The sequence below is a fragment of the Klebsiella sp. CN_Kp104 genome (genome assembly GCF_040064515.1).
Taxonomy (GTDB): domain Bacteria; phylum Pseudomonadota; class Gammaproteobacteria; order Enterobacterales; family Enterobacteriaceae; genus Klebsiella; species Klebsiella aerogenes.
In genome coordinates this window covers 56997-112409 of record NZ_JBEAII010000036.1, presented here as the reverse complement: position 1 = coordinate 112409, position 55413 = coordinate 56997, and the positions used below count along the sequence as shown (strand labels likewise).

Sequence of the window (55413 nt, the reverse complement as noted above, 5' to 3'; positions counted from 1 at the left end):
GTTCGGGCCCAGCAGGCCGACGATTTCACCGGAGTTGACGGTCAGGCTGACGTCTTCCACCACGCGGCGGCCTTTGTAGGCTTTGGCGAGATTTTTTGCAGTTAATGTTGCCATAACGGATTACTTACCTTTCTTCTGCTGATCGCCGCTTTTGTCCTGCAACTGCGAAGGTACCAGCACCGTAGTCACGCGACCGCCTTTGTTACTGAAGGCCTGCATTTTCTGCTCTTTCACCAGATAGGTGATTTTGTCGCCCTGAATATTGCTATCCAGCTGTTCCAGATGCGCGTTGCCGGTCAGCACCACGAAATCGTTCTGCAGTTCATAATGCATTTTCGACGCGCGGCCTTTCACCGGCTTGCCATTGTCCTGCATCTGATAGAAGGTGGCCGGATTGCCGAAACCGTCGATCACCTCTTTGCCTTTTTCACCGCCAGGGCGAGTAACCACGACTTTGTCGGCATTGATTTTAATGGTCCCCTGGGTGACGACCACGTTGCCGGTGAAGGTCACGACGTTGCCCTGCATATCCAACGACTGCTGATCGGACTCGATGTGAATCGGCTGATCGGTATCGCCGGTTTTTGCCAGAGCCGGCAGGCTGGCGGCCAGAAGCGCGCTTGCGAGCGCAATGTTAAGGCTGAGTTTGTTTGTTCTGAATTTCATAAGAGGTTCTAACCTTTTCAATCAGCTCGGCATTTTTGCTGCGTAGGTTCCCGCGCATTTTCAGGCCGCTGGAATTAAATGTTGTTCCGTACAACGTCACCATATCGTCAGAGGTTACATCCTGGGTCACCAGGTTTACCTGCGCGTTATCGGTGGTAATTTTGCGCAGTTGAGAGTCGGGGCTCAACGCGTCGACCTCAACATGGCCGTAAAGATACAGCATACGGTCGTTGGTTAACTTGGCTTTATCCGCTCTGATTGACCAGGTCGGAACCTTATTGGTATCAAAGGTGGTCATCACCGGGTTGGTGAACCACGATACTTCTTGTTCGGAAAAGTATTCGACATGCTCGGCTATCAGACGATAGCTCAGCGCGCCTTCCGGGCTATACACCACGGTATCGGTATGCTCGCTTTTATACGTCGGATCGTTAGGATTGACCGCGACGGTCGCGGTGTCGTCCGTACTCGCCAGGTTCAGGCCGATCAGGATCAACGCGACCAGCGATAGTAAGATGATAACCCAACGTCTGGTTTTACTCATATTGATTGCCCTTTGGCCTCATCAAGCTTGCCCTGCGCCAATAGTAACAAATCGCAGACTTCGCGTACCGCGCCGCGTCCGCCGTTAATTCGCGTGACGTAATTCGCCCGCGGGAGCAGCAGCGGATGCGCATCGGCGACGGCGACGCTTAAACCGACTTCCGCCATTACCGGCCAGTCGATCAGATCGTCGCCAATATAAGCGACTTCATCCGGGCGAACCGCCAGTTTGCTTAATAATTCACGAAACGCCAACAGCTTATCGGACTGACCTTGATACAGATGCGTAATGCCCAGCGTCTGGCAGCGGTCTTCTACCAGTTTAGCTTTTCGCCCGGTAATAATCGCGACTTCAATACCGGAAGTCAGCGCGCAGCGGATCCCGTAGCCATCGCGGACGTTAAACGCTTTCAGCTCTTCGCCGTTGTTGCCCATATAGATAAGACCATCGGAAAGTACGCCGTCGACGTCGAGGATCAGTAAACGGATCTTCGCCGCCCGGTCGATAAATTCCTGGCTTACCGGCCCGTAGCAGGTGTCGACCTGGGCATCAGCATTATTCATTATTTTATCCTTACTTACACTACGCCAGCGCGCAGCAGATCGTGCATATGTACCACACCTAGCAGCTGGTCGCCATCGGCAACCAGCACGCAGGTGATATGGCGGGACTGCATCAGGTTGAGCGCATCTACCGCCAGCATGCCTGGACGAATGCGGATCCCGCCTGGGGTCATGACTTCAGCGATGCTGGCGTTGCGCATATCGACGCCGGTATCGAAGACGCGGCGCAGGTCGCCATCGGTGAAGATGCCGACGATATTCATCTCCTCGTCGCAGATGGCCGTCATGCCCAGATTTTTGCGGGTGATTTCCAGCAGCGCGTCGCGCAGGGTAGCCTGCAGGCCGACGTGGGGGATCTCGTCGCCAGTATGCATAATATCATTGACCCGCAGCAGCAGCTTACGACCGAGTGCGCCGCCGGGGTGCGACAGGGCGAAATCTTCGGCGGTAAAGCCGCGCGCTTCGAGCAGCGCCACGGCGAGGGCGTCACCCATCACCAGCGCGGCGGTGGTGCTGGAGGTCGGCGCCAGCCCTAGCGGACAGGCCTCTTTCGGCACTTTCACACACAGATGAATATCGGCGGCGCGCGCCATGCTGCTATCCGGACGGCTGGTGACGCAGATAAGCGGCACCTGCTGGCGTTTAAGCACCGGAATCAACGCCAGGATTTCATTAGATTCACCGGAATTAGATAACGCGATGACCACATCCTGCGGCGTCACCATCCCCAAATCGCCGTGAGCGGCTTCACCGGGATGGACAAAAAAAGCCGAGGTGCCGGTACTGGCGAAGGTCGCCGCCATTTTGCGCCCGATATGCCCGGATTTGCCCATACCCATCACTACGACCTTACCGCCGCAGCGGAAAATCGTCTCACAGGCGCGGGTGAAATCTTCATTAATATACTGATCGAGCTGGGCCAGACCTTCACGTTCAATTTCCAGAACCTGACGTCCTGCCTGTTGAAAGTCAAAATCTGTTGGCAAATCTATTTGCGACATGATGTTACCCCAATTCATTCAACGAAGTACGGCGCTGAACAGAACAGCACCGCCAACCAAACCAGAAAGCCGCCGACCAGCAAGGCGCCCGCTACGCGCCCCGGCTGCCGTTTACGCCGCCAGCACAGCAGCGCGAAGATCGCGCTGACCAGCAGCATCACGCTGTAGTCGCGCGTAAAAGCTTCAGCAGGGAAGGCGCCAGGGGCGATTAACGCCGGCAGCCCGAGCACCAGCACGAGATTAAGGATATTGGCGCCAATGATATTCCCGATGGCGATATCGTCTTCCCCTTTTCGTGCGCCGGCGATAGCGGTGGCCAGTTCCGGCAGGCTGGTGCCGATAGCAATGACCGTTAAGCCCACCGTCAGTTCGCTAATGGCGAAATAGTTCGCCAACACCGTGGCGTTATCTACCACCATACGGGTGGCCATCGGCATGACGATCATCGCCACCCCAAGCCACAGCAGGGCGACGGGCAGCGAACCACCGCGCGGTAGCTCCGCCAGCTGTTCCCGGGTCAGGCTATCGCTGCCCTGGCGTTCCGCCAGGCGCGCTATTTTTAGGGTAAACACCAGCCACAGTATGGCCAGCGCCAGTAAAAACAGCCCGTCCAGACGCGAGAGCTGGCCATCGTAGAGCACAAATCCCGCCAGTAAACTGACCAGCAACATTAGCGGCAATTCGCGGCGCAGGATATCAGAATGCACGGTAAATGGATGGAGCAGGGCGGCAAGACCGAGAATTAATAGAATATTCGTAATATTGGATCCCAACGCCGTACCGATCGCCAGATCGGTTTGCCCGTGAAGGGAGGCGGCGGTGGAAACGATGATCTCCGGCAGGCTGGTACCGATGCTCACGACCGTCATGCCGATGATGAGCGGCGGGATCCCCATCATGCGACACAGTATTGAAGCGGCGTATACCAGACGATCGGCGCTGTAAACTACCAGCAGTAAACCAATTATTAACAGAGCCGTTGCTAAGAGCATCTAAAGTCCTTTCTTCAGGTATAATCGTCGCCTCGCTGGCCGTCCGTACGCAGCGTAACGAATTCTTAATTTTGACTTTATGTGTGGCAAAAGTAAAACAAATGCCAGCTTTCGCTAACCCGGGCAGGTAAGATTCTGTAAAAATGTTGGGTTTGTGGTGAAAGAAAGCGCCATGCTTAGCCCGAAGGTTTAGTAAGGATGATTTTATGAGCCAAACTCTGGCGAATTTAGTCGAGGTTCGCGGTATTCGTTTCTCTCGGGGCGACCGCGTCATCTTCGATGATATCTCGCTATCGGTGCCTCGCGGCAAGATTACCGCCATTATGGGGCCATCGGGGATCGGCAAGACGACCCTGCTGCGTTTGATCGGCGGCCAGATCCCGCCGGACAGCGGCGAGATCCTGTTTGACGGCGAAAACGTGCCGCAAATGACGCGCTCGCGGCTGTATACCGTGCGTAAACGCATGAGCATGCTGTTTCAGTCCGGCGCGCTATTCACCGATATGAACGTGTTTGATAACGTAGCTTACCCGCTGCGCGAACATACTCAGTTGCCGGATGCGCTACTGCACACCACCGTCATGATGAAGCTGGAGGCGGTTGGGCTACGCGGCGCGGCGAAACTGATGCCTTCGGAACTTTCCGGCGGGATGGCGCGGCGCGCGGCGTTGGCGCGGGCGATTGCCCTTGAGCCGGATCTGATCATGTTTGATGAACCTTTCGTCGGACAGGATCCCATCACCATGGGCGTATTGGTTAAACTTATCTCAGAGCTGAATAGTACCCTGGGAGTGACCTGCATTGTGGTATCGCACGACGTACCGGAAGTGCTGAGCATTGCGGATTACGCCTACATCGTGGCGGATAAGAAAATCGTTGCCCACGGCAGCGCGCAATCGCTGCGTGAAAATAGCGATCCGCGCGTGCGCCAGTTCATTGATGGCATCGCTGACGGCCCGGTGCCGTTCCGCTATCCTGCGGGCGATTACCACCATGATTTATTAGGCAAAGGGAGCTAAACGACTCATGCTATTCAATGCGTTGGCAGCGCTCGGACACCGCGGCATCAAAACCACCGCGACCTTCGGGCGCGCCGGATTAATGCTGTTTAATGCCGTGGTGGGCAAGCCGGAATTTCGCAAACATGCTCCGCTGCTGGTGCGCCAGCTGTATAACGTCGGCGTGTTATCGATGCTGATTATTATCGTCTCGGGGCTGTTCATCGGTATGGTACTGGGGCTGCAGGGCTATCTGGTATTAACGACCTATAGCGCAGAGACCAGCCTGGGTATGCTGGTGGCGCTGTCGCTGCTGCGCGAGCTGGGGCCGGTGGTAGCCGCACTGCTTTTCGCCGGGCGAGCCGGTTCGGCGTTAACCGCCGAGATTGGCCTGATGCGGGCGACCGAGCAGCTCTCCAGCATGGAAATGATGGCGGTGGATCCGCTGCGCCGGGTGATTTCGCCGCGCTTCTGGGCCGGGGTTATCTCGCTTCCGCTGTTGACGATCATATTCGTCGCCGTAGGCGTCTGGGGCGGTTCGCTGGTTGGCGTCAGCTGGAAAGGCATCGACGCGGGGTTCTTCTGGACCGCGATGCAAAATGCCGTCGACTGGCGAATGGATCTGGTTAACTGCCTGATTAAAAGTCTGGTTTTTGCCGTTACGGTAACCTGGATTGCGTTATTCAATGGTTATGACGCTATCCCCACTTCCGCTGGAATTAGCCGGGCAACGACGCGCACCGTGGTGCATTCGTCGCTGGCGGTTCTGGGGCTGGATTTTGTGCTGACTGCGCTGATGTTTGGGAATTAAGTTCATGCAAACGAAAAAAAATGAGATCTGGGTAGGTGTGTTCTTACTGGCGGCGCTGCTGGCGGCGCTGTTTGTCTGTCTGAAGGCGGCGAACGTCACCTCGTTGCGTACCGAACCGACTTATCGTCTTTATGCGACCTTCGATAACATCGGCGGCCTGAAAGCGCGTTCACCGGTGCGCATCGGCGGTGTGGTGGTCGGTCGCGTCGCGGATATCACCCTCGATCCAAAAACCTATCTGCCGCGCGTTGCCATCGATATCGACGAAAGCTACAACCACATTCCGGATACCAGCTCGCTGGCGATTCGTACTTCTGGTTTGCTCGGGGAGCAGTACCTGGCGCTGAACGTCGGTTTTGAAGACCCGGAACTGGGCACCGCGATTCTTAAAGACGGCGGTACGATTCAGGACACCAAGTCCGCCATGGTGTTGGAAGATCTGATTGGCCAGTTCCTCTATAACAGCAAGGGCAGCGATAATCAGAATTCTGACAATGATAAGGCGGCGGCTGAGGGTCATACTGACGCTACGCCGCAGGCCGGCATGACGCATTAATTTCAGGAGAGACAAGATATGTTTAAACGCTTACTCATGGTCGCCATGCTGGTGATTGCTCCACTAACAGCCGCGCATGCCGCGGATCAAACTAACCCGTATAAGTTGATGGACGAAGCGGCGCAGAAGACCTTCGATCGTCTGAAGAACGAACAGCCGAAGATCAAAGCCAACCCGAACTATCTGCGTGATATCGTCGATCAGGAGCTGCTGCCTTACGTGCAGGTGAAATATGCCGGCGCGCTGGTGCTGGGCCGTTACTACAAAGAGGCGACGCCTGCACAACGTGAAGCCTATTTCGCCGCCTTCCGCGAGTATCTGAAACAGGCTTACGGTCAGGCGCTGGCGATGTATCACGGCCAGACTTACCAAATTGCGCCTGAGCAGCCGCTGGGCAGCGCAACCATCGTGCCGATTCGCGTCACCATCCTCGACCCGAATGGCCGTCCTCCGGTACGTCTGGACTTCCAATGGCGTAAAAATACCCAGACCGGCAACTGGCAGGCTTATGACATGATCGCCGAAGGCGTCAGCATGATCACCACCAAACAAAACGAGTGGAGCGACCTGCTGCGCACGAAAGGTGTTGATGGTCTGACCGCGCAGCTGAAAGCTATTTCTGCCCAGCCTATCACTCTGGATCAGAAGAAATAATGAGCGAACAACTGAGCTGGAACCGCGACGGTGAACGCCTGGCGTTGCGCGGCGAACTGGATCAGGAATTTATACTGCCGCTGTGGAATGCACGCGCGCAGGCGACCGACGGCGTATCCACTATCGACCTCAGCGACGTTTCACGGGTCGATAGCGCCGGGGTAGCGTTGCTGGTTCATTTTGTCGCGCTGGTACGTCGGCAGGGCAAAACGGCGCAAGTGGTAGGGAAAAGCGAAAACCTGCAAACGCTGGTGAGTCTTTACAACCTTCCGGCGGACATGATCCCGTAAATTTTTCAGTAGGTTAATGCTGAAGCTATTCTGAAAGCCCCATCAATCTGTTCGATGGGGCTTTTTGCTTGTTTAAGACAGCGCCACTTTCCTCTAAGATGTTGGGCTGTTTTCACACTCAGAAAAATGTGATCCCATGGAAAATCATGAAATTCAGACCGTGCTGATGAACGCACTCTCCCTTCAGGAAGTCCACGTCTCTGGCGATGGCAGCCACTTTCAGGTTATCGCTGTGGGTGAGATGTTTGACGGCATGAGCCGGGTAAAAAAACAGCAGGCTATCTACGCGCCGCTGATGGAATATATTGCCGACAATCGCATTCATGCGCTGTCGATCAAAGCGTTTACCCCGCAAGAATGGGCACGCGATCGCAAACTTAATGGCTTTTAAGCTGTAGGGATGTTCCCTACAGCGTTGATGAATTTTTAACCGAGAACAGAATCAATGGATAAATTCCGTGTTCAGGGGCCGACTCGCCTGCAGGGCGAGGTCACCATTTCCGGCGCTAAAAACGCTGCCCTGCCAATCCTCTTTGCCGCGCTGTTAGCCGAAGAGCCGATTGAAATCCAGAACGTACCGAAGCTGAAAGATATCGATACCACCATGAAGCTGCTGAGCCAGCTGGGCGCGAAGGTCGAGCGCAATGGTTCCGTATGGATCGATGCCGGCCCGGTAAATGTTTTCTGTGCTCCGTACGATTTAGTGAAAACCATGCGCGCTTCCATCTGGGCGCTGGGGCCGCTGGTGGCGCGTTTCGGCCAGGGCCAGGTTTCTCTACCGGGCGGCTGCGCTATCGGCGCGCGTCCGGTCGACCTGCACATTACCGGCCTGGAACAGCTGGGCGCGGAAATCAAACTGGAAGAAGGCTATGTGAAGGCGTCGGTTAACGGGCGTCTGAAAGGCGCGCATATCGTGATGGATAAGGTCAGCGTAGGCGCGACCGTGACTATCATGAGCGCGGCGACGCTGGCTGAAGGCACGACCGTGATTGAAAACGCCGCGCGCGAGCCGGAAATCGTCGATACCGCCAACTTCCTTAACGCGCTGGGCGCGAAGATTACGGGTCAGGGTTCCGACCGTATCACCATTGAGGGCGTTGCGCGTCTGGGCGGCGGCGTTTATCGCGTGCTGCCGGACCGTATCGAAACCGGTACCTTCCTGGTCGCTGCGGCGATCTCCGGCGGTAAAATTATGTGCCGTCATGCGCAGCCTGATACCCTGGATGCGGTACTGGCTAAGCTGCGTGAAGCTGGCGCGGACATTGAAGTCGGTGAAGACTGGATTAGCCTCGATATGCACGGCAACCGTCCGAAAGCGGTCAACGTGCGTACCGCGCCGCACCCGGGTTTCCCAACCGACATGCAGGCGCAGTTCACCTTGCTGAACCTGGTGGCTGAAGGAACGGGTGTTATCACCGAAACCATCTTCGAGAACCGCTTCATGCACATTCCGGAACTGATCCGTATGGGCGCGCACGCGGAAATCGAAAGCAATACCGCGATTTGCCACGGTGTCGCGAAGCTGTCCGGCGCACAGGTCATGGCGACCGACCTGCGTGCATCTGCAAGCCTGGTGCTGGCGGGTTGTATTGCGGAAGGGACGACCATAGTCGACCGTATCTATCATATCGATCGCGGCTATGAGCGCATCGAAGATAAACTGCAGGCTCTGGGCGCGAATATCGAACGCGTCAAAGGCGAGTAATTCTGCTGCGGTAGCAGCCCTCTGACGTCCGTCCGGGGGCTGCTATCGATCTCTCCCTCACGTTAGGTCTTATGTCTCTTCTGACGCATCATCTGCGTTCTGTCGATGAACTGATGGGTAATGGGGTCGTGGTAACGCGATGGCCAGATAACCCACGGATCGGTTCCCAGCGCGTTCGCAATAATCAATTCGCCTTTAGGCCACGGACGGGTTAGCGCGTTGGCAAGCGTAGAAGAGCTTAATCCGTGACGTCGCGACTCAGCTGCGAGGGACGTCCCCTTTTTGCGAAGGCCGGCAATAATATCCGCTGAATGCCAGTCGATGAACTTATCCATAAATTCTCCCAGTGATAACTGTCTGCGCGTCAATACGGACGGCCGAAATACTATACCCTGGTTCTTATATGGTTTTAACAAGTTCCCGTATCGTTCTTGTATATTCAGAATATATTAAGGTTTCTGGCATTATTTGAAGAATATTGGATTTTATTGGAACTCTCCCGCGCGGTGAGTACGGGAGAGAAGGAGGGGGTTAGTGGTCGCGCTGAACGGCGATATGCGCAAGGCCGATGAGGGCATCGCGCCATGGCGTATCCGGCAGAACCTGCAGTGCGGCGATAGCTTTATCGGCTTCTTCTTCCGCACGTTTCTGCGTCCACTCCAGCGAACCGCAGGCCGCCATGGTTTCAAGTACCGCGTCAAGCAGATGACGCCCGTTACCCTGCTCGATAGCGCCGCGAATCATTGCCGCCTGATCCGGGGTACCGTGATGCATAGCGTGTAGCAGAGGCAGCGTTGGTTTGCCTTCGTTCAGGTCATCACCGACGTTTTTGCCAAGGCGTTCGCCATCGGAACTGTAATCCAGCAGATCGTCAATCAGCTGAAACGCGGTGCCGAGGTAACGGCCATAATCCTGCAGCGCCTGTTCTTCTTCCGCGCTGCAACCAGCCAGGATACCGGAACACTGCGAAGCGGCTTCAAACAGACGGGCGGTCTTACTGTAGATGACCCGCATATAGTTCTCTTCCGTGATATCCGGGTCGTTGACGTTCATCAACTGCAGGACTTCGCCTTCGGCAATGACGTTTACGGCTTCCGACATCACCTCCAGCACCTTCAGCGAACCGAGACGAGTCATCATCTGGAAGGCGCGGGTGTAGATAAAGTCGCCCACCAGTACGCTGGCGGCGTTACCGAACGCGGCATTGGCCGTCGCCTTGCCGCGGCGCATATCGGACTCGTCGACGACGTCGTCATGCAGTAGGGTCGCGGTATGAATAAATTCGATCAGTGCGGCGATGTTGACGTGCGCATTCCCCTGATAGCCGACCGCGCGAGCTGCAAGCACGGCGATCATCGGACGAATACGTTTTCCGCCTCCGCTGACGATGTAGTAGCCTAACTGATTGATAAGCTGAACATCTGAGTTGAGCTGCTCAAGGATTGCCGCATTGACACCCGCCATATCCTGCGCGGTTAACTCATTGATTTTTTCTAAATTCATCGCAAAAGCCGGGCCAAATGTCCTGTTACCGCGAATCCAGGTGGGATCACAGAAGGATTAAGATAGAATTAAAAGAAGATATGATTGTACTGAAAAATCAGCGCAGATAAACGTTAGCGTGAAAGTTGTGTTTTTTTTCTGCGTTGATCGATGATCGCTCTTGTCAAAGGGTCGCGTTTTGCGTAATATTCGCGCCCTATTGTGAATATTTATAGCGCACTCTGAATCACACGAAGAGGTGCGCGGAAGCGGAGTTTTATATGTACGCGGTTTTCCAAAGTGGTGGTAAACAACACCGAGTAAGCGAAGGTCAGACCGTTCGCCTGGAAAAGCTGGACATCGCAACTGGCGAAGCTGTTGAGTTCGCTGAAGTTCTGATGATCGCAAACGGTGAAGAAATCAAGATCGGCGTTCCTTTCGTTGAGGGCGGCGTAATCAAAGCTGAAGTTGTTGCTCACGGTCGTGGCGAGAAAGTTAAAATCGTTAAGTTTCGTCGTCGTAAACACTATCGTAAGCAAGCAGGCCACCGTCAGTGGTTCACTGATGTGAAAATCACTGGCATCAGCGCCTAAGACTTGAGGGAGTAGATTTAAATGGCACATAAAAAGGCTGGCGGCTCGACTCGTAACGGTCGCGATTCAGAAGCTAAACGTCTGGGCGTAAAACGTTTCGGCGGTGAAGCAGTTCTGGCAGGTAGCATCATCGTTCGTCAACGTGGTACTAAATTCCACGCTGGCACCAACGTTGGTTGCGGCCGTGACCACACTCTGTTCGCTTTGACTGACGGTAAAGTCAAGTTCGAAGTTAAAGGCCCGAAAAACCGTAAATTCATCAGCATCGTTGCTGAATAAGTTTTTCGCGTCCTGGTGACGGATGAAAGCCCCGCAACACGTTGCGGGGCTTTTTACATTAGAATCCCGGAAAAATTTCTGCAGGGAAAACGGGCATCATGAAGCAGCAGGCCGGCATTGGCATTCTTTTGGCGCTAACCACCGCGATGTGTTGGGGAGCACTGCCAATTGCAATGAAGCAGGTTCTTGAAGTGATGGAGCCGCCAACGGTGGTCTTTTATCGCTTTTTGATGGCCAGTATTGGTCTTGGCGCGATCCTCGCCATCAAAGGCAAACTGCCGCCGCTGCGAATTTTTCGCAAGCCGCGCTGGTTGGTTTTATTAGCGATTGCTACCGGCGGCCTATTCGGTAACTTCATTCTGTTCAGCTCTTCCCTGCAATATCTCAGTCCAACGGCCTCTCAGGTCATCGGCCAGCTATCGCCGGTCGGCATGATGGTGGCAAGCGTTGTGATTCTGAAAGAGCGCATGCGCGGTACCCAGGTTGTGGGGGCGCTGATGTTGCTCAGCGGGCTGGTGATGTTTTTCAACACCAGCCTGATTGAAATCTTTACCCGTCTCACGGATTACACGTGGGGGGTAATTTTTGGTGTCGCAGCGGCAACGGTGTGGGTAAGCTACGGGGTCGCGCAAAAGGTGTTATTGCGGCGCCTGGCATCACAGCAGATACTATTTTTGCTGTACACTTTATGTACTATTGCATTACTGCCACTCGCTAAACCGGGGGTGATATCCCAACTGAGCGACTGGCAACTGGCTTGCCTGATTTTTTGCGGGCTGAATACCCTGGTCGGCTACGGGGCGCTGGCGGAAGCCATGGCGCGCTGGCAGGCGGCGCAGGTCAGCGCGTTAATTACCTTAACGCCACTGTTTACGCTACTGTTTTCTGATTTATTATCAATGGCCTGGCCCGATGTTTTCGCCAGACCGATGTTAAACCTGATTGGTTATCTCGGTGCGTTTGTCGTGGTTGCGGGCGCGATGTATTCCGCCATTGGCCATCGTCTTTGGGGACGCTGGCGCAAGCGAGAAGCGGTTGTACCGCTGCCCCGCTCAGGCGAATGATTTACGGAGAGTAAAATGAAGTTTGTAGATGAAGCAACGATCCTGGTCGTAGCAGGTGACGGCGGCAATGGTTGCGTTAGCTTCCGCCGCGAAAAATATATTCCGCGAGGCGGCCCGGACGGCGGCGATGGCGGTGACGGCGGCGACGTTTGGCTGGAAGCTGACGAGAACCTCAACACCCTGATCGACTATCGATTCGAAAAATCTTTCCGCGCAGAACGCGGACAGAACGGTCAGAGCCGCGACTGCACCGGTAAACGCGGTAAAGATGTCACGGTGAAAGTGCCTGTAGGGACCCGTGTCATCGACCAGGGAACCGGCGAGACCATGGGCGATATGACCAAGCACGGTCAGCGTTTAATGGTCGCGAAAGGCGGCTGGCACGGTCTTGGCAACACACGCTTCAAATCATCCGTTAACCGTACCCCGCGTCAGAAAACCATGGGTACGCCGGGCGATAAGCGCGATCTGCAGCTCGAACTGATGCTGCTGGCAGACGTGGGGATGCTGGGGATGCCGAATGCCGGTAAATCCACCTTCATTCGCGCGGTCTCCGCGGCGAAGCCGAAAGTGGCCGACTATCCATTTACCACCCTGGTGCCGAGCCTGGGCGTGGTGCGTATGGATAACGAGAAGAGCTTTGTGGTCGCCGATATTCCGGGGCTGATTGAAGGCGCGGCGGAAGGCGCTGGCCTTGGTATTCGCTTCCTTAAGCACCTCGAGCGCTGCCGCGTGCTGCTGCACCTTATCGACATCGAGCCTATCGACGGTTCCGATCCGGTTGAGAATGCGCGCATTATCATCGGCGAACTGGAGAAATACAGCGAGAAGCTGGCCTCTAAACCGCGCTGGTTGGTCTTCAACAAGATTGACCTGATGGACAAAGCGGAAGCTGAAGCCAAAGCGAAGGCCATCGCCGAAGCGCTGGGTTGGGAAGACAAGTTCTACCTGATCTCCGCGGCCAGCCAGCAGGGCGTTAAAGAGCTGTGCTGGGACGTGATGACCTTTATCATCGAAAACCCAATCGTGCAGGCGGAAGAAGAGCAGAAGCCGGAGAAAGTCGAGTTCATGTGGGACGACTATCACCGTCAGCAGCTTGAAGAAGCCGAACTGGAAGAAGATGACGAAGACTGGGATGACGACTGGGACGAAGACGACGAAGAAGGCGTCGAATTCATCTACAAACGTTAATCCTGAGTAAAAAGGGCCGCATCATCCAATGCGGCCCTTTTGTTTTAGTTGTTCTGGTACAAATCTTTATACAGTCGACTTTCGAAGCGTACCAATGGTATGCGACGGTTGCGCTGGTCGCCCGGCGGCACCGCATAGCCGGAGAGGTACTGTACGAAGGCCATCTTTTGGCCGCTGGCGGTGGTAATGAAACCTGCCAGGTTATATACCCCCTGCAGCGAACCGGTCTTCGCCGAAACCTTACCGTCAACGCCCGCCTGATGAAGACCGGCACGATACTGCAGCGAACCATCGTGCCCGGCAAGCGGCAACATCGAGATAAAGTTGAGTTCATTGTCGTGCTGAGCGATGTACTGCAATACCTGCATCATGGTTGCCGGCGCGATCAGGTTGTGCCGGGACAGGCCTGAGCCATCGGCGATAATCGTGTTACCGAGGTCAATACCCGCCTGCTGGCGTAGGATTTGCCGTACCGCGTCGGAGCCGGCGCGCCAGGTTCCCGGTACGCCCATTCGCGCGTGGCCGATAGTACGGAACACCGTATCAGCAATCATGTTGTCGGATTTCTTCAACATAATGCGCAGAAGATCGTGCAACGGCGCCGATTGAGTCGTCGCCAGCACGGTACCCGGATCGTTGACCAGCGTCTGGCGCAGAAGAGTACCGCTGTAAGTGATCCCCGCATCGGCGAGCTCGGCTTTCAGGATCGCGCCTGCATAGCCTGCGCCATCCTGAATAGCGAACGCCAGCGGCAGCGGCTCGCTGCGCTGCGGCAGGCAGCCGGTAAGGGTATAGCGGTTGAGATCGCCCGGCACAACGTCCAGCTCGCAGTACTGCGCTTCTGCGGAGCCGCGCGCCAGCGTCCGCACCTGGCTGAACATGGTGACCGGATAGTAAGACGCCACGCGGATGAAGGCCAAATCGCCCGCTTTCTGTGCGCTATAGAGCGAGACGGAGAAACAGTTGCGATCAACGATCGCCGCCGCTGGCGGGGCGCTGAAGCACTGCGTCATATCGTTCCATGGCCAGCCGGGAGCCTTATCGTGGCTGGCGAAAACCGAGGTATCGATAAGCACATTGCCTTCAATACGCTGCACGCCGGCTTTTTTCAGCGACGCCACCATGTTGCGGATATCCTGACGCTTTAGCGTCGGATCGCCGCCGAAGCGGGCAATCAGGTCGCCTTTCAGCACACCGCCGTCAAGGGAGCCTTTGGTTTCCAGCGTCGTGGTGAAGCGGAAATCCGGCCCCAACTGCAGCAACGCGGCCAGCGCGGTGATCACCTTCTGGGTACTGGCAGGCAGCGCCATCTGCTGGCTGTGAAAGTCTATCTCCGGCGTCGGGGAGCCAACCTTCTGCGCCATAAAGGCAAGGTTCGCGCCGGCAGGAAGCTGGCTGATGTACTCGTCAATATTCGCGGCCTGAGCGCTAAGCGCTATACCGGCAGTCAATCCGATGATAAATCTGGGAAATCGCATAATCTCGCGCTAACAACCTGAAACCAAGCCGTCATACTACGGTGCATCACCCTGTAAAGTAAACGATGACCCATAGTGAACTTCAGGGTAAAATGCGTATCAAATTGAAAATTGCTGCTGACCTGGGGAGTGTTTCCCGGGTCGGTTTTCTTTTTGCTTCGGCCATGGCTAAGACGTGACCGATGGCGGAACGACTCCGTCCGTTCCATGAAGGAATGATAAAGAGGTATAACAAATGCAAGCTATTCCGATGACCTTACGTGGCGCAGAAAAACTGCGCGAAGAACTGGATTTCCTGAAGTCCGTACGTCGTCCAGAAATTATTGCTGCTATCGCTGAAGCGCGTGAGCACGGCGATCTGAAAGAGAACGCGGAATACCACGCGGCCCGCGAACAGCAGGGCTTCTGCGAAGGTCGTATCAAGGATATCGAAGCAAAACTGTCGAACGCGCAGGTTATCGATATCACTAAGATGCCGAATAATGGCCGCGTGATTTTTGGCGCCACGGTCAGCGTGCTGAACCTGGATAACGACGAAGAGCAGACTTACCGCATCGTGGGCGATGATGAAGCTGATTTTAAACAGAATCTCATCTCTGTGAATTCACCGATCGCCCGCGGCCTGATCGGCAAAGAGCAGGATGACGTCGTCACTATCCGTACCCCGGGTGGTGAAGTGGAATACGAAATTATCAAGGTTGAATACCTGTAAGGCGTATTTCCCGCTACGATGTTTATAGATTGTAAAGAAAGGAAAAAGGCCGCATAGCGGCCTTTTATCAACGTCAGGAGCATGGCATTTTGCTCGCCTGGCCACAGAAATCCCTCGTTTTACACAATGTTGTGTCGGGATTCAGGATATTCTTAGCGTGGCAGCGAGATTTTACGCTCTGGCGTTGGGCGGTACAGAACCAGCGTTTTACCGATGACCTGTACGTTACAGGCGCCGGTTTCACGCACGATGGCTTCCACGATCAAGGCTTTAGTTTCGCGATCTTCTGAGGCGATCTTCACCTTGATGAGCTCATGGTGCCCTAACGCTTGTTCGATCTCGGCCAGTACCCCTTCGGTCAAACCATTATTGCCAAGCATAACTACCGGCTTGAGCGGATGTGCCAGACCTTTCAGGTGCTGTTTTTGTTTAGTACTCAGATTCATCGTATTTTTTTGCTTACGTTGGGATTGAAAACGGGTCATTCTACCGCCATCTCCCATATATCGCCAAACTACCGCGTCGATTTTTACGCAGTAAAGTACGATGAACCCGAATGGGAATGTTAAATGACAGGTAAAAAGCGTTCTGCCAGCTCAAGCCGCTGGCTTCAGGAACACTTTAGCGATAAATATGTTCAACAGGCACAGAAAAAGGGGTTACGTTCCCGTGCCTGGTTTAAACTTGATGAAATACAGCAAAGTGACAAGATTTTTAAGCCGGGAATGACGATAGTCGATCTCGGCGCTGCTCCCGGTGGCTGGTCGCAGTACGCGGTTACGCAGATCGGAAACAGCGGCCGCATCATCGCTTGCGATCTTTTACCAATGGATCCAATCGTCGGTGTGGACTTCCTTCAGGGCGATTTTCGTGATGAATTAGTCCTGAAAGCGTTACTTGAGCGAGTAGGCGACAGTAAAGTACAAGTTGTCATGTCCGATATGGCGCCGAATATGTGCGGAACACCGGCGGTGGATATTCCCCGGGCCATGTATCTGGTAGAACTGGCGCTTGAAATGTCTCGTGATGTATTAGCGCCAGGTGGTAGTTTTGTAGTGAAGGTGTTCCAGGGCGAAGGCTTCGATGAGTATCTTAGAGAAATTCGCTCCCTGTTTACGAAGGTCAAAGTTCGTAAGCCGGACTCTTCCCGCGCTCGTTCGCGTGAAGTGTATATTGTAGCGACCGGGCGTAAACCATAACCGGTAGATTTCAAACGAAAGTTTGAAAGACGCTGGATATAGAGTATCCTGACGCTGTTTTTAACACAGTTGTAATAAGAGGTTAATCCCTTGAGTGACATGGCGAAAAACCTAATACTCTGGCTGGTCATTGCCGTTGTGCTGATGTCAGTATTCCAGAGCTTTGGGCCCAGCGAGTCGAATGGCCGCAAGGTGGATTATTCTACCTTCCTGCAAGAGGTCAATCAGGACCAGGTTCGCGAAGCGCGTATCAACGGACGTGAGATCAACGTTACCAAGAAAGATAGTAACCGTTACACGACTTACATTCCGGTTAACGATCCGAAGCTGCTCGACAACCTGTTGACTAAAAACGTCAAAGTGGTTGGCGAACCGCCGGAAGAACCGAGCCTGCTGGCTTCCATCTTCATTTCCTGGTTCCCGATGCTTCTACTGATCGGCGTCTGGATATTCTTTATGCGTCAGATGCAGGGCGGCGGCGGAAAGGGCGCGATGTCCTTCGGCAAGAGCAAGGCCCGAATGCTGACCGAAGACCAGATCAAAACCACCTTTGCTGACGTTGCCGGTTGCGACGAAGCGAAAGAGGAAGTGGGCGAGCTGGTTGAATATCTGCGCGAACCGAGCCGTTTCCAGAAGCTGGGCGGTAAAATCCCGAAAGGCGTCCTGATGGTCGGCCCTCCGGGTACCGGTAAAACGCTGCTGGCGAAAGCTATCGCCGGCGAAGCAAAAGTGCCGTTCTTTACTATTTCCGGTTCTGACTTCGTAGAAATGTTCGTCGGTGTCGGCGCGTCTCGTGTACGCGACATGTTCGAACAAGCTAAGAAAGCAGCGCCTTGCATCATCTTCATCGATGAAATCGACGCCGTCGGTCGTCAGCGTGGTGCCGGTCTTGGCGGTGGTCACGATGAGCGTGAGCAGACCCTGAACCAGATGCTGGTTGAGATGGATGGTTTCGAAGGTAACGAAGGTATCATCGTTATCGCCGCGACTAACCGTCCGGACGTTCTGGACCCGGCATTGCTGCGTCCAGGCCGCTTCGACCGTCAGGTTGTCGTTGGTCTGCCGGATGTTCGTGGTCGTGAGCAGATCCTGAAAGTTCATATGCGTCGCGTACCGCTGGCGCCGGATATTGATGCGGCAATCATTGCCCGTGGTACTCCTGGCTTCTCCGGTGCTGACCTCGCGAACCTGGTGAACGAAGCTGCCCTGTTTGCTGCCCGTGGTAACAAACGCGTCGTCTCGATGGTTGAGTTCGAAAAAGCGAAAGACAAAATCATGATGGGTGCGGAACGCCGCTCCATGGTGATGACGGAAGCGCAGAAAGAATCGACCGCGTACCACGAAGCGGGCCACGCGATTATTGGTCGTCTGGTTCCGGAACACGATCCGGTACACAAAGTGACGATTATCCCGCGCGGCCGTGCGCTGGGTGTGACCTTCTTCCTGCCGGAAGGCGATGCTATCAGCGCCAGCCGTCAGAAACTGGAAAGTCAGATCTCCACTCTGTACGGCGGTCGTCTGGCGGAAGAGATTATCTACGGTGCTGAACATGTTTCTACCGGCGCGTCCAACGATATTAAAGTTGCGACTAACCTGGCGCGTAACATGGTCACCCAGTGGGGCTTCTCCGACAAACTCGGCCCGCTGCTGTATGCCGAAGAAGAGGGCGAAGTGTTCCTCGGCCGTAGCGTCGCGAAAGCGAAGCATATGTCTGATGAAACCGCGCGTATTATCGACCAGGAAGTGAAATCACTGATTGAGCGTAACTACGGTCGTGCTCGCCAACTGCTGAACGACAACATGGATATTCTGCACGCGATGAAAGATGCGCTCATGAAATATGAGACCATCGATGCGCCGCAGATTGACGACCTGATGGCTCGTCGTGATGTTCGTCCGCCGGCGGGTTGGGAAGAACCAGGTTCTTCTAACAACTCAGGCAACAATGGCACCCCGACGGCGCCGCGTCCGGTTGATGAGCCGCGTACGCCTAACCCGGGCAATACCATGTCGGAACAGCTGGGCGACAAATAAGTCTCCACGCTTTGCTAAAGCGCTCTGACTAATAAGGGCCGCAGCCTAATCCGCTGCGGCCCTTTTGTTTTTATTCGCCCGTCTTTACCGGCTGGCTGTGAGATTCTTTTTGGGAACCTAACTATGGCGATGGCGTGCTATCGTCCAACGCATAAAATGTTTTCGGGATGGTGGCGGCTTCAACACGCGCGGATGCGCCGTCTGTCTGATAATATTCATTTTTTGAATATTTAAACGCCGGGGCTTCATTATCCTGTTGAGGAATTGAATGATGTCACCGCCAGAATCTCTAAGATGGTGCGGGCCGAGCCCTGTCCGTACTACAACTGTACAAAACCATAGCGGAAAGAAAACATGCAATTACACGCCCAGGGGTCAACGCTCGATCTCTCCCATCCGCATGTGATGGGGATCCTTAACGTCACGCCAGATTCCTTCTCCGATGGCGGCAGTCATAATTCGTTGATAGAGGCGGTTAAGCACGCCAATCTGATGATTAACGCTGGGGCGACTATTATTGATATCGGCGGTGAATCAACCCGTCCTGGGGCGGCGGATGTCAGCGTCGAGGAAGAGCTGGCGCGGGTGATCCCGGTGGTAGAAGCGATTGCACAGCGTTTTGAAGTCTGGATCTCGGTTGATACCTCGAAAGCCGAGGTAATCCGCGAATCCGCGCGCGCTGGTGCGCATATCATTAACGATATCCGTTCATTAACCGAGCCTGGCGCCCTGCAGGCCGCCGCGCAAACCGGGCTACCGGTGTGCCTGATGCATATGCAGGGGCAGCCGAAAACAATGCAGGAAGCGCCGAAGTACGACGATGTTTTTGCCGATGTTGACCGTTTTTTTGCTGAACACATTGTGCGCTGCGAACAGGCGGGGATCGCAAAAGAAAAATTGTTGCTCGACCCGGGATTCGGATTCGGTAAAAATCTTTCCCATAACTATGAACTGCTTGCCCGACTTGGGGAGTTCCATCATTTTGGCCTCCCGCTGCTGGTGGGGATGTCGCGTAAGTCGATGGTGGGTCAGCTGTTGAACGTGGGGCCGTCGGAACGGCTGAGCGGCAGCTTGTCCTGCGCAGTCATTGCTGCAATGCAGGGCGCGCAGATAATTCGCGTCCATGATGTCAAAGAAACGGTAGAAGCGCTGCGCGTGGTGGAAGCCACCCTGGCCGCTAAGGAAAATAAACGTTATGAGTAACCGCAAATATTTTGGCACCGATGGTATTCGTGGCCGCGTTGGCGACGCGCCTATTACGCCTGAGTTCGTGCTGAAGCTGGGTTGGGCGGCAGGTAAAGTGCTGGCGCGCCATGGTTCACGTAAAATCATTATCGGCAAAGACACGCGAATTTCTGGCTATATGCTGGAGTCCGCGCTGGAAGCTGGCCTGGCGGCTGCGGGCTTGTCCGCCTCGTTTACCGGCCCTATGCCGACGCCGGCAATCGCCTATCTGACCCGCGCCTTCCGCGCTGAAGCGGGAATCGTCATCTCTGCCTCTCATAACCCTTTCTATGACAACGGTATTAAATTCTTCTCCATCGAAGGCACTAAGCTTCCGGATGACGTCGAAGAAGCGATTGAAGCGGAGATGGAAAAAGAGCTGACCTGCGTTGATTCCGCTGAGCTTGGGAAAGCCAGCCGTATCGTCGACGCCGCTGGCCGCTATATTGAGTTTTGCAAAGGCACCTTCCCGAATGAGCTGAGCCTCGGTTCGCTGAAGGTGGTGGTGGATTGCGCCCACGGCGCGACTTACCACATTGCGCCAAATGTATTCCGCGAATTGGGCGCGCAGGTTATCGCGATGGGCTGTGAGCCTGATGGGCTGAACATTAACGAAGAGGTCGGCGCAACCGACGTACGCGCGCTGCAGGCTCGCGTGCTGGCGGAAAAAGCCGATCTGGGTATTGCCTATGACGGTGATGGCGATCGCGTCATCATGGTTGACCATGAAGGCAACAAAGTCGATGGCGATCAGATCCTCTATATTATCGCCCGTGAAGGCCTGCGCCAGGGCCAGCTGCGCGGCGGCGCAGTCGGCACGCTGATGAGCAACATGGGGCTTGAACTGGCGCTGAAGCAGCTTGGCATTCCGTTTACCCGCGCGAAAGTGGGTGACCGTTACGTGCTGGAAAAACTTCAGGAAAAAGGCTGGCGTATCGGCGCGGAAAACTCCGGTCACGTGATTCTGCTCGACAAAACCACCACCGGCGATGGCATTGTCGCCAGCCTGCAGGTGGTGGCGGCGATGGTGCGTAATCATATGAGCCTGCACGATCTGTGCAGCGGTATGAAAATGTTCCCGCAGATTCTGGTCAACGTACGCTTTACCGAAGGCAGCGGCAACCCGCTGGAACATGACAGCGTAAAAGCGGTCACTGCCGAAGTAGAAGCTGCGCTGGGGAACCGTGGACGCGTGCTGCTGCGTAAATCCGGTACTGAACCGCTGATCCGCGTGATGGTTGAAGGCGAGCATGAAGCGCAGGTGAAGGAATTTGCCCACCGTATCGCCGATGCGGTTAAAAGCGTATAACTATCGCAGCTAAGTGATTAAAAAGGCGGCTCTTGCTGCCTTTTTAAGCATATAAAAACGCTTTTTGCTGTTTTTTTCCGCAGTTGATACAATACGCCAAAATTGCCCTTGCGAAGGTTATTCGCTTTGGTTAGTATTCACACCCGCTTCAGTGGGAAATATTAAAACGTCCCGCTTTATTGGTGAAGCACTTGGTATGCGGCGAATCCGCAAGGAACAGGTTGATTATGTACGAAGCTCTTTTAGTAATTTTCCTTATTGTAGCGATTGCCCTTGTTGGCCTGATCATGCTGCAGCAAGGTAAAGGCGCTGACATGGGAGCCTCCTTCGGAGCAGGCGCTTCCGGCACGTTGTTTGGTTCTAGCGGTTCTGGTAACTTCATGACCCGTATGACCGGCATTCTGGCCGCGCTGTTCTTCATCATCAGTCTGGCGCTGGGTAATATCAACAGCAACAAGACCAATAAAGGAAGCGAGTGGGATAATCTGAGTGCGCCGAAGTCTGAGCAGACTCAGCCAACCGCACCGGCTCAGCCGGCCAGCGATATCCCGCACTAAGTATTCTGTACCGAGGTGGTGGAATTGGTAGACACGCTACCTTGAGGTGGTAGTGCCCTAACGGGCTTGTGGGTTCGAGTCCCATCCTCGGTACCAATATTCCAGAGAAAAGACGCTGAAAAGCGTCTTTTTTTGTTTTTGTTCCCTCTATGCGTTGTTTATTTATAAACAACACTCCGCTGGTTTTGATCCCCGAGAAATCGCTAAAGTCGCCCTCATCAATTTTGACGAGGTTCAGTGACGCCATGCGTACTTTAAAAGTAGTTATCATTGCCGGTGTATTGGGCCTGGCCGGATGCAGCAGTCATTCGTCGCCAGAAACAGTAGACACGTTGAATACCCTGCAGGTGCCGGTTATAAATAATTCCGCGGCCGCGCCGGAATCATCAACGGTCGTTAACTATTTTCAGGATAACAGCCTGCTTATCAGCCAGTTAAGTCAGTCGCTCAAAAGCAACTATTTACAGGATGTAGATAAACGGGATGTCTTTGATAAAGATAGCGAGGCGTATCAGGTTTACGGGGCGTTAACCAAACTTGAGCAAATGGCTTCGATGAACGACGTCTACCGTAAAGAGAACAATATTGCGGGCTTGCAGGAAATTAATAAACTGCTGAAAACCATACCATCTCTTGCATAAAAAGAGGGATTGCCGGCAGGCAATCCCGTTTGCCGCGCTTAGAAACGGAAATTGAAACCCGCATAGGCGCCATCCGCCAGGACGTTATCGCGGTGGTCATGTTTCCCCGCCATATCGATATAGCGATAGCCCGCTTCGATGCTCATGGATTTGATGATATTGACGCGTAAGCCGGCATTGGCTTCGAGATATTCATCAACGCCGCTGGACATGGAATCCGGGGAATAATAAGCCTCACCGAACAAGGTAAAGAAATCGCCAAGTGGTAGTTGAGCGCCGCCGCCGAGGGCAATCGCATAGCCTTCATCGCCATCGTTCGGATTCAGATATACCGCTTTACCGCCGGCCGTCAGCAGGAACGGGCCGAGATCAAAGTTATAGCCAATGCCCAAACCCACCGTATCGCCATCGTTATCGCTATGCGCCCAGTTACCGTTAAAGGTCATTCCGGGAGCCTGCGGGTTAAAGCTGGCTGATAAGTTGGTGAATTCTGAACCGGCCTCACCGTGAAGGCTAACGGAAGCGAAGGTGGCGCTGCTGGCGCTCAGGGCGGCGATAAGCAGGATGGATTTCAATCTGAACATGCTCATTATTCATATTCCTTCGGGTAAAAAAATGCCCGATACGAGCGCTCGGGCAAAATTAACGGGTTTCTGGTTTAATAGTTATGTGCAGAATAGAAGCATTTATCGCCCGCCGTTACCGTTTATATGTTTAATTTTAAACAATGGCCGAGGGCGATAAGTTGCTGGTCAAGCGGGGACTAAAACTTCTCAGGCAGGGAGGTGATACTCTGTAAATAACCACCGCGGGCAAACTCGATATAGCCGCCCTTTTTCAACGCTGATAACACATTCAGAATACTGCTGCGCGACAAATGTGTGCGGTCCTGAATATATTCCAGCATGGATACCCGCGAGCGGGTCTCTTCAGGAAGCAGTAACATTTCCATTAAATGATTACGAATGACCGAATAAGTCCGCTGTTGTAATACTAAATCGTCGCGATACACCAAATAAGAGGTGTGGTAAGCCAGCAGCCGGGTGACCTCTTCCCACATGTTATGCTCACTGAAGAGTTGCATGGCTTTATCGCTGTCAATCCGCAGGATCTCCGTATCGACTTCCGCACGAAGGCCATGGCTACGGCTGGGCTGCAGCATTTCGGCTACGCCAAACAGGTGCGGCTCATAGACGGTGACCATAAGTAATCTGTCCGATGAGCGAAAAATGGATAGCTCACCTTTCTTAAACAGATAAAGCTGGATTTTGCCTTTATATTCCCAGCTAAGCCTTTTCCTTGCGACCATATTTATTGGCGTGGCATGCGGTTCCAGCAACGACATCAGACGATTGATCGCGTCTTGCGGCCGAACGGGAGGTTTAATATTCATTGCGATCCTCTCGGTATAAGAGTACAGGTATTCGATAAATTATAGATGGTGATTATTAAAAATAGTGATGTCATAAACTATAACGATAAAGCAGAGTTGTTATTTAGGATTTATTGCGGAAATAAAAAAGCCGGCGGGTTAGCGCCGGCTGGAGAGTTTGGCTTCGCGGTTATTTATCGCGATTTTCCAGGTTTTCAACCTGTGGCAGACCGGTGGCGGAAGACGCGCTGAGTAGCCCGGATTGGGCATAGCCGAATAGCTTCTCACGGGTATCGGTAATGTCCAGGTTGCGCATGGTCAGCTGGCCGATACGATCTTCAGCGGTAAACATGGAATCGCCTTTTTCCATGGTCAGACGCTCTGCTTTATAGGTCAGGTTGTCTGAAACGGTATTCAGGATTGAGTAGTCGTTGCCGCGACGCAGTTCCAGAGTCACTTCGCCGGTGATCTGACTGGCAACCCAACGCTGCAGCGAATCGCGCAGCATCAGCGCCTGGGAATCGAACCAGCGACCCTGATAGAGCAGGCGGCCCAACTGGCGGCCATGAGCATGATATTGCTCAATGGTATCTTCGTTGTGAATACCGGTCAGCAGGCGCTCGTAGGCGATATGCAGCAGTGCCATCCCCGGTGCTTCATAGATGCCGCGGCTTTTCGCTTCGATGATGCGGTTTTCAATCTGATCGCTCATGCCCAGACCGTGGCGACCGCCGATGCGGTTAGCTTCCAGCATCAGTTCGACGTCATCGCTGAACGTTTTACCATTCAGCGCAACCGGATGACCCTGTTCAAAACGCACGGTCACTTCTTCAGCGGCGATTTTTACGCTTTCATCCCAGAACTTCACACCCATAATCGGGTTGACGATTTTCACGCTGGAATTAAGGAATTCGAGATCTTTTGCTTCGTGCGTCGCGCCCAGCATGTTGGAATCGGTGGAATAGGCTTTCTCGACAGACATTTTGTAGTCGAATCCGCAGGCTATCATAAACTCGGACATTTCATGACGGCCGCCCAGTTCATCAATGAAGTCACTATCCAGCCACGGTTTGTAGATCTGCAGTTCCGCATTGGTCAGCAGACCGTAGCGATAAAAGCGCTCGATATCGTTGCCTTTATAGGTGCTACCGTCGCCCCAGATGTTGACGCCATCTTCTTTCATTGCGGCAACCAGCATGGTGCCGGTCACGGCTCGGCCCAGCGGCGTGGTGTTGAAATAGGTTAAGCCGCCGGTGGTGTTATGGAATGCGCCGCACTGAATCGCCGCGATGCCTTCCGCCACCAGTTGTTTGCGGCAATCAATCAGACGAGCGCCTTCAGCGCCATACTCTTTCGCACGACGCGGAATGGCCTCGTAGTCGTCTTCGTCAGGCTGGCCCAGGTTCGCGGTATATGCATAAGGAACCGCGCCTTTTTTACGCATCCACAGCAGGGCGGCGCTGGTATCCAGCCCACCGGAGAAAGCAATACCAATACGTTGACCAACCGGGAGATGCTTAAGAATCGTCGTCATAAAATAAAACCCTGCTAGATAGACTGTGGTGAGTTCGACTTAACAACAAATTTGCATTTTTATGCACTAATTGTGAGTTTTCATTTAATCATCTTTTGCTGGCGACAGGAAGAGCCTGATGGTGATTTTGCTAAAAAAGCCTGAAATGCCAGCATAAACGGCAAGCGGGTGGTGTAAAATGGATGTTGACAAAATATATGATTTATCGATACAATTCACCACGATTTTATGTCCCGTCCTCGGTACCAAATCCCAGCAGTATTTGCGTCTTTTGCTCAGAAAGAGTAAAATATGCCACGTTTCAGGCGCGGGGTGGAGCAGCCTGGTAGCTCGTCGGGCTCATAACCCGAAGGTCGTCGGTTCAAATCCGGCCCCCGCAACCACTTTCCCATTAAGTACTTTTTCAAATATACTGTGAGGACTAGGTCCTTCGTAGCCGGATTTGAAAGAATTCTTCTGGAAGGTGTTCCAGATCGCAATTGCGGTCTCAGGGTTCAGTTATCTAAAGCCCCGATTTATCGGGGTTTTTTGTTATCTGACTTCAGAATAACTGGGCTATACGCCCTTTTTTTATGTCTTGGGGGTGGGTTTGTCCACATTAGAGCAAAAATTAACAGAGATGCTCACTGCGCCAGTTGAAGCGCTTGGCTTTGAGCTGGTCGGCATCGAATTTATTCGCGGTCGCACATCCACACTGCGCATCTATATTGATAGTGAAGATGGCATCAATGTTGATGATTGTGCTGATGTGAGCCACCAGGTCAGTGCTGTCATGGATGTCGAAGATCCAATCACCGTCGCTTACAACCTGGAAGTCTCTTCGCCTGGTCTCGACCGTCCGATGTTTACTGCTGAACACTATCAACGTTTCACCGGTGAAGAAGTTTCGCTGGTGCTACGTATGGCGGTACAGAACCGTCGTAAATGGCAGGGCATTATCAAAGCGGTAGACGGTGAGATGATCACGGTAACCGTCGAAGGCAAAGATGAAGTGTTCGCGCTGAGTAACATCCAGAAGGCGAACCTGGTTCCCCACTTTTAACAGTCTGGATTGAGGTGAAAGGCCCCGATGAACAAAGAAATTTTGGCTGTTGTTGAAGCCGTTTCCAACGAAAAAGCGCTGCCGCGCGAGAAGATTTTCGAAGCGTTGGAAAGCGCTCTGGCAACGGCGACCAAGAAAAAATACGAACAAGAGATCGACGTTCGCGTAGAAATCGACCGTAAAAGCGGTGATTTCGACACCTTCCGTCGCTGGCTGGTGGTTGAAGAGGTGACTCAACCGACTCGCGAGATCACGCTGGAAGCGGCGCGTTACGAAGATGAAAGCATGAACGTCGGCGACTACGTTGAAGATCAGATTGAATCTGTCACCTTCGACCGTATCACCACGCAGACCGCTAAACAGGTTATCGTACAGAAAGTACGTGAAGCTGAGCGAGCGATGGTTGTCGATCAGTTCCGCGAGCACGAAGGTGAGATCATCACCGGCGTGGTGAAAAAAGTAAACCGCGACAACATCACTCTGGATCTGGGCAGCAACGCTGAAGCCGTGATCCTGCGTGAAGATATGCTGCCGCGTGAAAACTTCCGTCCGGGCGACCGTATTCGCGGTGTGCTGTACGCCGTTCGTCCGGAAGCGCGCGGCGCGCAGCTGTTCGTGACTCGCTCCAAACCGGAGATGCTGGTCGAACTGTTCCGCATTGAAGTGCCGGAAATTGGCGAAGAAGTGCTGGAAATCAAAGCCGCAGCCCGCGATCCGGGTTCTCGTGCGAAAATCGCCGTGAAAACCAATGACAAGCGTATCGACCCGGTTGGCGCTTGCGTAGGTATGCGCGGCGCGCGCGTTCAGGCGGTTTCTACCGAGCTTGGCGGCGAGCGCATCGATATCGTCCTGTGGGATGATAACCCGGCGCAGTTCGTGATTAACGCCATGGCGCCGGCTGACGTCGCGTCCATCGTGGTGGATGAAGATAAACACACCATGGACATCGCGGTAGAAGCGGGCAACCTGGCGCAGGCGATCGGCCGTAACGGTCAGAACGTCCGCCTGGCATCGCAGCTCAGCGGCTGGGAACTCAACGTCATGACCGTTGATGACCTGCAGGCTAAGCACCAGGCTGAAGCCCATGCCGCTATCGATACCTTCACCAAATATCTCGATATTGATGAAGATTTCGCAACCGTACTGGTTGAAGAGGGCTTCTCCTCGCTGGAAGAACTGGCCTATGTGCCGATGAAAGAACTGCTGGAAATCGACGGCCTTGACGAAGCGACCGTTGAAGCACTTCGTGAGCGTGCGAAAAACGCACTGACTACACTGGCGCTGGCTCAGGAAGAAAGCCTGGGAGACAACAAACCTGCCGACGATTTACTGAATCTGGAAGGTTTGGACCGTGCTCTGGCGTTTAAGCTGGCTGCCCGTGGTGTTTGTACGCTGGAAGATCTCGCCGAACAGGGCGTTGATGACCTGGCTGATATCGAAGGTATGACCGACGAGAAAGCTGGTGAACTCATCATGGCTGCTCGCAACATTTGTTGGTTCGGCGACGAAGCGTAATAAACTGTAGCAGGAAGGAACAGCATGACAGATGTGACTATTAAAGCGCTGGCCTCAGAAATTCAGACCTCTGTGGATCGCCTGATACAGCAATTTGCTGATGCAGGTATTCGCAAATCGGCTGATGATTCTGTGACCGCGCAAGAGAAGCAAACCTTGTTAACGCACCTGAACCGTGAACACGGCTCGGCGCCTGACAAGCTGACGTTGCAGCGTAAAACGCGCAGCACGTTGAATATTCCAGGTACCGGTGGAAAGAGTAAATCGGTACAAATCGAAGTCCGCAAGAAACGCACCTTTGTGAAACGCGATCCGCAAGAGGCTGAACGCCTGGCCGCGGAAGAGCAGGCGCAGCGTGAAGCGGAAGAGCAAGCCCGTCGTGAAGCTGAAGAAGCAGCTAAGCGCGAGGCGCAATTAAAAGCTGAACGTGAGGCCGCAGAACAAGCTAAACGTGAAGTCGCTGAAAAAGCGAAACGTGAAGCCGCGGAAAAAGACAAAGTGAGCAATCAACATACCGACGAAATGACCAAGACCGCCCAGGCTGAAAAGACCCGCCGTGAGAACGAAGCAGCGGAGCTGAAGCGCAAATCGGAAGAAGAAGCACGCCGCAAACTTGAAGAAGAAGCGCGCCGTGTAGCGGAAGAAGCACGCCGTATGGCTGAAGAAAATGAAAAAAACTGGAGTGAAACTCCGGAAACCCCAGAAGAAACGACCGACTATCACGTAACCACGTCTCAGCATGCGCGTCAGGCTGAAGATGATAACGATCGTGAAGTTGAAGGCGGTCGCGGCCGTGGCCGTAACAGCAAAGCTGCTCGCCCGGCGAAGAAAGGCAACAAACACGCTGAATCGAAAGCTGACCGTGAAGAAGCCCGTGCGGCCGTTCGCGGCGGTAAAGGCGGCAAACATCGCAAAGGTTCTTCTCTGCAGCAGGGCTTCCAGAAGCCGGCTCAGGCCGTTAACCGCGATGTTGTGATCGGCGAAACCATCACCGTTGGCGAGCTGGCCAACAAAATGGCGGTCAAAGGTTCTCAGGTCATCAAAGCGATGATGAAACTGGGCGCGATGGCGACCATCAACCAGGTCATCGACCAGGAAACCGCTCAGCTGGTTGCCGAAGAGATGGGCCACAAAGTTATCCTGCGTCGTGAAAACGAGCTGGAAGAAGCAGTAATGAGCGACCGTGACACCGGCGCTGCGGCTGAACCGCGCGCACCGGTAGTGACCATCATGGGTCACGTTGACCACGGTAAAACCTCTCTGCTGGACTACATTCGTTCTACTAAGGTTGCCTCCGGCGAAGCGGGTGGTATTACCCAGCACATCGGTGCGTACCACGTAGAAACCGACAACGGCATGATCACCTTCCTGGACACCCCGGGCCACGCCGCGTTTACCTCCATGCGTGCTCGTGGTGCGCAGGCGACGGATATCGTGGTTCTGGTAGTGGCGGCAGACGACGGCGTGATGCCGCAGACTGTGGAAGCTATCCAGCACGCCAAAGCGGCGCAGGTGCCGGTAGTGGTTGCAGTGAACAAGATCGATAAGCCGGAAGCGGATATGGATCGCGTGAAGAACGAACTCTCCCAGTACGGCGTGATGCCGGAAGAGTGGGGCGGCGAAGCGCAGTTCATCCCAGTATCGGCGAAAGTTGGTACCGGTATCGACGACCTGCTGAACGCTATCCTGCTGCAGGCTGAAGTTCTCGAACTGAAAGCGGTACGTAACGGTATGGCGAGCGGTGCGGTTATCGAATCCTTCCTGGATAAAGGTCGTGGTCCGGTAGCTACCGTTCTGGTTCGCGAAGGTACTCTGCACAAGGGCGATATCGTACTGTGTGGCTTTGAATATGGCCGCGTACGTGCGATGCGTGACGAACTGGGTCGCGAAGTGCTGGAAGCGGGTCCGTCCATTCCGGTGGAAATCCTCGGTCTGTCCGGCGTTCCGGCTGCGGGTGATGAAGTTACCGTCGTTCGTGACGAGAAAAAAGCGCGTGAAGTTGCGCTGTATCGTCAGGGCAAATTCCGTGAAGTTAAACTGGCTCGCCAGCAGAAATCTAAACTGGAAAACATGTTCGCTAACATGACCGAAGGCGAAGTTCACGAAGTGAACATCGTGCTGAAAGCGGACGTGCAGGGTTCTGTCGAAGCGATTTCCGATTCCTTGCTGAAACTGTCTACCGACGAAGTGAAAGTGAAGATCATCGGTTCCGGCGTAGGTGGTATCACCGAAACCGACGCGACCCTGGCTGCAGCTTCCAACGCGATTCTGGTTGGCTTCAACGTTCGTGCCGATGCTTCCGCACGTAAAGTTATCGAGTCAGAAAGCCTGGATCTGCGTTACTACTCCGTCATCTATAACCTGATCGACGAAGTGAAAGCGGCGATGAGCGGCATGCTGTCTCCGGAACTGAAACAGCAGATCATTGGTCTGGCTGAAGTGCGTGATGTCTTCAAATCGCCGAAATTCGGCGCCATCGCGGGCTGTATGGTTACCGAAGGTACGATTAAACGTCACAACCCAATCCGCGTACTGCGCGACAACGTGGTTATCTATGAAGGCGAGCTGGAATCCCTGCGCCGCTTTAAAGATGACGTTAACGAAGTTCGTAACGGCATGGAATGTGGTATCGGCGTGAAGAACTACAACGACGTTCGCGTTGGCGATATGATCGAAGTGTTCGAAATCATCGAAATCCAGCGTAGCATCGATTAATCGTCAGATAGCTAAGCGTAGGCCGGGTAAGCGAAGCGCCACCCGGCAATAATTTTAAAAAGGGGCTTTTGGCCCCTTTTTTGTCTTTATTCTGGAGAATTTATTATGGCGAAAGAATTCGGTCGCCCGCAGCGCGTGGCCCAGGAGATGCAAAAAGAAATTGCCATCATCCTGCAGCGTGAAATCAAAGACCCGCGTCTGGGCATGATGACCACCGTTTCCGGCGTAGAAATGTCCCGTGACCTGGCCTATGCCAAAGTGTATGTCACTTTCCTCAACGACAAAGATGAAGCCGCGGTGAAAGCGGGCATCAAAGCGCTGCAGGAAGCGTCTGGTTTTATCCGCTCTCTGCTGGGCAAAGCGATGCGCCTGCGCATCGTGCCGGAACTGACTTTCTTCTACGACAACTCGCTGGTCGAAGGGATGCGCATGTCCAATCTGGTTACCAGCGTGGTGAAACACGACGATGAGCGTCGTGTGAACCCGGACGACAGCAAGGAGGACTAATGAGTCGTCCTCGTCGTCGCGGCCGCGACGTGCACGGCGTATTGCTGCTGGATAAGCCTCAGGGCGCCTCCAGCAACGATGTGCTGCAGAAAGTAAAACGTATTTATAATGCCAACCGCGCTGGCCATACCGGCGCGCTGGATCCGCTGGCTACCGGTATGCTGCCGGTCTGCCTTGGCGAAGCGACTAAGTTTTCCCAGTATCTGCTGGATTCTGATAAGCGTTATCGCGTGATCGCCAAACTTGGTCAGCGTACGGATACCTCCGACGCCGATGGCCAGGTGGTGGAGGAACGCCCGCTAACCTTTAACGAAGAACAGCTGGCGGCGGCGCTGGATAGCTTCCGCGGCGAGACTCAGCAGGTGCCGTCGATGTACTCGGCGCTGAAATATCAGGGTAAAAAGCTGTACGAATACGCTCGTCAGGGCATTGAGGTTCCGCGTGAAGCCCGGCCGATTACGGTCTATGAGCTGCTGTTTATTCGCCATGAAGGCGATGAACTGGAGCTTGAGATCCACTGTTCGAAAGGTACCTACATCCGTACGATTATCGATGATTTGGGCGAGAAGCTTGGCTGCGGCGCGCACGTGATTTTCCTGCGTCGCCTGGCGGTGAGCAAATACCCGGTCGAGCGGATGGTGACCCTGGAGCAACTGCAGGCGCTGGTCGAACAGGCGGCGGCAGAGGATATTCCCGCCGCTCAACTGCTTGACCCGCTGCTGATGCCGATGGATAGCCCGGCGTCGGATTACCCGCTGGTTCATATTCCGGAAACTTCCGCGGTCTACTTTAAAAACGGTAACCCGGTTCGTCAGTCAGGCGCGCCGCTGAACGGGCTGGTGCGAGTGATGGAAAGCGAGTCCGGCAAGTTCCTCGGTATGGGCGAAATCGACGATGAAGGCCGCGTCGCGCCTCGTCGTCTGGTGGTGGAATACCCACAGTAAGCGCTTTTGTTGCGATAAAAGCCTGCTACGAGTAGAATATCGCCGCTTAACGTCCGCTAAAGTGTTTTAACATTTTCGGGCGTTGCATCAGGGGTTGCTGAATTAGAGATCGGCACCCTTTCTTTACTTATAATTTTGGAGTTTGAAAATGTCTCTAAGCGTTGAAGCTAAAGCACAAATCGTTTCTGAGTTCGGTCGTGGCGCAAACGACAGCGGTTCTACTGAAGTTCAGGTTGCACTGCTGACTGCACAGATCAACCACCTGCAGGGTCACTTTGCAGAGCACAAAAAAGATCACCACAGCCGTCGTGGTCTGCTGCGCATGGTTTCTCAGCGTCGTAAACTGCTCGACTACCTGAAACGTAAAGATGTTGCACGTTACTCTTCGCTGATCGAGCGTCTGGGTCTGCGTCGCTAATTCTGCGAGTTTCAGAAAAAGGGGCCTCACGGCCCCTTTTTTCGACCAGGCGGCAGCAATTCATTAAAAACTCATGTATTGTTGCTATTAATGATCTTCATGCAGAGGTTCGCGCGGCTAATGAGAGGCTTCATCCGCAGGGGCGGGTAAAGGTTGTCATTAGTCGCGAGGATGCAGAGGATCGGGTCATCAGGCGCGATATCGTAGATATGGCGTCATTTTTAGATAAAAGGATAGAATTTTGCTTAATCCGATCGTTCGTAAATTCCAGTACGGCCAGCACACCGTAACCCTGGAAACCGGCATGATGGCGCGCCAGGCAACGGCCGCTGTGATGGTTAGCATGGATGACACCGCGGTCTTCGTTACCGTTGTGGGTCAGAAAAAAGCGAAGCCGGGCCAGGACTTCTTCCCGCTGACTGTTAACTACCAGGAGCGTACCTACGCTGCCGGTAAAATCCCAGGTGGCTTCTTCCGTCGTGAAGGCCGTCCAAGCGAAGGCGAAACCCTGATCGCGCGTCTGATTGACCGCCCGGTTCGTCCGCTGTTCCCGGAAGGCTTCGTTAACGAAGTCCAGGTTATCGCTACCGTTGTTTCCGTTAACCCGCAGGTTAACCCGGATATCGTCGCGATGATCGGCGCTTCCGCAGCGCTGTCGCTGTCCGGTATTCCGTTCAATGGCCCAATCGGCGCCGCTCGCGTGGGTTACATCAACGACCAGTACGTACTGAACCCAACCCAGGAAGAGCTGAAGTCCAGCAAACTGGATCTGGTGGTTGCCGGTACCGAAGCGGCCGTACTGATGGTTGAATCCGAAGCTGAACTGCTGAGTGAAGACCAGATGCTGGGCGCGGTGGTCTTTGGCCACGAGCAGCAGCAGGTTGTTATTCAGAACATCAACGATCTGGTGAAAGAAGCCGGTAAACCGCGTTGGGACTGGCAGCCGGAAGCCGTCAACGAAGCGCTGAACGCGCGCGTTGCTGCGCTGGCTGAATCCCGCCTGAGCGATGCTTACCGTATCACCGACAAACAAGAGCGTTACGCTCAGGTTGACGTCATCAAATCTGAAACCATCGCGACGCTGGTTGCTGAAGATGAAACCCTGGACGCCAACGAACTGGGTGAAATCCTGCACGCTATCGAGAAAAACGTCGTCCGTAGCCGCGTACTGGCAGGCGAGCCGCGTATCGATGGCCGCGAAAAAGACATGATCCGTGGTCTGGACGTTCGTACCGGCGTATTGCCGCGTACTCACGGTTCCGCACTGTTTACCCGTGGCGAAACTCAGGCGCTGGTTACCGCGACTCTGGGTACCGCACGCGACGCGCAGAACATCGACGAACTGATGGGCGAGCGCACGGACTCCTTCCTGTTCCACTACAACTTCCCTCCGTACTCCGTAGGTGAAACTGGCATGGTTGGTTCTCCGAAGCGTCGTGAAATCGGTCACGGTCGTCTGGCTAAGCGCGGCGTTCTGGCCGTAATGCCGACAATCGACGAATTCCCGTACACCGTTCGCGTGGTATCTGAAATCACCGAATCCAACGGTTCTTCTTCCATGGCTTCCGTCTGTGGCGCATCTCTGGCGCTGATGGACGCTGGCGTGCCGGTGAAAGCCGCCGTTGCGGGTATCGCAATGGGTCTGGTGAAAGAAGGCGATAACTTCGTCGTACTGTCCGACATTCTGGGTGACGAAGACCACCTTGGCGATATGGACTTCAAAGTTGCGGGTTCTCGCGACGGTATCTCTGCGCTGCAGATGGATATTAAAATTGAAGGTATCACCAAAGAAATCATGCAGGTTGCTCTGAACCAGGCTAAAGGTGCGCGTCTGCACATCCTGGGCGTGATGGAACAGGCGATTAACGCGCCGCGCGGCGATATCTCCGAATTCGCACCGCGTATCCACACCATCAAGATCAACCCGGACAAGATCAAAGACGTTATCGGTAAAGGCGGTTCTGTTATCCGTGCCCTGACCGAAGAAACCGGCACCACCATCGAAATCGAAGATGACGGTACCGTGAAGATCGCAGCGACCGACGGTGACAAAGCTCAGCACGCTATCCGCCGTATCGAAGAGATCACCGCTGAGATCGAAGTTGGCCGTATCTACAATGGTAAAGTGACCCGTATCGTTGACTTTGGCGCATTCGTTGCCATCGGCGGCGGTAAAGAAGGTCTGGTTCACATCTCTCAGATCGCTGACAAGCGCGTTGAGAAAGTGACTGATTACCTGCAGATGGGTCAGGAAGTACCGGTTAAGGTTCTGGAAGTTGACCGTCAGGGCCGCGTACGTCTGAGCATTAAAGAAGCAACTGAGCAGGCTCAGCCAGCTAACGCGCCGGAAGCTCCGGCCGCAGAGCAGGGCGAGTAAGGTTGCCGATTGCCCTCCGCTTCGGCGGAGGGTCTATTCCGGGCAGGATGCCTTTTTGCAGCCGGGGAACTGGACGTTCATCCAATCGTTGTCTTCGGGAGTGGGAAATGAAGCCTTTTCTGCGCTGGTGTTTCGTGGCGACAGCTCTCACGCTGGCAGGATGCAGCAACTCTGCCTGGCGTAAGGACGCCGTCCTCGCGGTACCATTGCAACCGACTTTGCAGCAAGAAGTGATTCTGGCGCGCATGGAACAAATTCTTGCCAGTCGGGCTTTAACCGATGACGAACGCGCACAGCTTTTATATGAGCGCGGAGTGTTGTATGATAGTCTCGGTCTGAGGGCATTAGCGCGAAATGATTTTTCACAAGCGCTGGCAATCCGACCCGATATGCCTGAAGTATTCAATTACTTAGGCATTTATTTAACGCAGGCAGGCAATTTTGATGCTGCCTATGAAGCGTTTGATTCTGTACTTGAGCTTGATCCAACTTACAACTACGCGCACTTAAACCGCGGCATCGCTCTGTATTACGGTGGCCGTGCTAAGTTAGCGCAAGATGATCTGCTGGCGTTTTATCAAGACGATCCCAATGATCCTTTCCGCAGTCTGTGGTTATACCTCGCCGAGCGTAAGCTTGATGAGAAGCAGGCGCTTGAAGCACTGAAACAGCGCTTCAACAAGTCGGACAAAGAGCAATGGGGATGGAACATTGTCGAGTTCTACCTTGGCGACATTAGCGAAAAAGAGCTGATGACCCGTCTGAAGGCAGACGCAACGGATAACACCTCGCTCGCTGAGCATCTCAGTGAAACCAACTTCTATTTAGGTAAGTACTACCTAAGTCTGGGGGACAAGGACAGCGCTACGGCACTGTTCAAACTGGCGGTCGCTAACAACGTTCATAACTACGTTGAGCACCGATACGCATTGTTGGAATTATCGCTCTTGGGCCAGGAGCAAGATGACCTGGCAGAATCGGACCAGCAATAGCTGACGAACACACATCAGCCCTTTTTTTGATTGCCATCACCTTCGCGGGTGAGGGCGTTGTTGTTCGTTAATACACCTACTTTGAGCCGGTTCACACTTTTCAATGAAAATTACTCTAAATTTTCACGATGAGTTATGTAGACTGGCCGCCATTAATTTTGAGGCACACGTACTACATGGCTGAATTCGAAACCACTTTTGCAGATCTGGGCCTGAAGGCTCCTATCCTTGAAGCGCTTAACGATCTGGGTTACGAAAAACCATCTCCGATCCAGGCTGAGTGCATTCCGCATCTGCTGGACGGCCGCGACGTTCTGGGTATGGCCCAGACCGGTAGCGGTAAGACCGCAGCGTTCTCTTTACCGCTGCTGAATAACATCGATCCTGAGCTGAGAGCACCACAGATTCTGGTGCTGGCGCCGACCCGCGAACTGGCGGTACAGGTTGCTGAAGCAATGACGGAATTCTCTAAACATATGCGCGGCGTAAACGTGGTTGCCCTGTACGGCGGCCAGCGTTATGACGTGCAGCTGCGCGCCCTACGTCAGGGGCCGCAGATCGTTGTCGGTACCCCGGGTCGTCTGCTGGACCACCTGAAGCGCGGTACGCTGGATCTCTCTAAACTGAGCGGTCTGGTACTGGACGAAGCAGATGAAATGCTGCGCATGGGCTTTATCGAAGACGTAGAAACTATCATGGCGCAGATCCCGGAAGGTCATCAGACCGCTCTGTTCTCCGCTACGATGCCGGAAGCGATTCGTCGCATTACCCGCCGCTTCATGAAAGAGCCGCAGGAAGTGCGCATTCAGTCCAGCGTCACCACGCGCCCGGACATCAGCCAGAGCTACTGGACTGCTTACGGCATGCGTAAAAACGAAGCGCTGGTGCGTTTCCTGGAAGCGGAAGACTTTGATGCGGCGATTATCTTCGTGCGTACCAAAAACGCGACCCTGGAAGTGGCAGAAGCGCTGGAGCGTAGCGGCTATAACAGCGCCGCGCTGAACGGCGATATGAACCAGGCGCTGCGTGAGCAGACTCTGGAGCGCCTGAAAGACGGTCGTCTGGATATCCTGATCGCCACCGACGTTGCGGCCCGTGGCCTGGACGTTGAGCGTATCAGCCTGGTTGTGAACTATGACATCCCGATGGATTCCGAATCTTACGTTCACCGTATCGGCCGTACCGGTCGTGCGGGTCGTGCGGGTCGCGCGCTGCTGTTCGTTGAGAACCGTGAGCGTCGACTGCTGCGTAACATCGAACGTACGATGAAGCTGACGATCCCTGAAGTAGAACTGCCGAACGCAGAACTGCTGGGCAAACGTCGTCTGGAGAAATTCGCCGCTAAAGTTCAGCAGCAGCTGGAAAGCAGCGATCTGGACCAGTACCGTGCGCTGCTGGCGAAAATCCAGCCGACCGCGGAAGGCGAAGAGCTGGACGTGGAAACGCTGGCCGCTGCGCTGCTGAAAATGGCCCAGGGTGAACGTTCTCTGATCGTTCCGCCGGATGCGCCGATGCGTCCGCGTCGTGAATTCCGCGATCGTGATGACCGTTTCGAACGTCGTGGCGACCGTAATGACCGCGGCCCGCGTGGCGATCGTGAAGATCGTCCGAAGCGTGAGCGTCGTGACGTGGGTGAAATGGAACTGTACCGCATTGAAGTGGGCCGTGATGACGGCGTTGAAGTTCGTCATATCGTTGGCGCGATCGCTAACGAAGGCGACATCAGCAGCCGCTACATCGGCAACATCAAGCTGTTCGGTTCTCACTCCACCATCGAACTGCCGAAAGGTATGCCGGGCGAAGTGCTGCAGCACTTTACTCGTACCCGCATCCTGAACAAGCCGATGAACATGCAGCTGCTGGGCGATGCGCAGCCGCGCACCGAACGTCGTGGCGGCGGCGAGCGTCGTGAAGGCGGTCGTGGCTTCGGCGGCGAGCGTCGTGAAGGCGGTCGTAGCTTCGGTGGCGAACGTCGTGAAGGCGGTCGTGGTGAAGGTCGTCGTTTCAGCGGCGAACGTCGTGAAGGCGGCCGCGCGCCGCGTCGTGACGATGCTTCCGCGCCGCGCCGTGATGATTCCGCGGGTCGTCGTCGTTTCGGTGGCGATGCGTAATAAGCGCAATCCGTTAGCGTAAAGTAAATAATACAGCCCCGATCGTCATGATTGGGGCTTTTTTTATTTCTTTTGTACTCGTGTACTGGTACAGTGCGTCATGCTCAACGTGAGCGAAGTATTTTCGACTGGAGATTTCGGCAAATGGCGACACTAACCACTACGGCCACCCGACCGTCTTTATTTGGCGGCGTGGTGATTATCGGCGGCACAATTATTGGCGCGGGCATGTTCTCGCTGCCGGTGGTCATGTCCGGCGCGTGGTTTTTCTGGTCGCTGGCGGCGCTGGTTTTTACCTGGTTCTGCATGCTGCACTCCGGTTTGATGATTCTGGAAGCCAACCTTAATTACCGGATTGGCTCCAGTTTCGACACCATTACCAAAGACCTGCTCGGCAAAGGCTGGAACCTGGTGAACGGCGTGTCGATCGCCTTTGTGCTGTATATCCTGACCTACGCCTATATTTCGGCGAGCGGTTCGATCCTGCACCATACCTTCAGTGAAATGTCGCTGAACGTACCGGCGCGCGCGGCGGGCTTCGGCTTTGCACTGCTGGTGGCCTTTATCGTCTGGATGAGCACGAAAGCGGTGAGCCGCATGACGGCTATCGTACTGGGCGCTAAGGTGATTACCTTCTTCCTGACCTTCGGCAGCCTGCTGGGGCACGTTGAGCCGACGACGCTGTTTAACGTCGTGGAGAAGAATGCCTCCTATGCGCCATACCTGCTGATGACGCTGCCGTTCTGCCTGGCCTCGTTTGGCTATCACGGTAACGTGCCGAGCCTGATGAAATATTATGGTAAGGATCCGCGCACCATTACCCGCTGTCTGATTTACGGTACGCTGCTGGCGCTGGGTCTGTATGTGGTCTGGCTGCTGGTGACGATGGGTAATATCCCTCGTCCGCAGTTTATCGGTATCGCCCAGAAGGGCGGCAACATTGATGTGCTGGTGCAGGCGCTTAGCGGCGTGCTGAATAGCCGCGGTCTGGATCTACTGCTGGTGGTGTTCTCCAACTTTGCCGTCGCCAGTTCCTTCCTCGGCGTGACGCTGGGGCTGTTCGATTATCTCGCGGATCTGTTTGGCTTTGACGATAGCGCGATGGGACGCTTTAAAACCGCGCTGTTGACCTTTATCCCGCCGATGATCGGTGGGCTGGTGAAACCAGATGGTTTCCTTTACGCCATCGGCTATGCCGGCCTGGCGGCGACGGTTTGGGCGGCGATTGTGCCGGCGCTGCTGGCTCGCGCTTCGCGTAAACGCTTCGGCAGCCCACAGTTCCGCGTTTGGGGCGGAAAACCGATGATTGCGCTGATCCTGCTGTTCGGGCTCGGCAACGCGGTGGTGCATTTCCTGTCGAGCTTTAATCTGTTGCCGGTTTATCAATAACCGCATTGCCCGGTGGCGTGACGCGCACCGGGCTTACCACGTCGCTAACCTAACAATTCCTCTTTCACCTGCATCGCTAAATCAAACGAATGCAGGCGCGCCTGGTGGTCGAAGATCTGGCCGTTGACCATGATTTCGTCTGCTTCCGTTTCGCGAAGAATCGACGCTAACCCATGGCGAACTTTAGTCTTATCGCCAACCAGCGACATGCTCAATGCCTGCTGTACACCATACTGCTCGGACGCTGACCACAGTTGATGCATATTTTCCACCGGCGGCGGCAACTGCCCGGTTTCACCGCGGCGCAGCTTAACGAAGGCCTGCTGCATCGAGGTAAAGAGGAACTCCGCATCGCGATTACTATCGGCGGCGATAATATTGATACATACCATCGCGTACGGTTTTTCCAGCCGCGCCGAAGGTTTGAAGTTGCTGCGGTACAGATGCAGCGCCTGGAATAGCATGTCCGGCGCGAAGTGAGAGGCGAAGGCAAACGGCAGACCAAGCTGCGCCGCCAGCTGCGCGCTGTACAGGCTTGAGCCCAGCAGCCACACCGGAATTCGTTCGCCATAGCCGGGAACCGGGCGCACCTGCGGATTAGCCTCGCGGGCGTCAAACCAGTCCACCAACTCCGCCACATCGCGCGGGAAGTTATCGACATCACCGCTCATATGGCGACGCAGCGCGCGCATGGTCGGCTGATCGCTGCCCGGTGCGCGGCCAAGGCCGAGATCGATACGTCCGGGATACAGCGTATTCAGGGTGCCGAACTGTTCGGCGATCACCAGCGGCGAGTGGTTTGGCAACATTACGCCTCCGGATCCCAGATGCAGGGTGGTGGTATTGGCGGCAAGATAGCCAATCAACACCGAGGTCGCCGCGCTGGCAATACCCACCATATTATGGTGCTCAGCCAGCCAATAACGGTGGTAGCCGCGGGATTCCGCCAGTTGGGCGAGAGCAAGAGAATGGGAAAAGGCTTCTTTAGCAGAAGATCCCTGCGGGATCGGCGCCAGATCGAGCACCGAGAACGGAATGGTTTTATCAGTCATAACAGCTCACTTTGTCGACGGTGAATCTTTTAATAGTGCATTAAAAATTAATAACCGTTGTTAACAAAGTGAGCTTTTACACTTCACCTTACGCCTGCAGCTCCAGCCCGGCCAGCCGTTTCCAGTAGCCGTTGCAATCGCTGTTAGCGGTGAGATCCAGCGGCGCAGCGCCATTTTCGTTGGCGCGGAAGGCGTCGAGCATGGCGAAGGTCTCGCTGCCCATCGGCGACAGGCGCACCATATCCACCAGACCGTGCATCGAGGTTAACTCGTTGCCAAGGTTATAGACGTAGCCGCTCATCGTCTGAATGCCGTTAAGCACAAACACCTGCTGGTTCTCCTGCGACAGCATGCTGCGCCCGGTTGGGTACTTGATGCAGCAGGTTTCGCATTCGTCTTTTGGCCGGTCTTCCGAGCGGGCGGTAAAGCAGCGCGCGGAATAGGCCAGCGGCAGATGGCCGTAGCTCAGCACTTCGACTTCAAACTGGTTGCGAATACCCAGCTCTTCGCACTGGGTCAGTAAATTAGCCAGCCAGTCGCGGGAAAGCTCCACCGGCATGCACCAGCGCGTCATACCCTGCTTCAGCAGCAGGCGCAGGGTGACGGCGTTGTAGCAGTTCAGCGCATGACCGGCGACGAAGGGCAGCTTGCGTTCGGCACAGAGATTGACCACGCCGAGGTCGCTGGCTTCAATCAGGAATTCGCCGTTCTCGACATAGCGCTTCAGCTCGCCCAATTCGGATGAGGCCTGCACCAGCGCGAGGGTGGAGAGCACCACCTGCTTGCCGCTACCGGCCAGCGCTTTCGCCATTTCGATCCAATCGCCGACTTTGGTCGCGCGGCGCTTGCTGCATACCGCTTCGCCCAGATAAATGGTGTCAGCGCTACAGTTTGCCGCCTGCTGGTAAAAATCTGCCAGCGTCTCTTTTGGCCAGTAGTACAGCACCGGCCCTAATGAATATTTCATGTTTCTCACTGCCATTTACGGTGATAGGCGCCAAGGGTGGTTTGCGTTCCTTCGGACATCGAACCAAGGGTTTCCATCCATGCAGATTGCGGCACGAAGTTCTGCGGATCGGCTTTACAGCGATCGATCGCCTGACGCCAGACTTTCGCTACCTGGGTGACGTATGCCGGGCTGCGCTGGCGGCCTTCAATTTTTACCGAAGCGATATTGGCGGCCATCAGTTCTGGCAACAGTTCCAGGGTGTTGAGGCTGGTGGGTTCTTCCAGCGCGTGGTAGCGCTCGCCGTCGACCAGGTAGCGGCCTTTGCACAGCGTCGGATAACCGGCATTCTCGCCATCCTGATAGCGATCGATCAGCACTTCGTTAAGGCGTGACTCCAGCCCCTGCGGCGTTTGCTGCCAACGGACGAAGCGCGCAGGCGAACAGGCGCCGACGGTATTTGGCGATTCGCCGGTGAGATACGACGAGAGATAGCAGCGGCCTTCCGCCATGATGCATAAGCTACCGAAGGCGAAGACTTCCAGTGGAACCGGCGTGGCGCGCGCTAACTGTTTCACCTGGTGAATGGATAACACCCGCGGTAGTACGACGCGGGCGACGTCAAAGTTGCGGTGATAAAAACGTATCGCCTCTTCGTTAGTGGCGGACGCCTGCACTGAAACGTGACGTTCAATGTGCGGATAGCGTTCCGCAGCGTACTCCAGCATGGCGATATCGGCGAGGATGAGCGCGTCGGCGCCCAATTGCGCGGCCATATCCACAGCACGCTGCCAACGGGCATAACCGTCGGGATGGGCGAAGGTGTTAATCGCGATATGTAGCTTGCGGCGATGCTGGTGCACAAAGCTGACGGCTTCCTGTAATTTCTTTTCGGTGAAATTAAGGCCGGCAAAGTGGCGGGCATTGGTGTCATCTTTCAGCCCGATATAGACGGCATCGGCGCCGTTTTCGATGGCCGCCTTAAGTGCCGGGAGGTTACCGGCGGGGCAGAGCAGCTCCATAATTTTTCCTGAAAAACGCGGCCGGTCAGGGACGCAAAATGGTTAACGAGCTGGGATTTTAGTTAACCTTCTGGTGACAATTTTTGATTTGAGGCAGTTAAAAGCGTATTGGTGGGCTCAATAGCTGGCGGCCATCATCGCGATTTTGTTGATTTACGCCGCTATGTCGTTTATTTGATATGGCACAATAGCGAAACTATTGCATGCATGGAGTGAAGCTTGTGTTGGATGAACTGCGTTCCCGGCTGGTCCGTTTTGGCCCGTCTTTAATGAGCGTGCCGGTTAAGCTGGCGCCTTTTGCCCTCAAGCGCCAGGTGCTGGAACAAGTATTGAGCTGGCAATTTCGCCAGGCGCTGGCGGATGGAGAACTGGAGTTTCTCGAAGGTCGCTGGTTAAGTATTAATGTGCGCGATATTGGCCTGCTGTGGTATACCTCGGTAGTCGACGGTCGCCTGGTGGTCAGCCAGCAGGCTGACGCCGACGTCAGCTTTAGCGCCGATGCCAGCGATCTGTTGATGATTGCCGCGCGTAAACAGGATCCGGATACGCTATTCTTCCAGCGTCGTCTGGTGATTGAAGGTGATACCGAGCTGGGTCTATACGTGAAGAACCTGATGGATGCCATCGAGCTGGAGCAGATGCCGAAAGCACTGCGCGTCATGCTGCTGCAGATGGCGGATTTTGTCGAAGCAGGCCTGAAGAGCCCGCAGAAACCTGAACAGACATCGGTAGGTGAGGCATGCTGATTCGAGTGGAAATTGGGATTGATGCGCCGGGTATCGACGCGCTGCTGCGCCGTACGTTCGGCAGCGACGCGGAAGCGAAGCTGGTGCACGATCTGCGTGAAGATGGTTTGATCACGCTGGGCTTAGTCGCCACTGACGATGAAGGCCAGGTAGTTGGCTACGTCGCCTTCAGCCCGGTCACCGTCGAAGGCGAAGAGCTGCAGTGGGTCGGTCTGGCGCCATTGGCGGTAGATGAAAGCTATCGCGGCCAGGGTATTGGCCGACAGCTGGTCTACGAAGGGCTGGATTCATTAAATGAGTTTGGCTACGCCGCGGTGGTCACGCTGGGTGAACCGGCGCTGTATGGCCGTTTGGGCTTTGAACCCGCCGCCGCGTTCGATTTACGCTGCCGTTGGCCGGACACCGCTGAAGCCTTCCAGGTGCACCGTCTGGCGGATGACGCGCTGCAGGGCGTACACGGTCTGGTTGAGTACAGCGATCATTTCAATCGCTTCTGAGCCCCTCCAGCAGGGTCTCGAACGAACCATCCCCGGCAACGAGGCGCTCTTTCTGGCGCTTCGTTAGCTGCTTGATGCGATACTCCAGCCGCAGAGCGAGTGAGTGGTCACCAACTTTCTGACTAAACGCCAGCGCCAGTTCGCCTTTGCCGCGCAGCGCTTTCGCTCCTTTGCCTTCCTGATGCTGAAGAAAGCGGCGCGGAACATCGGTGGTGATGCCGGTATACAGGCGGTTATCAGCGGTTCGAATAAGATAGAGAAACCAGCACACGGTAATAACGTCAGTCTGTTAGGGTGTGTGCACCATAGCATAATGGAGAATAAAGATGGATACGCTTGCCGCGATTAGCCGCTGGCTGGGTAAACAGCACGTCATCACCTGGTGCGTCGCGCGTGATGACGAGCTGTGGTGCGCCAATGCGTTTTATGTTTACGACCCGGATAACGTCGCTTTTTATCTGCTGAGCGACGAAAAAACCCGCCACGGCCAGATGACCGGCGAACACGCGAAGGTTGCCGGGACGGTTAACGGCCAGCCAAAGACCGTTGCCTTGATCCGCGGCGTGCAGTTTAAGGGTGAGATCCGCCGCCTTCACGGTGACGAAGAGGCTGAGATGCGCAAGCGCTACGTCAAGCGCTTCCCGGTCGCCCGCATGCTGTCGGCGCCGGTGTGGGAGATCCGTCCCGACGAGCTTAAATTTACCGACAACACGCTGGGTTTTGGCAAAAAGCTATATTGGCTGCGCGACTCAAGCCCCGAGCAGGCGTAGCGCCTCGCGATTGAACGCCGGCAGATCGTCTGGGGTTCGGCTGGTGACTAACTGATCGTTATCAAGCACCACTTCCTGATCGTAAAACTCACCGCCGGCGTTTTTTACGTCGACCACGATAGGTTTAACCGCCGTGAGTTTACGCCCGCGAATGACATCTGCGCTGATGAGTAGCTGCGGGCCGTGGCAGATGGCAAAGACCGGCTTACCGCTATTCACGAAGTCGCGAGTAAAAGTGACGAAGCGCTCATCACCCCGCAACTGGTCCGGTGAATAGCCGCCAGGCAGCAACAGGGCGTCAAACTGCGCCGGCGTCACGTCATCAATCGCTTTATCGATCGCCACTTCAGCCTCGCCTTGTTTCCCTCTTACCGTTTTTCCGGCCTGCTTCTCAATCGTCACGACCTGATGCCCGGCAAGTTTAAAGGCCTCGGCAGGAGAGGTGAATTCGGCGTCCTCAAAGTCGTCGGTGATTAGTACGGCAATCTTTTTACTCATTCTTCCTCCGATCTTTTGGCAGTGAATGAGGCATTTCCATGATGATGGTGGATACTTACCTCGTAAGCTATTAAGCCTGGAATATGTGGGGCAAAGTGCAAGGCAGACAATTCCGTAAGGAGATTCGATGAGTCAGGTATTATTAACCGGCGCGACTGGTTTAGTTGGTGGGCACTTACTTCGTCTTCTACAGAGTGAGCCGGGCATTAGCGCGATTACCGCGCCAACGCGCCGTCCCCTTGCTGTGGCGGAGGGGGTATTCAATCCACACGATCCGCAGTTGACCGATGCACTGGCGCAGGTGGTTGATCCTGTCGATATCGTATTCTGCTGCCTGGGCACCACGCGCCGGGAAGCGGGGAGTAAAGAAGCGTTTGTGCATGCTGACTATACGCTGGTGGTGGATACGGCGCTGGTCGGGAAGCGTCTCGGAGCGCAACATATGCTGGTGGTCAGCGCGATGGGCGCCAATGCGCATTCGCCCTTCTTCTATAACCGCGTGAAAGGAGAAATGGAAGAGGCGCTGATTGCGCAGGACTGGCCGCGGCTGACCATTGCCCGTCCTTCGATGTTGCTGGGGGATCGGGAGCATAAACGCGCCAATGAAACGTTCTTTGCACCGCTATTTCGTTTTCTGCCTGGAGACTGGAAAGCCATTCAGGCCCGCGATGTAGCGACTGCCCTGCTCGCGGAGGCGCTGGCGCCGAGCCATGAAGGCGTCCAGATCCTGACCTCGTCTCAGCTACGGGAACGCGCTGCCCGGCAGGCGGATTAACCATTTTCAAATTTGGGCTGCAGGCGTAGTATTCACCTCCTTATTTGTTATCACTTCTCCCTGGGGAATGCTATGGCTGGTCAGTCTTCATCTCAGGCGGCATCACCATTTCAATGGTGGAAACCCGCGCTGTTCTTTCTCGTCGTTATCGTTGGTCTGTGGTACGTCAAATGGCAGCCGTATTACGGTAAAGCCTTTACGGCCGCGGAAACCCACAGTATCGGTAAATCTATTCTCGCGCAGGCTGATGTAAACCCGTTGCAGGCGGCATGGGATTACGCGATGGTTTATTTCCTCGCGGTCTGGAAAGCGGCGGTGCTCGGCGTGCTGCTTGGTTCGCTTATTCAGGTGTTGATCCCACGCGACTGGCTGCAGAGGACGCTTGGGCAATCTCGTTTTCAGGGCACGTTGCTGGGAGCGATTTTTTCGCTGCCGGGGATGATGTGTACCTGCTGCGCCGCGCCGGTCGCCGCTGGTATGCGTAAACAGCAGGTGTCGATGGGCGCAGCGCTGGCGTTCTGGATGGGCAACCCGCTGCTGAACCCGGCAACGCTGGTCTTTATGGGTTTCGTGCTCGGCTGGCAGTTTGCTCTGATCCGGCTGGTGGCCGGGCTGGCGACGGTGCTGGTGGTGGCGACGCTGGTGCAAAAATGGGTAAAAGAGGCGGCGACGCAGCCGGTAGCGGCAGAAGACGTTAGCCAACTGCAGCGCGATGAGGGCACTTTTATCAGCCGCTGGCTGCGCGCGCTGTGGTCGCTGTTCTGGAGTACGATCCCGGTTTACATCCTCGCGGTGCTGGTACTGGGCGCGGCGCGGGTCTGGCTGTTCCCGCACGCCGAGGGCGCGGTCGATAACACGCTGTTCTGGGTGATCGCAATGGCGATAGCCGGTTGCCTGTTCGTTATCCCGACGGCGGCGGAAATCCCGATTGTGCAGACGATGCTGCTGGCTGGAATGGGCACCGCGCCGGCGCTGGCGCTGCTGATTACGTTGCCGGCGGTGAGCGTGCCGTCGCTGGTTATGTTGCGTAAGGCGTTTCCGGCTAAAGCGCTGTGGCTAACCGGTGGGCTGGTGGCGTTATGCGGGACGATCGTCGGCGCGCTGGCGCTGGTGTAATTTATCCGGAGCGGGGCTGTGGCCCCGGCGCCGGATTTTGCGCCGGGTGGCGGCTAACGCCTTACCCGGCCTACGGTTCGTGCGGCCTGCCGTTAATTTATACTGCCGGTGCTGGTGGCCTCAAAATCGCTGAGACGTTCCCGGAAGGCCGGGGCAGCCCGCATGGATGCGGGCTGAGGGCCGTGATTTGCACGGACGCTGCCTCGGCCCGACCCGAAGCCTGCAGGGATAAGTCGAAGGTACCACGAAGTGGCGATTTTGGCGGCCAGAGCCCGGGAGTACAGAGGGCGGCGGCGACTGGCCGCCCTCTGTGCGCTCCCTGCGCCACGGAAAACATATTGCATATAACTCAACCAGGAGCGCAATGTTCTCTGAAGCGACACGCGATAAACGCTTTTCTCAAGCTAAAAGGTTGCCAACCGATAACAGTATCTACAACGGATACAGGGCGTTTATTTAATATAGGTAAACGCGGTGGTGACGCGGCTCACGCCGCTAACCCGGCTGGCGATATCCGCCGCCGCGCGGCCTTCGCGGTCGGTGACCAGGCCCATCAGGAACACTTCGCTATTTTCGGTCGTCACTTTCACATTGGAAGACTTCACCTGATCGCTGCCCAGCAGTTGGGAACGAACTTTGGTGGTGATCCAGGTATCCGACGACGCGGTGCCTAAGCCAATCGGCTGGCCTTGACGCACTTCATTGAAGACTTCGGTAGTCCCTTCAACCCCCATCGCGATTTGTTTGGCGCGTGAGGAGAGATCGGCGGTCGGCGACTGGCCGGTCAGCAGGACTTTGCCCTGATAAGCGGTGACGTTAATACGCGCTTCTTTCTTAATCTGTTCATCTTTCCCTAAGGCACTGTTAACGCGTAGCTCCAGGGTGCTGTCATCAACCTGCGTACCGACCGTACGTGGGTCCGTTGCCGCTTTGGTGCCGACGGCTGCCGTACCGACTACCGCTGCGGCGACGCAGCCCTGTAGCAGTAGCGCAGAAAGCAGGATGGCGAGGGGCGAGAGAGCCTTCATGTGTTCTCCTTATTCGTCCTGGTGTGGAAAAAGCGTGTTATCAATCAAATCGCACAGACAATTGACGGTGAGCATGTGCATTTCCTGGATCCGCGCGCTGCGGTGTGAAGGAATGCGGATTTCAACGTCCTGCTGACCTAACAGGCCAGCCAGCTCGCCGCCGTCGTAACCGGTTAACGCCACGATAGTCATATCGCGGGTGACCGCCGCTTCCACGGCTTTCACGATATCCCGGCTATTGCCGCGCGTAGAAATCGCCAGCAGTACGTCGCCGGCGTGTCCCAGCGCGCGCACCTGTTTAGCATAGATTTCATCATGCAGGCGATCGTTGGCGATTGCGGTTAAGACCACATTATCGGTATTTAGTGCAATGGCGGGTAAACCAGGGCGCTCTGTTTCGAAACGATTGATCATGCTGGCAGCAAAATGCTGTGCGTTGGCGGCGGAGGTGCCATTACCACAACAGAGGATTTTGTTGCCGTTAAGCAGCGACTGAACGAGCGTCATAGCCGCGCGCGAGATGGCGTCCGGGAGCGCTTCCGCGGCGGCGATTTGGGTTTGAATGCTTTCGGTAAAGCAGGCTTTAATTCTGTCGAGCACGGGATCCCTTAAATCTGATAATACGCTATTCGCCAAAGGCGTTTTTCAGCCATTGGATGTCGTTGCCGGTGAAGGCTACCACATCGAAACGGCAATCCACAGTATCAAAACTCCCATTCTGCCGGGAGAGCCACAGACGAGCGGCCTTGAGAAGGCGTTGTTGCTTTTGCGGCGTGACGCTGGCGGCGGCATCGCCGTAGCTGGCGCTGCGCCGGTAGCGCACTTCGACGAACACGATAACCGCGCCGTCGCGCATAATAAGGTCGATCTCGCCGCCGCGCTCGCGGGCGTTGGCGGCGATAAAACGCAGTCCATGCCGTTCTAACCACCGACGCGCCTGGCTTTCCCAGGCGTCGCCGGTCTGTTTACTTAGTTGGCTGCGACGATTTGCCCCTGTTGGTACTTGAGCCATGATAACTTCCTGTTAATCACGCAGTCCGGCGTAGCCGTCAGATCGCCCGTATTGCCGTTCAGCTCGTAGCCTGGGCTCTGGCGCATTTGCGCGAAATGATTCGCCAGCGACCAGGCATCGGCGCCCATTGCGTACAGCCGCGCCAGCGAGTAGTCGTTACGCACGGCAGAGAGCGCCTGCTGCATCAGCGCCGGGTTACTGCCCGCCAGCATCGGGATTTCGCTATATTGCAGGCCTTCCATCTCCAGACGGAAATCCGGGCCGGAGGTGCCCTGGGCGCTACGGGAGCTGGCGTACAGGGTGACGTTGCTCTGGCTGCCGTTGCGCATCGCGATCAGCGGCTTGATATAACCAATTTGTTCCGGGGTGGCGACGATATAGGCGGCATCGATGCTGCCGCCGCTGCTGACCGGAACGTCGCCTGGGCTGCCGAGCGAGCTATCTACAGATGAGGGCAACGTCGATACCGGGCTGCCGGTCAGCGAGATGCCGCCGCCGTTGACGCCGGATTTCAGCTCCGCCGTCGATCCCAGACGCTGCTGCAGCACCGTACCGCCGCCCAGCTTCAGCCACTCGTCGGCGAAAGCGCTGACCACGCGGTCGCCAAGCGCGCCGCGCGGCACCAGCAGTAACGGCGTTTGTTTGCCCTGATCATGAATATGACGCGCTGCGTCGCGGGCTTCATCTTCCGGGGAGAGCGCGAAGTAGCACAGGTTCGGGCGGTTCTCGACTTTACCCGGCTGGTTAAGGGCCAGCACGTTCAGCGAGGTGTTGCTTTTCATCACCTCTTCGACGTTTTCTTTCAACAGCGGGCCAACCACGATGGTGGCGCCGTCCTGTTGTACCTGCGCCAGAAGCTGGCTCATCGGCTGGCTGGTGGTATCGTAAATTTTCAGCTCAGCAGCAGGATTGGTGGTCGCTACCGCGGGCTGCGGCTGCGCGGCTGGCGCGTTCACCGGTTGTGCTGCCGGTTGTGCTGCCGGCGTTGCGGCAACCGGGGCGGGTAGCGGAGCGGCTGCTGGTTTTGCGGCAGGCGCGGCCTGCGTTTCCGCTGGCGCCTGCACTGGATCGGCCTGGCTGCCGGTGGCGGTGAGATCGCCGACTTCCGCCTGCGAAGGGCTCACCACATCATTATTGCCGGCAACATTCGCCGCCTGGGCGACCTGCGCCGGCACTGCGCTGCCCTGGACCGCTGGGGCGCCATTCTTCGCCGCTTCAAAACCCTGTTGGATAGTGCGGCCGAAAATCGCCGCCTGGCCGTTCAGAGGCAGCAGCAGGGCGATTTTATTGGTCGAGGCCGGTTTATAGTTTTGCATGTTCACCAGCGCGGTGGGCAGCATCTGCGCCCCCGGGTTCTGCGGATAACGGATTTGCCAGTCTTTAACGCCCGCTTTCAGCATCGCCGGATCGTTACGGTTGTCGAACCACATCCGCTGCAGATCCAACCAGCCCTGCAGCACGTTTTCGTCGGCATTAATCACCAGCGCGTTGGCCTGCTGCGGAGTCATCGCCGTCAGCGCTTTCCACGTGGCGTCGATGTTTTGTTGTTTTTGCTTCGCCTGGCTTAGCAGGGGCTGCTGGGCAATCAGCGCGCGCAGCAGGGACAGAGAGGGCTGCCCCTGGCTGGCGTCAATTTGCGCCTGCCAGTAGCGCGGCTGCTGATTTTTCTCAAAACTGAGAGGATCGAGTTTGCTCAGCAATGCCTTCGCGCCCTGGTAATCGCCTTGCGCCAGTTTGACTTCCACCGCCAGCAGCGACTGTTCGCGGGCCTGCGTGCTGTTCAGGTTCGACGGCAGTTGGTTGTACAGGTCGATAGCCTGCTGCTTCTTACCTTCCTGCAGCAGTGCACGAATGGCGAGTAATTGCCAGTTGGTCTTGCTATCATTCGTGCTTTGCTGCATCTGCTGTAGGTAGAAACTGGAGTTGGCCTGCGACGTACCCTGCATAAACGCCGTGCTTTGATCCTGCGTGTGGGTGCCGCAGCCAGCAAAAAGAAGAGTCGCCAGCAATACGGGCAGACAGCGCGCGGGCTTAGAACGAAGAAATGTTGACGGTACCATATGTATCCAGTGATATTTTTTTGGCTCAATGCTCAATATTAAATCGGCAATACGGACGAGACAATGAAACAACACGAATCAGCGGATAATTCTCAGGGGCAACTGTACATTGTGCCCACTCCGATAGGGAATCTGTCTGATATCACGCAGCGCGCACTGGAAGTGTTGCAAGCTGTTGATTTAATTGCTGCGGAGGATACCCGCCATACCGGTTTGCTGCTGCAGCATTTTGCGATTAACGCCCGTTTATTTGCCCTTCACGACCATAACGAGCAGCAAAAGGCCGAAACACTTTTAGCGAAATTAAAAGAGGGGCAGAACATCGCGCTGGTGTCCGATGCCGGCACGCCGCTGATTAACGATCCCGGTTACCATCTGGTGCGCACCTGCCGTGAAGCCAATATCCGCGTCGTGCCGCTACCGGGCCCATGTGCCGCGATTGCCGCTCTGAGCGCCGCCGGTTTGCCGTCCGATCGTTTCTGCTACGAAGGTTTCCTGCCGGCGAAATCGAAGGGCCGCCGCGATACCCTGAAGGCGCTGGAAGAAGAACCGCGCACTCTCATCTTCTATGAGTCAACGCACCGCCTGGTGGAGAGCCTGGAAGATATCTGCGCGGTTTTGGGCGAATCCCGCTACGTGGTGTTGGCGCGCGAGCTGACCAAAACCTGGGAGTCTATCCACGGCGCGCCGATTGGCGAGCTGGTGGCATGGGTGAAGGAAGACGAACATCGCCGCAAAGGCGAGATGGTGCTGATCGTCGAAGGTTTTAAGGCCCAGGAAGAGGCGCTGCCGGCAGCCGCGCTGCGGACTCTGGCGCTGCTGCAGGCGGAACTGCCGCTGAAGAAAGCCGCCGCGCTGGCCGCGGAAATCCACGGCGTGAAAAAGAACGCGCTGTATAAATACGCGCTGGAGCAGCAGGGGGAGTAAGCAATGAGCCGTTACCAACCGCCATTTAGCATTACACCCACGGTTCTCAACCTTGTCGTTGAGATAGGGGAATTGCTTGGGCATTGGTCGGCGAAACGTGGACAAACATCGCCGTTGCTGCGTAAAGAAAACCGCATTCGCACCATTCAGGCGTCACTCGCGATTGAACATAATAGCCTGAGCATGGAGCAGGTAACGGCACTGCTGGAAGGCAAACGGGTTCTGGCGCCGGCGAAGGATATTCAGGAAGTGAGAAATGCCATTCGTGCTTATGAATTAATGCCCGGATGGCATAAGGCAAATATTAGCGACCTTCTGGCGGCGCACAAAACGCTGATGATAGGGTTGGTGGATAGTCCAGGTGTTTTACGTAGCGGGAACGTGGGCATTTACCGTGGTACGCAGGTGGTACATATGGCTCCGCCTGCTACACAGGTCCCGAGGCTTATCGCGGATTTGCTCAGTTGGCTGGAACAGACCGATCTTCATCCCTTAATTGCCAGTTCGGTTTTCCACTATGAGTTTGAGTTTATTCATCCTTTTGCTGATGGCAACGGTAGAATGGGGCGTTTATGGCAGACGTTGATTCTAAGCCAGTGGCGTCAGGAATTAGCCTGGCTGCCGGTTGAAACGCTTATCCATCATCAGCAAGAGCGCTATTACGAAATTTTGGGTTTATGCGACAAAACCAGTGATTGCACTCTATTCGTGACCTGGATGTTGCAAAATGTCGTGGCGGCGCTGAAAGAAGGTCTGGAGACATCATTCGTCGTGTCGGAAGAAATGTCGGAAGAAATGTCGGAAGAAATCGACGCGAAATTAACGGAACAGGAAGTCTCAATTCTACGTTTGCTTACCGCAACCCCGGATTTGACGGCGAGAGCGCTCGCTGAAATCCTGGGGATTTCAGCTCGAACGGTTGAGCGCTATCTGCAGGGGTTACAGGCGAAAGGGAAATTGATTCGCACGGGCGCCAAAAAAGGCGGAAGGTGGCTGGTCAAGTAGAACCAGCCGCCATGGCCTGAATTTACGCTCTGCTTAGTGCGTGACTAAACGATCTTTAATTCCACCTTCTTGCGGCTTATTGCCGCACGGTCGGTATCACTGATGCCGTCGTCGGTAATCACGCAGTCAATTTTGTCCATCGGCAGCACCTGGTTAAAGCCGCGGCGATTGAATTTGCTGGCGTCGAGCACGGCGATCACTTGATGCGCGGCGGCGGCCATCACGCTGCTGATTGAATAACCTTCATTAAAGGTGGTGATGCCGTTGGTCGCATCGATACCATCGGCGCCAACGAACATCAGGTCGGCGCAAATCCCCTGCAGCGAACGTTCAGCGATGGTTCCGTGCATTGAATGCGTTTTATGCCGAACCGTACCGCCGCATACCACCAGAGTAATATCTTTATTTTCCGACAGCGTAAACGCGGCGGGCAGGCTGTTGGTGATGACGGTGATATTGGTCATTCGTACCAGCGCCTCGGCGATCAGCAGGGTGGTGCTGCCGCTATCGAGGATTACCGTCATACCCTCATGGATCATCGCCGCGGCGGCCTGGGCGATGCGCTTTTTCGGATCGCTGGCAAGCTGGTAACGATCTTCCAGCACCACTTCCAGATTATCACTCTCGGTCAGATCGCTACCCGGGCGGGCGGCGCCGCCGTGAAAACGGGTCAGCAGCCCTTTCTCTTCCAGCATACGGAGATCGGCGCGAATGGTGACCTCAGAAATGCCAAAGAGATTCGAAAGCTCTAAAACCAATACGCTGCCCTGCGTATTCACCATATCGACGATTTTGTTCCTTCGTTCAAATGAGTTCATCTTGATTTGCCTGATAATTAACTCAACTTAGTTTAATCGAAGGGTAACGAAAGTTGAACGATAATTTTCGAAAGGTAATGTGAGCCAGCGCAGATTGCTGGCTCAAGCGATCAGGAAAGTTTCAGGAGGATTTTACCCTGCATTGGCGCGCCGTTTAGCGCCTGAACTTCGTGCGCAAAACTCTCGGCATTGCCGCGATGGGCTATCAACGGCGCCAACTGCAGGCGTTTATCCGTCAGCAGGCGGGTCGCCGTTTGCCACTCTTCGCCCGGCCACGGGCCTGAGTAGTTCATCCAACTGCCGACGATATTCAGCTCCTTACGCAGGATCTGCCCGAAGGTGGCGGCAGGCAGCGTTAAATCATGATGCAGAGTGCCGACCAGCGCCAGCTGCGCCCGCGGCCCGGCAGCCTCAATCGCCAGCGCGACGGTCTGCGGCGTGCCGGCGGTCTCGAGGACGAGCTGGTCGAACTGGATTTCCTCCAGCGCCTGCTGAATCGCCTGGCCGCTCATCTCGCGGCTATTAAACACGCGGGTCGCGCCAAGGGTTTTAGCCAACTCCAGCTTCTGTGGATTAATGTCGATGGCCGTGACGCTTCTGGCTCCCAGCTCGCGGGCGCACTGCAGCGCCAGCAGGCCGATGGTGCCAGCGCCGATAATAATGACGTTTTTACCTTCGCAGCCCTGCGCCAGATGAAAAGCGTGCAGGCCAACGGTTATCGGCTCAATGAACGCTCCGTCATCAATGGGCATTTGATCCGGCAGGCGGAACAGGTTGGCGCGCTTCACCACCACGTATTCAGCGTTGCCGCCCTCGCTGCGGGAACCGACGAACTGATACTGCTTACATAAAGAGAAATATTCGCGCTGGCACTGCGGGCACTGGAAGCAGGGCAGCAGCGGCACGCAGGCGACGGCGTCGCCGGGCTGCAGGTCGGTCACCGCCGCGCCATAGGACTCCACATAGCCGCTGAATTCATGCCCCAGCGTAATAGGGTAGTAATGCGCGCCTTTAGCGAAGATGCGCGGAATATCGGAGCCGCACAGCCCGGAGCTGACCACTTTGACCAGGACATCGTCTTCCGTTTGCAGCGTGGGGATGGGGCGTTCTTCAACGCAGACGTTCCCCTCAGCATGGATTACCACTGATTTCATACCATTCTCCAGAAATGTTTAGGGGAGCGGCGCTCCCCTAATGCTTAAGATGCGGTTGAATGTTGTTGCGCGGCGGCGCTTTTCTCTGCTTTCTCTACCGCCATGAAGCGGCGGGCGCGACGCCAGGTTAGCAGGACGCCAGCCAGATAGATGATGCCGATAATCGCGAAGCCGACCACGTTCTGCCAGGTAAAGAGCTGGATCAGCAGCCAGGTAATCGGCGAACCACCCTGGTCCATTGACGCCACCATACCGCCTGCTTTCAATGCCCCGGCGTTTGCCGCCAGTTGAGTGTGCAGGCCGATGGTCTGGGTCGCGATCCACAGGGTGATACCCATAATGATGACCCCGGAAATCAGGGTGCGGAACAGATTGCCCTGATGCACCGCCACCGCCATCGCCACGAAGAAGCCGATGGTCGCCAGGTCGCCGAACGGCAGAACCTGGTTGCCTGGAACTACGACGGCGATCAGAATGCTCAGCGGGATGAAAATCAGGCTGGCGGATACCACCGAGGTATGGCCGAGC

At 55.3% G+C, this 55413-nt stretch carries 61 protein-coding genes and 2 tRNA genes (2 of these 63 running past the window's edge); 38 read left to right on the top strand and 25 right to left on the bottom strand.

What is annotated here, in order from left to right; all coding sequences use genetic code 11:
* The 6 genes in view from lptB to ABLU80_RS18835 are tightly spaced (at most 14 nt apart) and all read right to left on the bottom strand, a layout consistent with a single transcriptional unit that may run on beyond the window.
* A protein-coding gene (lptB, locus tag ABLU80_RS18860; protein WP_004206203.1) for an LPS export ABC transporter ATP-binding protein crosses the window boundary here: on the bottom strand, positions 1-114 show its 5' portion. It extends 612 nt beyond the left edge of the window; only the first 114 of its 726 coding nucleotides appear in the window; its start codon is at positions 112-114; the stop codon falls past the left edge of the window.
* Positions 115-120: 6 nt separating this feature from the next.
* Positions 121-666: a lipopolysaccharide ABC transporter substrate-binding protein LptA gene (gene lptA / locus ABLU80_RS18855; protein WP_015369494.1), complete on the bottom strand. Its 546-nt coding sequence runs from the start codon at positions 664-666 to the stop codon at positions 121-123.
* Positions 635-1210 (bottom strand): LPS export ABC transporter periplasmic protein LptC, encoded by a 576-nt coding sequence (gene lptC / locus ABLU80_RS18850; protein ID WP_015369495.1) that lies wholly within the window; start codon positions 1208-1210, stop codon positions 635-637. The genes lptA and lptC overlap by 32 nt, the downstream gene beginning before the upstream one ends.
* A complete protein-coding gene (gene kdsC / locus ABLU80_RS18845; protein WP_015369496.1) occupies positions 1207-1773 on the bottom strand; it encodes a 3-deoxy-manno-octulosonate-8-phosphatase KdsC in 567 nt (188 codons plus the stop codon). The genes lptC and kdsC overlap by 4 nt, the downstream gene beginning before the upstream one ends.
* A gap of 14 nt (positions 1774-1787) precedes the next feature.
* On the bottom strand, positions 1788-2774 hold the full coding sequence (gene kdsD, locus ABLU80_RS18840) for an arabinose-5-phosphate isomerase KdsD (protein WP_047039059.1): 987 nt from the start codon (positions 2772-2774) through the stop codon (positions 1788-1790).
* 14 nt (positions 2775-2788) lie between these two features.
* Complete coding sequence (locus ABLU80_RS18835) at positions 2789-3766, bottom strand: calcium/sodium antiporter (RefSeq protein ID WP_042897934.1); 978 nt, start codon at positions 3764-3766, stop codon at positions 2789-2791.
* Positions 3767-3972: 206 nt separating this feature from the next.
* Between ABLU80_RS18835 and mlaF the strand changes: the two genes are divergently transcribed.
* From mlaF to murA, 7 genes are all read left to right on the top strand, one after another.
* Positions 3973-4785: a phospholipid ABC transporter ATP-binding protein MlaF gene (gene mlaF, locus ABLU80_RS18830; protein ID WP_015369499.1), complete on the top strand. Its 813-nt coding sequence runs from the start codon at positions 3973-3975 to the stop codon at positions 4783-4785.
* 7 nt (positions 4786-4792) lie between these two features.
* A complete protein-coding gene (gene mlaE / locus ABLU80_RS18825; RefSeq protein WP_015369500.1) occupies positions 4793-5575 on the top strand; it encodes a lipid asymmetry maintenance ABC transporter permease subunit MlaE in 783 nt (260 codons plus the stop codon).
* A gap of 4 nt (positions 5576-5579) precedes the next feature.
* On the top strand, positions 5580-6131 hold the full coding sequence (gene mlaD, locus ABLU80_RS18820) for an outer membrane lipid asymmetry maintenance protein MlaD (RefSeq protein WP_015369501.1): 552 nt from the start codon (positions 5580-5582) through the stop codon (positions 6129-6131).
* A gap of 18 nt (positions 6132-6149) precedes the next feature.
* Positions 6150-6785, top strand: coding sequence for a phospholipid-binding protein MlaC (mlaC, locus tag ABLU80_RS18815; protein WP_015369502.1), 636 nt, complete (start codon positions 6150-6152; stop codon positions 6783-6785).
* Positions 6785-7075, top strand: coding sequence for a lipid asymmetry maintenance protein MlaB (mlaB, locus tag ABLU80_RS18810; RefSeq protein ID WP_015369503.1), 291 nt, complete (start codon positions 6785-6787; stop codon positions 7073-7075). Before mlaC ends, mlaB begins: the two co-directional genes overlap by 1 nt.
* Before the next feature lie 136 nt (positions 7076-7211).
* Complete coding sequence (gene ibaG, locus ABLU80_RS18805) at positions 7212-7466, top strand: BolA family iron metabolism protein IbaG (RefSeq protein ID WP_015369504.1); 255 nt, start codon at positions 7212-7214, stop codon at positions 7464-7466.
* A 54-nt stretch (positions 7467-7520) separates the two neighbouring features.
* Positions 7521-8780: a UDP-N-acetylglucosamine 1-carboxyvinyltransferase gene (murA, locus tag ABLU80_RS18800; RefSeq protein ID WP_015369505.1), complete on the top strand. Its 1260-nt coding sequence runs from the start codon at positions 7521-7523 to the stop codon at positions 8778-8780.
* A gap of 62 nt (positions 8781-8842) precedes the next feature.
* On the opposite strand, the gene sfsB is transcribed toward murA, so the two are convergent.
* Both sfsB and ispB read right to left on the bottom strand, forming a co-directional pair.
* A complete protein-coding gene (gene sfsB / locus ABLU80_RS18795; RefSeq protein WP_015703605.1) occupies positions 8843-9115 on the bottom strand; it encodes a DNA-binding transcriptional regulator SfsB in 273 nt (90 codons plus the stop codon).
* A gap of 196 nt (positions 9116-9311) precedes the next feature.
* A complete protein-coding gene (gene ispB / locus ABLU80_RS18790; protein WP_015369507.1) occupies positions 9312-10283 on the bottom strand; it encodes an octaprenyl diphosphate synthase in 972 nt (323 codons plus the stop codon).
* Positions 10284-10543: 260 nt separating this feature from the next.
* Here ispB and rplU point away from each other — a divergent pair, with 260 nt between their 5' ends.
* The 4 genes from rplU (at position 10544) to cgtA (ending at position 13389) form a co-directional block, all read left to right on the top strand.
* A complete protein-coding gene (gene rplU, locus ABLU80_RS18785) occupies positions 10544-10855 on the top strand; it encodes a 50S ribosomal protein L21 (protein ID WP_015703604.1) in 312 nt (103 codons plus the stop codon).
* A 21-nt stretch (positions 10856-10876) separates the two neighbouring features.
* A complete protein-coding gene (gene rpmA, locus ABLU80_RS18780) occupies positions 10877-11134 on the top strand; it encodes a 50S ribosomal protein L27 (RefSeq protein ID WP_002434222.1) in 258 nt (85 codons plus the stop codon).
* A 98-nt stretch (positions 11135-11232) separates the two neighbouring features.
* Positions 11233-12198, top strand: coding sequence for a DMT family transporter (locus tag ABLU80_RS18775; protein WP_015369509.1), 966 nt, complete (start codon positions 11233-11235; stop codon positions 12196-12198).
* 15 nt (positions 12199-12213) lie between these two features.
* Complete coding sequence (gene cgtA / locus ABLU80_RS18770; protein ID WP_015369510.1) at positions 12214-13389, top strand: Obg family GTPase CgtA; 1176 nt, start codon at positions 12214-12216, stop codon at positions 13387-13389.
* 44 nt (positions 13390-13433) lie between these two features.
* Here the strand turns inward: cgtA and dacB are convergent, their stop codons facing one another.
* Entirely contained in the window at positions 13434-14867 is a 1434-nt protein-coding gene (gene dacB / locus ABLU80_RS18765) for a serine-type D-Ala-D-Ala carboxypeptidase (RefSeq protein WP_047080084.1), read from the bottom strand.
* Positions 14868-15102: 235 nt separating this feature from the next.
* Between dacB and greA the strand changes: the two genes are divergently transcribed.
* Positions 15103-15579, top strand: a complete 477-nt coding sequence (gene greA, locus ABLU80_RS18760) for a transcription elongation factor GreA (RefSeq protein WP_015369513.1) — start codon at positions 15103-15105, stop codon at positions 15577-15579.
* 152 nt (positions 15580-15731) lie between these two features.
* Here greA and yhbY read toward each other — a convergent pair whose 3' ends face one another.
* Entirely contained in the window at positions 15732-16025 is a 294-nt protein-coding gene (gene yhbY / locus ABLU80_RS18755; RefSeq protein ID WP_002918374.1) for a ribosome assembly RNA-binding protein YhbY, read from the bottom strand.
* Positions 16026-16148: 123 nt separating this feature from the next.
* Here yhbY and rlmE point away from each other — a divergent pair, with 123 nt between their 5' ends.
* The 7 genes from rlmE (at position 16149) to ABLU80_RS18720 (ending at position 22543) form a co-directional block, all read left to right on the top strand.
* Complete coding sequence (rlmE, locus tag ABLU80_RS18750) at positions 16149-16778, top strand: 23S rRNA (uridine(2552)-2'-O)-methyltransferase RlmE (protein ID WP_008806638.1); 630 nt, start codon at positions 16149-16151, stop codon at positions 16776-16778.
* Between the two features lie 99 nt (positions 16779-16877).
* Positions 16878-18812: an ATP-dependent zinc metalloprotease FtsH gene (gene ftsH, locus ABLU80_RS18745; protein WP_015369514.1), complete on the top strand. Its 1935-nt coding sequence runs from the start codon at positions 16878-16880 to the stop codon at positions 18810-18812.
* A gap of 354 nt (positions 18813-19166) precedes the next feature.
* Positions 19167-20015, top strand: coding sequence for a dihydropteroate synthase (gene folP, locus ABLU80_RS18740; RefSeq protein ID WP_042897931.1), 849 nt, complete (start codon positions 19167-19169; stop codon positions 20013-20015).
* Positions 20008-21345, top strand: a complete 1338-nt coding sequence (gene glmM / locus ABLU80_RS18735; protein WP_015369516.1) for a phosphoglucosamine mutase — start codon at positions 20008-20010, stop codon at positions 21343-21345. Before folP ends, glmM begins: the two co-directional genes overlap by 8 nt.
* 227 nt (positions 21346-21572) lie before the next feature.
* Entirely contained in the window at positions 21573-21902 is a 330-nt protein-coding gene (gene secG / locus ABLU80_RS18730; RefSeq protein WP_015369517.1) for a preprotein translocase subunit SecG, read from the top strand.
* A gap of 9 nt (positions 21903-21911) precedes the next feature.
* Positions 21912-21998, top strand: a tRNA-Leu gene (locus ABLU80_RS18725).
* Between the two features lie 149 nt (positions 21999-22147).
* Positions 22148-22543, top strand: coding sequence for a hypothetical protein (locus ABLU80_RS18720; protein ID WP_042897928.1), 396 nt, complete (start codon positions 22148-22150; stop codon positions 22541-22543).
* A gap of 38 nt (positions 22544-22581) precedes the next feature.
* On the opposite strand, the gene ABLU80_RS18715 is transcribed toward ABLU80_RS18720, so the two are convergent.
* The 3 genes from ABLU80_RS18715 to argG all read right to left on the bottom strand — a co-directional run bounded on the left by ABLU80_RS18715 (position 22582) and on the right by argG (position 25449).
* Entirely contained in the window at positions 22582-23133 is a 552-nt protein-coding gene (locus ABLU80_RS18715) for a YfaZ family outer membrane protein (RefSeq protein WP_213795830.1), read from the bottom strand.
* A 173-nt stretch (positions 23134-23306) separates the two neighbouring features.
* Positions 23307-23936: a winged helix-turn-helix transcriptional regulator gene (locus tag ABLU80_RS18710; protein ID WP_015369520.1), complete on the bottom strand. Its 630-nt coding sequence runs from the start codon at positions 23934-23936 to the stop codon at positions 23307-23309.
* 169 nt (positions 23937-24105) lie between these two features.
* The gene (argG, locus tag ABLU80_RS18705; RefSeq protein ID WP_015369521.1) at positions 24106-25449 is read right to left on the bottom strand and encodes an argininosuccinate synthase; all 1344 of its coding nucleotides are present in this window, start codon (positions 25447-25449) and stop codon (positions 24106-24108) included.
* A gap of 306 nt (positions 25450-25755) precedes the next feature.
* Between argG and ABLU80_RS18700 the strand changes: the two genes are divergently transcribed.
* The 12 genes from ABLU80_RS18700 to mtr all read left to right on the top strand — a co-directional run bounded on the left by ABLU80_RS18700 (position 25756) and on the right by mtr (position 39459).
* A tRNA-Met gene (locus tag ABLU80_RS18700) sits at positions 25756-25832 on the top strand.
* A 206-nt stretch (positions 25833-26038) separates the two neighbouring features.
* A complete protein-coding gene (rimP, locus tag ABLU80_RS18695; RefSeq protein ID WP_015703598.1) occupies positions 26039-26491 on the top strand; it encodes a ribosome maturation factor RimP in 453 nt (150 codons plus the stop codon).
* Between the two features lie 27 nt (positions 26492-26518).
* Positions 26519-28006: a transcription termination factor NusA gene (gene nusA / locus ABLU80_RS18690; RefSeq protein ID WP_015369524.1), complete on the top strand. Its 1488-nt coding sequence runs from the start codon at positions 26519-26521 to the stop codon at positions 28004-28006.
* Between the two features lie 24 nt (positions 28007-28030).
* Positions 28031-30721, top strand: coding sequence for a translation initiation factor IF-2 (gene infB, locus ABLU80_RS18685; protein ID WP_015369525.1), 2691 nt, complete (start codon positions 28031-28033; stop codon positions 30719-30721).
* 105 nt (positions 30722-30826) lie between these two features.
* Positions 30827-31228 carry a 30S ribosome-binding factor RbfA gene (gene rbfA, locus ABLU80_RS18680; protein ID WP_002918248.1) on the top strand — a complete coding sequence of 134 codons (402 nt, stop codon included), beginning with the start codon at positions 30827-30829 and terminating at the stop codon, positions 31226-31228.
* Positions 31228-32172: a tRNA pseudouridine(55) synthase TruB gene (gene truB, locus ABLU80_RS18675; protein WP_015369526.1), complete on the top strand. Its 945-nt coding sequence runs from the start codon at positions 31228-31230 to the stop codon at positions 32170-32172. The genes rbfA and truB overlap by 1 nt, the downstream gene beginning before the upstream one ends.
* Before the next feature lie 148 nt (positions 32173-32320).
* Entirely contained in the window at positions 32321-32590 is a 270-nt protein-coding gene (gene rpsO, locus ABLU80_RS18670; protein WP_015369527.1) for a 30S ribosomal protein S15, read from the top strand.
* 241 nt (positions 32591-32831) lie between these two features.
* Positions 32832-34967, top strand: coding sequence for a polyribonucleotide nucleotidyltransferase (gene pnp, locus ABLU80_RS18665; protein ID WP_020077840.1), 2136 nt, complete (start codon positions 32832-32834; stop codon positions 34965-34967).
* 107 nt (positions 34968-35074) lie between these two features.
* Positions 35075-35959: a lipoprotein NlpI gene (gene nlpI, locus ABLU80_RS18660; protein WP_020077841.1), complete on the top strand. Its 885-nt coding sequence runs from the start codon at positions 35075-35077 to the stop codon at positions 35957-35959.
* A 103-nt stretch (positions 35960-36062) separates the two neighbouring features.
* Positions 36063-36143 (top strand): protein YrbN, encoded by an 81-nt coding sequence (yrbN, locus tag ABLU80_RS18655; RefSeq protein WP_086538083.1) that lies wholly within the window; start codon positions 36063-36065, stop codon positions 36141-36143.
* Entirely contained in the window at positions 36136-38070 is a 1935-nt protein-coding gene (locus ABLU80_RS18650; protein ID WP_015369531.1) for a DEAD/DEAH family ATP-dependent RNA helicase, read from the top strand. Before yrbN ends, ABLU80_RS18650 begins: the two co-directional genes overlap by 8 nt.
* A gap of 144 nt (positions 38071-38214) precedes the next feature.
* A complete protein-coding gene (gene mtr / locus ABLU80_RS18645; protein ID WP_015369532.1) occupies positions 38215-39459 on the top strand; it encodes a tryptophan permease in 1245 nt (414 codons plus the stop codon).
* A 44-nt stretch (positions 39460-39503) separates the two neighbouring features.
* Here mtr and ABLU80_RS18640 read toward each other — a convergent pair whose 3' ends face one another.
* From ABLU80_RS18640 to ABLU80_RS18630, 3 genes are all read right to left on the bottom strand, one after another.
* Entirely contained in the window at positions 39504-40511 is a 1008-nt protein-coding gene (locus ABLU80_RS18640) for an LLM class flavin-dependent oxidoreductase (protein WP_015369533.1), read from the bottom strand.
* Between the two features lie 88 nt (positions 40512-40599).
* On the bottom strand, positions 40600-41478 hold the full coding sequence (locus tag ABLU80_RS18635; RefSeq protein ID WP_048229796.1) for a U32 family peptidase: 879 nt from the start codon (positions 41476-41478) through the stop codon (positions 40600-40602).
* A 5-nt stretch (positions 41479-41483) separates the two neighbouring features.
* Positions 41484-42479, bottom strand: a complete 996-nt coding sequence (locus ABLU80_RS18630) for a peptidase U32 family protein (RefSeq protein WP_004206164.1) — start codon at positions 42477-42479, stop codon at positions 41484-41486.
* Between the two features lie 221 nt (positions 42480-42700).
* Here ABLU80_RS18630 and ABLU80_RS18625 point away from each other — a divergent pair, with 221 nt between their 5' ends.
* Together ABLU80_RS18625 and ABLU80_RS18620 are read left to right on the top strand one after the other, a co-directional pair.
* Entirely contained in the window at positions 42701-43225 is a 525-nt protein-coding gene (locus tag ABLU80_RS18625) for an SCP2 domain-containing protein (RefSeq protein WP_015369536.1), read from the top strand.
* On the top strand, positions 43219-43722 hold the full coding sequence (locus tag ABLU80_RS18620; RefSeq protein WP_015703593.1) for an N-acetyltransferase: 504 nt from the start codon (positions 43219-43221) through the stop codon (positions 43720-43722). Before ABLU80_RS18625 ends, ABLU80_RS18620 begins: the two co-directional genes overlap by 7 nt.
* On the opposite strand, the gene ABLU80_RS18615 is transcribed toward ABLU80_RS18620, so the two are convergent.
* Positions 43709-43999, bottom strand: coding sequence for a GIY-YIG nuclease family protein (locus ABLU80_RS18615; RefSeq protein ID WP_026612209.1), 291 nt, complete (start codon positions 43997-43999; stop codon positions 43709-43711). The two genes, ABLU80_RS18620 and ABLU80_RS18615, sit on opposite strands and share 14 nt — an antisense overlap.
* 49 nt (positions 44000-44048) lie before the next feature.
* Here ABLU80_RS18615 and ABLU80_RS18610 point away from each other — a divergent pair, with 49 nt between their 5' ends.
* Positions 44049-44492 (top strand): YhbP family protein, encoded by a 444-nt coding sequence (locus ABLU80_RS18610; protein WP_015369539.1) that lies wholly within the window; start codon positions 44049-44051, stop codon positions 44490-44492.
* On the opposite strand, the gene ABLU80_RS18605 is transcribed toward ABLU80_RS18610, so the two are convergent.
* The gene (locus ABLU80_RS18605) at positions 44472-44990 is read right to left on the bottom strand and encodes a type 1 glutamine amidotransferase domain-containing protein (protein ID WP_015369540.1); all 519 of its coding nucleotides are present in this window, start codon (positions 44988-44990) and stop codon (positions 44472-44474) included. The genes ABLU80_RS18610 and ABLU80_RS18605 overlap by 21 nt on opposite strands.
* 127 nt (positions 44991-45117) lie before the next feature.
* On the opposite strand from ABLU80_RS18605, the gene ABLU80_RS18600 reads away from it, so the two are divergent.
* Together ABLU80_RS18600 and ABLU80_RS18595 are read left to right on the top strand one after the other, a co-directional pair.
* Positions 45118-45765, top strand: a complete 648-nt coding sequence (locus ABLU80_RS18600) for an NAD(P)H-binding protein (protein ID WP_213795827.1) — start codon at positions 45118-45120, stop codon at positions 45763-45765.
* A 72-nt stretch (positions 45766-45837) separates the two neighbouring features.
* Complete coding sequence (locus tag ABLU80_RS18595) at positions 45838-46881, top strand: permease (protein WP_213200108.1); 1044 nt, start codon at positions 45838-45840, stop codon at positions 46879-46881.
* 452 nt (positions 46882-47333) lie between these two features.
* Here ABLU80_RS18595 and dolP read toward each other — a convergent pair whose 3' ends face one another.
* The 4 genes from dolP to ABLU80_RS18575 are packed head-to-tail and all read right to left on the bottom strand — an operon-like array spanning position 47334 to position 50981.
* Positions 47334-47909: a division/outer membrane stress-associated lipid-binding lipoprotein gene (dolP, locus tag ABLU80_RS18590; RefSeq protein WP_015369543.1), complete on the bottom strand. Its 576-nt coding sequence runs from the start codon at positions 47907-47909 to the stop codon at positions 47334-47336.
* A 9-nt stretch (positions 47910-47918) separates the two neighbouring features.
* On the bottom strand, positions 47919-48509 hold the full coding sequence (gene diaA, locus ABLU80_RS18585) for a DnaA initiator-associating protein DiaA (protein WP_015369544.1): 591 nt from the start codon (positions 48507-48509) through the stop codon (positions 47919-47921).
* Between the two features lie 25 nt (positions 48510-48534).
* Positions 48535-48921, bottom strand: coding sequence for a YraN family protein (locus tag ABLU80_RS18580; protein WP_015369545.1), 387 nt, complete (start codon positions 48919-48921; stop codon positions 48535-48537).
* Positions 48879-50981 carry a penicillin-binding protein activator gene (locus ABLU80_RS18575; RefSeq protein WP_348850308.1) on the bottom strand — a complete coding sequence of 701 codons (2103 nt, stop codon included), beginning with the start codon at positions 50979-50981 and terminating at the stop codon, positions 48879-48881. Before ABLU80_RS18575 ends, ABLU80_RS18580 begins: the two co-directional genes overlap by 43 nt.
* Before the next feature lie 63 nt (positions 50982-51044).
* Here ABLU80_RS18575 and rsmI point away from each other — a divergent pair, with 63 nt between their 5' ends.
* Together rsmI and ABLU80_RS18565 are read left to right on the top strand one after the other, a co-directional pair.
* Positions 51045-51908 (top strand): 16S rRNA (cytidine(1402)-2'-O)-methyltransferase, encoded by an 864-nt coding sequence (rsmI, locus tag ABLU80_RS18570; protein WP_348850307.1) that lies wholly within the window; start codon positions 51045-51047, stop codon positions 51906-51908.
* Between the two features lie 114 nt (positions 51909-52022).
* The gene (locus ABLU80_RS18565; protein ID WP_163331462.1) at positions 52023-52913 is read left to right on the top strand and encodes a Fic family protein; all 891 of its coding nucleotides are present in this window, start codon (positions 52023-52025) and stop codon (positions 52911-52913) included.
* Positions 52914-52957: 44 nt separating this feature from the next.
* On the opposite strand, the gene ABLU80_RS18560 is transcribed toward ABLU80_RS18565, so the two are convergent.
* From ABLU80_RS18560 to ABLU80_RS18550, 3 genes are all read right to left on the bottom strand, one after another.
* Complete coding sequence (locus ABLU80_RS18560) at positions 52958-53731, bottom strand: DeoR/GlpR family DNA-binding transcription regulator (protein WP_020077849.1); 774 nt, start codon at positions 53729-53731, stop codon at positions 52958-52960.
* A gap of 110 nt (positions 53732-53841) precedes the next feature.
* Positions 53842-54885, bottom strand: coding sequence for a galactitol-1-phosphate 5-dehydrogenase (gene gatD, locus ABLU80_RS18555; protein WP_047740279.1), 1044 nt, complete (start codon positions 54883-54885; stop codon positions 53842-53844).
* A gap of 44 nt (positions 54886-54929) precedes the next feature.
* A protein-coding gene (locus ABLU80_RS18550) for a PTS galactitol transporter subunit IIC (protein ID WP_020077851.1) crosses the window boundary here: on the bottom strand, positions 54930-55413 show its 3' end. 899 nt of this gene lie beyond the right edge of the window; only the last 484 of its 1383 coding nucleotides appear in the window; its start codon lies beyond the right edge, outside the window; its stop codon occupies positions 54930-54932.

Bases quoted from the DNA above. Each gene is read 5' to 3' on its own strand.
- lptA (WP_015369494.1), bottom strand. From the start codon at position 666: ATGAAATTCAGAACAAACAAACTCAGCCTTAACATTGCGCTCGCAAGC.
- lptC (WP_015369495.1), bottom strand. From the start codon at position 1,210: ATGAGTAAAACCAGACGTTGGGTTATCATCTTACTATCGCTGGTCGCG.
- kdsC (WP_015369496.1), bottom strand. From the start codon at position 1,773: ATGAATAATGCTGATGCCCAGGTCGACACCTGCTACGGGCCGGTAAGC.
- kdsD (WP_047039059.1), bottom strand. From the start codon at position 2,774: ATGTCGCAAATAGATTTGCCAACAGATTTTGACTTTCAACAGGCAGGA.
- ABLU80_RS18835 (WP_042897934.1), bottom strand. From the start codon at position 3,766: ATGCTCTTAGCAACGGCTCTGTTAATAATTGGTTTACTGCTGGTAGTT.
- mlaF (WP_015369499.1), top strand. From the start codon at position 3,973: ATGAGCCAAACTCTGGCGAATTTAGTCGAGGTTCGCGGTATTCGTTTC.
- mlaE (WP_015369500.1), top strand. From the start codon at position 4,793: ATGCTATTCAATGCGTTGGCAGCGCTCGGACACCGCGGCATCAAAACC.
- mlaD (WP_015369501.1), top strand. From the start codon at position 5,580: ATGCAAACGAAAAAAAATGAGATCTGGGTAGGTGTGTTCTTACTGGCG.
- mlaC (WP_015369502.1), top strand. From the start codon at position 6,150: ATGTTTAAACGCTTACTCATGGTCGCCATGCTGGTGATTGCTCCACTA.
- mlaB (WP_015369503.1), top strand. From the start codon at position 6,785: ATGAGCGAACAACTGAGCTGGAACCGCGACGGTGAACGCCTGGCGTTG.
- ibaG (WP_015369504.1), top strand. From the start codon at position 7,212: ATGGAAAATCATGAAATTCAGACCGTGCTGATGAACGCACTCTCCCTT.
- murA (WP_015369505.1), top strand. From the start codon at position 7,521: ATGGATAAATTCCGTGTTCAGGGGCCGACTCGCCTGCAGGGCGAGGTC.
- sfsB (WP_015703605.1), bottom strand. From the start codon at position 9,115: ATGGATAAGTTCATCGACTGGCATTCAGCGGATATTATTGCCGGCCTT.
- ispB (WP_015369507.1), bottom strand. From the start codon at position 10,283: ATGAATTTAGAAAAAATCAATGAGTTAACCGCGCAGGATATGGCGGGT.
- rplU (WP_015703604.1), top strand. From the start codon at position 10,544: ATGTACGCGGTTTTCCAAAGTGGTGGTAAACAACACCGAGTAAGCGAA.
- rpmA (WP_002434222.1), top strand. From the start codon at position 10,877: ATGGCACATAAAAAGGCTGGCGGCTCGACTCGTAACGGTCGCGATTCA.
- ABLU80_RS18775 (WP_015369509.1), top strand. From the start codon at position 11,233: ATGAAGCAGCAGGCCGGCATTGGCATTCTTTTGGCGCTAACCACCGCG.
- cgtA (WP_015369510.1), top strand. From the start codon at position 12,214: ATGAAGTTTGTAGATGAAGCAACGATCCTGGTCGTAGCAGGTGACGGC.
- dacB (WP_047080084.1), bottom strand. From the start codon at position 14,867: ATGCGATTTCCCAGATTTATCATCGGATTGACTGCCGGTATAGCGCTT.
- greA (WP_015369513.1), top strand. From the start codon at position 15,103: ATGCAAGCTATTCCGATGACCTTACGTGGCGCAGAAAAACTGCGCGAA.
- yhbY (WP_002918374.1), bottom strand. From the start codon at position 16,025: ATGAATCTGAGTACTAAACAAAAACAGCACCTGAAAGGTCTGGCACAT.
- rlmE (WP_008806638.1), top strand. From the start codon at position 16,149: ATGACAGGTAAAAAGCGTTCTGCCAGCTCAAGCCGCTGGCTTCAGGAA.
- ftsH (WP_015369514.1), top strand. From the start codon at position 16,878: ATGGCGAAAAACCTAATACTCTGGCTGGTCATTGCCGTTGTGCTGATG.
- folP (WP_042897931.1), top strand. From the start codon at position 19,167: ATGCAATTACACGCCCAGGGGTCAACGCTCGATCTCTCCCATCCGCAT.
- glmM (WP_015369516.1), top strand. From the start codon at position 20,008: ATGAGTAACCGCAAATATTTTGGCACCGATGGTATTCGTGGCCGCGTT.
- secG (WP_015369517.1), top strand. From the start codon at position 21,573: ATGTACGAAGCTCTTTTAGTAATTTTCCTTATTGTAGCGATTGCCCTT.
- ABLU80_RS18720 (WP_042897928.1), top strand. From the start codon at position 22,148: ATGCGTACTTTAAAAGTAGTTATCATTGCCGGTGTATTGGGCCTGGCC.
- ABLU80_RS18715 (WP_213795830.1), bottom strand. From the start codon at position 23,133: ATGAGCATGTTCAGATTGAAATCCATCCTGCTTATCGCCGCCCTGAGC.
- ABLU80_RS18710 (WP_015369520.1), bottom strand. From the start codon at position 23,936: ATGAATATTAAACCTCCCGTTCGGCCGCAAGACGCGATCAATCGTCTG.
- argG (WP_015369521.1), bottom strand. From the start codon at position 25,449: ATGACGACGATTCTTAAGCATCTCCCGGTTGGTCAACGTATTGGTATT.
- nusA (WP_015369524.1), top strand. From the start codon at position 26,519: ATGAACAAAGAAATTTTGGCTGTTGTTGAAGCCGTTTCCAACGAAAAA.
- infB (WP_015369525.1), top strand. From the start codon at position 28,031: ATGACAGATGTGACTATTAAAGCGCTGGCCTCAGAAATTCAGACCTCT.
- rbfA (WP_002918248.1), top strand. From the start codon at position 30,827: ATGGCGAAAGAATTCGGTCGCCCGCAGCGCGTGGCCCAGGAGATGCAA.
- truB (WP_015369526.1), top strand. From the start codon at position 31,228: ATGAGTCGTCCTCGTCGTCGCGGCCGCGACGTGCACGGCGTATTGCTG.
- rpsO (WP_015369527.1), top strand. From the start codon at position 32,321: ATGTCTCTAAGCGTTGAAGCTAAAGCACAAATCGTTTCTGAGTTCGGT.
- nlpI (WP_020077841.1), top strand. From the start codon at position 35,075: ATGAAGCCTTTTCTGCGCTGGTGTTTCGTGGCGACAGCTCTCACGCTG.
- yrbN (WP_086538083.1), top strand. From the start codon at position 36,063: ATGAAAATTACTCTAAATTTTCACGATGAGTTATGTAGACTGGCCGCC.
- ABLU80_RS18650 (WP_015369531.1), top strand. From the start codon at position 36,136: ATGGCTGAATTCGAAACCACTTTTGCAGATCTGGGCCTGAAGGCTCCT.
- mtr (WP_015369532.1), top strand. From the start codon at position 38,215: ATGGCGACACTAACCACTACGGCCACCCGACCGTCTTTATTTGGCGGC.
- ABLU80_RS18640 (WP_015369533.1), bottom strand. From the start codon at position 40,511: ATGACTGATAAAACCATTCCGTTCTCGGTGCTCGATCTGGCGCCGATC.
- ABLU80_RS18635 (WP_048229796.1), bottom strand. From the start codon at position 41,478: ATGAAATATTCATTAGGGCCGGTGCTGTACTACTGGCCAAAAGAGACG.
- ABLU80_RS18630 (WP_004206164.1), bottom strand. From the start codon at position 42,479: ATGGAGCTGCTCTGCCCCGCCGGTAACCTCCCGGCACTTAAGGCGGCC.
- ABLU80_RS18620 (WP_015703593.1), top strand. From the start codon at position 43,219: ATGCTGATTCGAGTGGAAATTGGGATTGATGCGCCGGGTATCGACGCG.
- ABLU80_RS18610 (WP_015369539.1), top strand. From the start codon at position 44,049: ATGGATACGCTTGCCGCGATTAGCCGCTGGCTGGGTAAACAGCACGTC.
- ABLU80_RS18605 (WP_015369540.1), bottom strand. From the start codon at position 44,990: ATGAGTAAAAAGATTGCCGTACTAATCACCGACGACTTTGAGGACGCC.
- ABLU80_RS18600 (WP_213795827.1), top strand. From the start codon at position 45,118: ATGAGTCAGGTATTATTAACCGGCGCGACTGGTTTAGTTGGTGGGCAC.
- ABLU80_RS18595 (WP_213200108.1), top strand. From the start codon at position 45,838: ATGGCTGGTCAGTCTTCATCTCAGGCGGCATCACCATTTCAATGGTGG.
- dolP (WP_015369543.1), bottom strand. From the start codon at position 47,909: ATGAAGGCTCTCTCGCCCCTCGCCATCCTGCTTTCTGCGCTACTGCTA.
- ABLU80_RS18580 (WP_015369545.1), bottom strand. From the start codon at position 48,921: ATGGCTCAAGTACCAACAGGGGCAAATCGTCGCAGCCAACTAAGTAAA.
- ABLU80_RS18575 (WP_348850308.1), bottom strand. From the start codon at position 50,981: ATGGTACCGTCAACATTTCTTCGTTCTAAGCCCGCGCGCTGTCTGCCC.
- rsmI (WP_348850307.1), top strand. From the start codon at position 51,045: ATGAAACAACACGAATCAGCGGATAATTCTCAGGGGCAACTGTACATT.
- ABLU80_RS18560 (WP_020077849.1), bottom strand. From the start codon at position 53,731: ATGAACTCATTTGAACGAAGGAACAAAATCGTCGATATGGTGAATACG.
- gatD (WP_047740279.1), bottom strand. From the start codon at position 54,885: ATGAAATCAGTGGTAATCCATGCTGAGGGGAACGTCTGCGTTGAAGAA.